This is a genomic window from Bradyrhizobium sp. USDA 4354 (assembly GCF_054060315.1).
The window spans coordinates 7372010-7427863 of record NZ_JBSSDC010000001.1 but is presented as its reverse complement, the minus strand read 5'-3'; the positions used below and the strand labels follow the sequence as shown (position 1 = coordinate 7427863).

The 55854-nt window shown below is 65.0% G+C and carries 52 protein-coding genes, 1 tRNA gene and 2 pseudogenes (1 of these 55 running past the window's edge); 29 read left to right on the top strand and 26 right to left on the bottom strand.

Translation table 11 applies throughout. The features are described 5' to 3' along the window. The 3 genes from nadC to nadA form a co-directional block, all read right to left on the bottom strand. On the bottom strand, positions 1-542 hold the 5' portion of the coding sequence (nadC, locus tag ACVIIV_RS34570) for a carboxylating nicotinate-nucleotide diphosphorylase (RefSeq protein WP_456748180.1). Its footprint begins 337 nt before the window's first position; the window shows 542 of its 879 coding nt (coding positions 1-542); its start codon is at positions 540-542; its stop codon lies off the left edge, out of view. 16 nt (positions 543-558) lie between these two features. Continuing rightward, complete coding sequence (locus ACVIIV_RS34565) at positions 559-2166, bottom strand: L-aspartate oxidase (protein ID WP_456748179.1); 1608 nt, start codon at positions 2164-2166, stop codon at positions 559-561. A gap of 205 nt (positions 2167-2371) precedes the next feature. Continuing rightward, positions 2372-3478, bottom strand: coding sequence for a quinolinate synthase NadA (nadA, locus tag ACVIIV_RS34560; protein WP_456748178.1), 1107 nt, complete (start codon positions 3476-3478; stop codon positions 2372-2374). A gap of 327 nt (positions 3479-3805) precedes the next feature. Between nadA and ACVIIV_RS34555 the strand changes: the two are divergent. From ACVIIV_RS34555 to ACVIIV_RS34525, 7 genes and pseudogenes are all read left to right on the top strand, one after another. Beyond that, positions 3806-5059: pseudogene (locus tag ACVIIV_RS34555) on the top strand (MFS transporter). Between the two features lie 39 nt (positions 5060-5098). Then, positions 5099-6085 (top strand): acrylyl-CoA reductase (NADPH), encoded by a 987-nt coding sequence (acuI, locus tag ACVIIV_RS34550; protein ID WP_456748177.1) that lies wholly within the window; start codon positions 5099-5101, stop codon positions 6083-6085. Between the two features lie 115 nt (positions 6086-6200). Continuing rightward, positions 6201-6788, top strand: a complete 588-nt coding sequence (locus ACVIIV_RS34545; protein WP_456748176.1) for a hypothetical protein — start codon at positions 6201-6203, stop codon at positions 6786-6788. 166 nt (positions 6789-6954) lie between these two features. After that, positions 6955-7200 (top strand): DUF6894 family protein, encoded by a 246-nt coding sequence (locus ACVIIV_RS34540; RefSeq protein ID WP_456748175.1) that lies wholly within the window; start codon positions 6955-6957, stop codon positions 7198-7200. Positions 7201-7402: 202 nt separating this feature from the next. Further along, positions 7403-9139: a methyl-accepting chemotaxis protein gene (locus ACVIIV_RS34535; RefSeq protein WP_456748174.1), complete on the top strand. Its 1737-nt coding sequence runs from the start codon at positions 7403-7405 to the stop codon at positions 9137-9139. A 33-nt stretch (positions 9140-9172) separates the two neighbouring features. Continuing rightward, complete coding sequence (locus ACVIIV_RS34530; protein ID WP_456748173.1) at positions 9173-9379, top strand: hypothetical protein; 207 nt, start codon at positions 9173-9175, stop codon at positions 9377-9379. A gap of 154 nt (positions 9380-9533) precedes the next feature. Beyond that, positions 9534-11222: a methyl-accepting chemotaxis protein gene (locus ACVIIV_RS34525; RefSeq protein ID WP_456748172.1), complete on the top strand. Its 1689-nt coding sequence runs from the start codon at positions 9534-9536 to the stop codon at positions 11220-11222. 61 nt (positions 11223-11283) lie between these two features. Here ACVIIV_RS34525 and ACVIIV_RS34520 read toward each other — a convergent pair whose 3' ends face one another. The 6 genes from ACVIIV_RS34520 to ygfZ all read right to left on the bottom strand — a co-directional run bounded on the left by ACVIIV_RS34520 (position 11284) and on the right by ygfZ (position 17993). Next, entirely contained in the window at positions 11284-13995 is a 2712-nt protein-coding gene (locus ACVIIV_RS34520; RefSeq protein ID WP_456748171.1) for a DUF2339 domain-containing protein, read from the bottom strand. A gap of 51 nt (positions 13996-14046) precedes the next feature. Next, on the bottom strand, positions 14047-15015 hold the full coding sequence (locus tag ACVIIV_RS34515) for an NUDIX hydrolase (protein WP_456748170.1): 969 nt from the start codon (positions 15013-15015) through the stop codon (positions 14047-14049). A gap of 226 nt (positions 15016-15241) precedes the next feature. Further along, positions 15242-15748 (bottom strand): tyrosine phosphatase family protein, encoded by a 507-nt coding sequence (locus tag ACVIIV_RS34510; RefSeq protein WP_456748169.1) that lies wholly within the window; start codon positions 15746-15748, stop codon positions 15242-15244. A gap of 129 nt (positions 15749-15877) precedes the next feature. Beyond that, the gene (locus ACVIIV_RS34505; protein ID WP_456748168.1) at positions 15878-16492 is read right to left on the bottom strand and encodes a YfbR-like 5'-deoxynucleotidase; all 615 of its coding nucleotides are present in this window, start codon (positions 16490-16492) and stop codon (positions 15878-15880) included. Continuing rightward, complete coding sequence (locus tag ACVIIV_RS34500; protein ID WP_456748167.1) at positions 16489-17115, bottom strand: DNA-3-methyladenine glycosylase I; 627 nt, start codon at positions 17113-17115, stop codon at positions 16489-16491. The genes ACVIIV_RS34505 and ACVIIV_RS34500 overlap by 4 nt, the downstream gene beginning before the upstream one ends. Beyond that, a complete protein-coding gene (ygfZ, locus tag ACVIIV_RS34495; RefSeq protein ID WP_456748166.1) occupies positions 17112-17993 on the bottom strand; it encodes a CAF17-like 4Fe-4S cluster assembly/insertion protein YgfZ in 882 nt (293 codons plus the stop codon). Before ygfZ ends, ACVIIV_RS34500 begins: the two co-directional genes overlap by 4 nt. A gap of 96 nt (positions 17994-18089) precedes the next feature. Here ygfZ and ACVIIV_RS34490 point away from each other — a divergent pair, with 96 nt between their 5' ends. The 5 genes from ACVIIV_RS34490 to ACVIIV_RS34470 all read left to right on the top strand — a co-directional run bounded on the left by ACVIIV_RS34490 (position 18090) and on the right by ACVIIV_RS34470 (position 22230). Next, positions 18090-19424: a dihydroorotase gene (locus ACVIIV_RS34490; protein WP_456748165.1), complete on the top strand. Its 1335-nt coding sequence runs from the start codon at positions 18090-18092 to the stop codon at positions 19422-19424. A 163-nt stretch (positions 19425-19587) separates the two neighbouring features. After that, positions 19588-20457 carry a sulfurtransferase gene (locus ACVIIV_RS34485; protein WP_456748164.1) on the top strand — a complete coding sequence of 290 codons (870 nt, stop codon included), beginning with the start codon at positions 19588-19590 and terminating at the stop codon, positions 20455-20457. A 128-nt stretch (positions 20458-20585) separates the two neighbouring features. Then, positions 20586-21275, top strand: a complete 690-nt coding sequence (locus tag ACVIIV_RS34480) for an RNA polymerase sigma factor (protein WP_456748163.1) — start codon at positions 20586-20588, stop codon at positions 21273-21275. A gap of 90 nt (positions 21276-21365) precedes the next feature. Further along, positions 21366-21899 carry a DUF4142 domain-containing protein gene (locus ACVIIV_RS34475; RefSeq protein WP_456748162.1) on the top strand — a complete coding sequence of 178 codons (534 nt, stop codon included), beginning with the start codon at positions 21366-21368 and terminating at the stop codon, positions 21897-21899. Positions 21900-21912: 13 nt separating this feature from the next. Then, complete coding sequence (locus tag ACVIIV_RS34470; protein ID WP_456748161.1) at positions 21913-22230, top strand: cupredoxin domain-containing protein; 318 nt, start codon at positions 21913-21915, stop codon at positions 22228-22230. Positions 22231-22308: 78 nt separating this feature from the next. On the opposite strand, the gene ACVIIV_RS34465 is transcribed toward ACVIIV_RS34470, so the two are convergent. The 5 genes and pseudogenes from ACVIIV_RS34465 to ACVIIV_RS34445 form a co-directional block, all read right to left on the bottom strand. Beyond that, positions 22309-23109: a toll/interleukin-1 receptor domain-containing protein gene (locus tag ACVIIV_RS34465; RefSeq protein WP_456748160.1), complete on the bottom strand. Its 801-nt coding sequence runs from the start codon at positions 23107-23109 to the stop codon at positions 22309-22311. Between the two features lie 333 nt (positions 23110-23442). Further along, complete coding sequence (locus ACVIIV_RS34460) at positions 23443-23709, bottom strand: hypothetical protein (RefSeq protein ID WP_456748159.1); 267 nt, start codon at positions 23707-23709, stop codon at positions 23443-23445. Positions 23710-23942: 233 nt separating this feature from the next. Then, positions 23943-24320 carry a TIGR02301 family protein gene (locus tag ACVIIV_RS34455; RefSeq protein WP_456748904.1) on the bottom strand — a complete coding sequence of 126 codons (378 nt, stop codon included), beginning with the start codon at positions 24318-24320 and terminating at the stop codon, positions 23943-23945. Between the two features lie 44 nt (positions 24321-24364). Continuing rightward, positions 24365-24800: pseudogene (locus ACVIIV_RS34450) on the bottom strand (NUDIX hydrolase). A 9-nt stretch (positions 24801-24809) separates the two neighbouring features. Next, positions 24810-25319, bottom strand: coding sequence for a hypothetical protein (locus ACVIIV_RS34445; protein ID WP_456748158.1), 510 nt, complete (start codon positions 25317-25319; stop codon positions 24810-24812). An 81-nt stretch (positions 25320-25400) separates the two neighbouring features. Here ACVIIV_RS34445 and ACVIIV_RS34440 point away from each other — a divergent pair, with 81 nt between their 5' ends. Continuing rightward, positions 25401-26165 carry an SOS response-associated peptidase gene (locus tag ACVIIV_RS34440; protein WP_456748157.1) on the top strand — a complete coding sequence of 255 codons (765 nt, stop codon included), beginning with the start codon at positions 25401-25403 and terminating at the stop codon, positions 26163-26165. Positions 26166-26239: 74 nt separating this feature from the next. Here ACVIIV_RS34440 and ACVIIV_RS34435 read toward each other — a convergent pair whose 3' ends face one another. From ACVIIV_RS34435 to ACVIIV_RS34410, 6 genes are all read right to left on the bottom strand, one after another. Then, a complete protein-coding gene (locus tag ACVIIV_RS34435) occupies positions 26240-27433 on the bottom strand; it encodes a CaiB/BaiF CoA transferase family protein (protein ID WP_456748156.1) in 1194 nt (397 codons plus the stop codon). Between the two features lie 36 nt (positions 27434-27469). Further along, positions 27470-28399, bottom strand: coding sequence for a glycine reductase (locus tag ACVIIV_RS34430; RefSeq protein WP_456748155.1), 930 nt, complete (start codon positions 28397-28399; stop codon positions 27470-27472). 246 nt (positions 28400-28645) lie between these two features. Next, a complete protein-coding gene (locus ACVIIV_RS34425) occupies positions 28646-29227 on the bottom strand; it encodes an NUDIX domain-containing protein (RefSeq protein WP_456748154.1) in 582 nt (193 codons plus the stop codon). 9 nt (positions 29228-29236) lie between these two features. After that, entirely contained in the window at positions 29237-29698 is a 462-nt protein-coding gene (locus ACVIIV_RS34420) for a GNAT family acetyltransferase (protein ID WP_456748153.1), read from the bottom strand. Continuing rightward, positions 29695-31122 carry an FAD-binding oxidoreductase gene (locus ACVIIV_RS34415; RefSeq protein WP_456748152.1) on the bottom strand — a complete coding sequence of 476 codons (1428 nt, stop codon included), beginning with the start codon at positions 31120-31122 and terminating at the stop codon, positions 29695-29697. The genes ACVIIV_RS34420 and ACVIIV_RS34415 overlap by 4 nt, the downstream gene beginning before the upstream one ends. A 23-nt stretch (positions 31123-31145) precedes the next feature. Continuing rightward, on the bottom strand, positions 31146-32135 hold the full coding sequence (locus tag ACVIIV_RS34410) for an L-threonylcarbamoyladenylate synthase (RefSeq protein WP_456748151.1): 990 nt from the start codon (positions 32133-32135) through the stop codon (positions 31146-31148). 68 nt (positions 32136-32203) lie between these two features. Here ACVIIV_RS34410 and ACVIIV_RS34405 point away from each other — a divergent pair. Beyond that, positions 32204-32280 (top strand) — tRNA-Pro (locus ACVIIV_RS34405). Positions 32281-32331: 51 nt separating this feature from the next. On the opposite strand, the gene ACVIIV_RS34400 is transcribed toward ACVIIV_RS34405, so the two are convergent. The 4 genes from ACVIIV_RS34400 to ACVIIV_RS34385 form a co-directional block, all read right to left on the bottom strand. Continuing rightward, positions 32332-35211 (bottom strand): pentapeptide repeat-containing protein, encoded by a 2880-nt coding sequence (locus ACVIIV_RS34400; protein ID WP_456748150.1) that lies wholly within the window; start codon positions 35209-35211, stop codon positions 32332-32334. Between the two features lie 298 nt (positions 35212-35509). Next, a complete protein-coding gene (locus ACVIIV_RS34395; protein ID WP_456748149.1) occupies positions 35510-36421 on the bottom strand; it encodes a nucleotide-binding protein in 912 nt (303 codons plus the stop codon). A 181-nt stretch (positions 36422-36602) separates the two neighbouring features. Further along, positions 36603-36929 carry a hypothetical protein gene (locus ACVIIV_RS34390; protein WP_456748148.1) on the bottom strand — a complete coding sequence of 109 codons (327 nt, stop codon included), beginning with the start codon at positions 36927-36929 and terminating at the stop codon, positions 36603-36605. 119 nt (positions 36930-37048) lie between these two features. Further along, positions 37049-37273 carry a hypothetical protein gene (locus ACVIIV_RS34385; protein ID WP_456748147.1) on the bottom strand — a complete coding sequence of 75 codons (225 nt, stop codon included), beginning with the start codon at positions 37271-37273 and terminating at the stop codon, positions 37049-37051. A gap of 286 nt (positions 37274-37559) precedes the next feature. Between ACVIIV_RS34385 and ACVIIV_RS34380 the strand changes: the two genes are divergently transcribed. The 5 genes from ACVIIV_RS34380 (at position 37560) to ACVIIV_RS34360 (ending at position 42546) form a co-directional block, all read left to right on the top strand. Further along, entirely contained in the window at positions 37560-38507 is a 948-nt protein-coding gene (locus ACVIIV_RS34380) for an N-carbamoyl-D-amino-acid hydrolase (RefSeq protein WP_456748903.1), read from the top strand. Between the two features lie 1286 nt (positions 38508-39793). After that, positions 39794-40411: a TetR/AcrR family transcriptional regulator gene (locus ACVIIV_RS34375; RefSeq protein ID WP_456748146.1), complete on the top strand. Its 618-nt coding sequence runs from the start codon at positions 39794-39796 to the stop codon at positions 40409-40411. Positions 40412-40466: 55 nt separating this feature from the next. Next, positions 40467-41660, top strand: coding sequence for an MFS transporter (locus tag ACVIIV_RS34370; protein ID WP_456748145.1), 1194 nt, complete (start codon positions 40467-40469; stop codon positions 41658-41660). A 139-nt stretch (positions 41661-41799) separates the two neighbouring features. Beyond that, positions 41800-42219 (top strand): DUF4118 domain-containing protein, encoded by a 420-nt coding sequence (locus ACVIIV_RS34365; RefSeq protein WP_456748144.1) that lies wholly within the window; start codon positions 41800-41802, stop codon positions 42217-42219. Positions 42220-42348: 129 nt separating this feature from the next. Continuing rightward, positions 42349-42546, top strand: coding sequence for a hypothetical protein (locus ACVIIV_RS34360; protein ID WP_027570913.1), 198 nt, complete (start codon positions 42349-42351; stop codon positions 42544-42546). A gap of 242 nt (positions 42547-42788) precedes the next feature. Here the strand turns inward: ACVIIV_RS34360 and ACVIIV_RS34355 are convergent, their stop codons facing one another. Further along, entirely contained in the window at positions 42789-43766 is a 978-nt protein-coding gene (locus tag ACVIIV_RS34355) for a LysR family transcriptional regulator (RefSeq protein ID WP_456748143.1), read from the bottom strand. A 122-nt stretch (positions 43767-43888) separates the two neighbouring features. Between ACVIIV_RS34355 and ACVIIV_RS34350 the strand changes: the two genes are divergently transcribed. The 9 genes from ACVIIV_RS34350 to ACVIIV_RS34310 all read left to right on the top strand — a co-directional run bounded on the left by ACVIIV_RS34350 (position 43889) and on the right by ACVIIV_RS34310 (position 53186). Then, entirely contained in the window at positions 43889-44926 is a 1038-nt protein-coding gene (locus ACVIIV_RS34350; protein ID WP_456748142.1) for a class 1 fructose-bisphosphatase, read from the top strand. A 12-nt stretch (positions 44927-44938) separates the two neighbouring features. Further along, positions 44939-45814: a phosphoribulokinase gene (locus ACVIIV_RS34345; protein ID WP_456748141.1), complete on the top strand. Its 876-nt coding sequence runs from the start codon at positions 44939-44941 to the stop codon at positions 45812-45814. Positions 45815-45830: 16 nt separating this feature from the next. Beyond that, positions 45831-47849 (top strand): transketolase, encoded by a 2019-nt coding sequence (tkt, locus tag ACVIIV_RS34340; RefSeq protein WP_456748140.1) that lies wholly within the window; start codon positions 45831-45833, stop codon positions 47847-47849. A 12-nt stretch (positions 47850-47861) separates the two neighbouring features. After that, complete coding sequence (gene fba / locus ACVIIV_RS34335; protein ID WP_456748139.1) at positions 47862-48947, top strand: class II fructose-bisphosphate aldolase; 1086 nt, start codon at positions 47862-47864, stop codon at positions 48945-48947. 38 nt (positions 48948-48985) lie between these two features. Then, positions 48986-50446 carry a form I ribulose bisphosphate carboxylase large subunit gene (locus ACVIIV_RS34330; protein WP_456748138.1) on the top strand — a complete coding sequence of 487 codons (1461 nt, stop codon included), beginning with the start codon at positions 48986-48988 and terminating at the stop codon, positions 50444-50446. 11 nt (positions 50447-50457) lie between these two features. Then, positions 50458-50865 carry a ribulose bisphosphate carboxylase small subunit gene (locus tag ACVIIV_RS34325; RefSeq protein WP_456748137.1) on the top strand — a complete coding sequence of 136 codons (408 nt, stop codon included), beginning with the start codon at positions 50458-50460 and terminating at the stop codon, positions 50863-50865. 98 nt (positions 50866-50963) lie between these two features. Further along, a complete protein-coding gene (gene cbbX / locus ACVIIV_RS34320) occupies positions 50964-51896 on the top strand; it encodes a CbbX protein (protein ID WP_456748136.1) in 933 nt (310 codons plus the stop codon). Then, positions 51893-52630, top strand: a complete 738-nt coding sequence (gene rpe / locus ACVIIV_RS34315) for a ribulose-phosphate 3-epimerase (protein WP_456748135.1) — start codon at positions 51893-51895, stop codon at positions 52628-52630. The genes cbbX and rpe overlap by 4 nt, the downstream gene beginning before the upstream one ends. Before the next feature lie 343 nt (positions 52631-52973). Then, positions 52974-53186 carry a hypothetical protein gene (locus ACVIIV_RS34310; protein WP_456748134.1) on the top strand — a complete coding sequence of 71 codons (213 nt, stop codon included), beginning with the start codon at positions 52974-52976 and terminating at the stop codon, positions 53184-53186. Positions 53187-53206: 20 nt separating this feature from the next. Here the strand turns inward: ACVIIV_RS34310 and ACVIIV_RS34305 are convergent, their stop codons facing one another. Next, entirely contained in the window at positions 53207-54043 is an 837-nt protein-coding gene (locus tag ACVIIV_RS34305) for a universal stress protein (protein ID WP_456748133.1), read from the bottom strand. A 211-nt stretch (positions 54044-54254) separates the two neighbouring features. On the opposite strand from ACVIIV_RS34305, the gene ACVIIV_RS34300 reads away from it, so the two are divergent. Further along, positions 54255-55796 (top strand): Do family serine endopeptidase, encoded by a 1542-nt coding sequence (locus tag ACVIIV_RS34300; protein WP_456748132.1) that lies wholly within the window; start codon positions 54255-54257, stop codon positions 55794-55796. The last annotated feature ends 58 nt before the right edge of the window (positions 55797-55854 follow it).

Below are 55854 nucleotides of genomic sequence, written 5' to 3'. Positions count from 1 at the left end.
TGATTGTCCTTGATCAGGATCGCATCGTCGAGGCCGAAGCGATGGTTGAAGCCGCCGCCGCAGCGCACCGCGTATTTCTCCAGCGCGCGCAATCCCGGCGTGGTTTTTCGCGTGCAGCAGATGCGCATGCCGGTGCCTTCGGTGCGGGCGACATAGTCCGCCGTGAGCGTGGCTATGCCCGACAGGCGGCCGACGAAGTTCAGCGCGGTCCGCTCGGCCGTGAGAATGGCGCGCGCGGGGGCCGAGATTGTCAGCACATGTTGGCTGCGAGCAACCCGCGCGGCATCGCGGACATGTGCGCGCACCTCGATGTCGGGCGACAGCTTCTGCAAGGTCGCGAGCGCCAGCGGTAGCCCGGCGATCACGCCGGACTGCCGCGCGACGAGGATCGCTTGCGCCCTCGTCGCTTCCGGGATCGTCGCAAGCGAGGTGATGTCGCCGGCGCGGCCGAGGTCCTCGTCGAGCGCGCGCTGGACGGCCTCCTCGATCGCGAGCGGCGAGAGGAAGGCATCGGGATAGAACAGCGAGGTCGGGGTGATCATGAGGCAGCATCCTTCTTCATGCGAACAGGGGTTGCGCAATGCGCGGCAGCGGACGCTCGTTCAGGCTCTCCGCAACCTCGCGCGCTGCGGCGAGCGTGGTCATCGTTCTCTGCGCCAGCGCGGGGTTGTCGCCCGGATGATCGGAACGGAAATGCGCGCCGCGGCTCTCGCGCCGTGTCCAGGCCGCAGCGGCGACGAGCAGGGCCGAAGTCGCCATGTTGCGGAAGGCGCTGTTTCCGGCCTCGCGCTCGAGCCTGGCGAAGTGGCGCACGGCTTCCGCAAGCCCGTCACCGTCGCGGATCACGCCGACACGCGCGCTCATCATCGCGCGCAGCCGCTTCACCGCTGCAGCATCCAGCGCGCCAGCGTGCGGCGTCACCAGCGCGTCCGGGAGGCGGGCGGGCCCGGGCACAGTGCGGCCGGCGACGTCGTCGGCAATGCGTGCGGCATAAACGACGGCTTCGAGCAGCGAATTCGAGGCGAGGCGGTTGGCGCCATGCGCACCGGTCGAGGACACTTCGCCGCCAGCCCAGAGCCCGTCGATCGAGCTGCGGCCGCGCGCGTCCACCGCGACGCCGCCCATGTGGTAGTGCGCGGCGGGCGCAATCGGAATCGGTTGCGTCGCGGGATCGATGCCGGCGGCGATGCAGCTCGCATGCACGGTCGGAAACTTTGTCGCGAAGCGCGCGCCCAGCGCCTGCCGCGCATCGAGGAAGGCGCCGCGTCCGGCTGCGATCTCGGCGAACACGCCGCGGGCCACGATGTCGCGCGGCGCGAGCTCGGCGAGCGGGTGGCGCGCTCTCATGAAGCGCTCGCCGTTGCCGTTGATCAGCGTTGCGCCTTCGCCGCGCAGGGCTTCGGTGGCGAGCGGTGCCGGATCGCGGCCGACCATGATGGCGGTGGGGTGGAACTGCACGAATTCAGGGTCGGCGATCACGGCGCCGGCACGGGCCGCGATCGCAAGGCCCGAGCCGCTGGCTTCGGGCGGATTGGTGGTGACGGCGTAGAGATGGCCGAGTCCGCCGGTCGCAAGCACGACCGCGTGTGAGGCGAGCACGACCGGTCGTGCAGCGGGATTGCCGGCCTCGCGCAATTGAAGACCGGTGACGGTACCGTCCTCGGTCAACAGTGCTTCGGCGACAAAGCCTTCCATCAGGCGGATCGATGGCGTGCGACGCACCGCATCGCTCAGGGCCGCGATGATCGCGGCGCCGGCGCCATCGCCGCGTACATGCACGATACGGCGCGCGGAATGCGCAGCTTCGCGCCCCACTGCGAGCCTGCCTTCGAGATCGCGATCGAACGGCACGCCATAGGCGAGAAGATCATGGATACGCGACGCAGCCTCGCGCGCGATCCCGAATGCGACGGCTTCATCGACGAGCCCGCCGCCGACGGCGACGGTATCGGCGGCGTGTGCCTCCGGCGTATCGCCTTCAGCCACCGCCGCGGCGATGCCGCCTTGCGCCCAAGCGGACGACGCGCCTTGTCCGAGCGGTGCGGCCGAGATCAAGGTCACCGGCCGCGGCGCGAGCTTCAGCGCGCAGAACAGTCCGGCAAGACCGCCGCCGACGATGACGACGTCGTCGGTGCTGCGGGTGAGATTGTGGATGGTAATTGTCATGGCTTTCTCCATTCACTCCGCCGTCGTCCCTGCCTAGTGCGCAATCGCGCATGGGAGCAGGGACCCATACGCCGCGGCGGAGATTGTCTTGCGAAGCTCTGAAACGCCGTTCTTCGCCAAACATCTTCCTGTGGTTATGGGTCCCGGATCTGCGCGCGCTCGAGGCGCGCTTGTCCGGGACGACAGCTGTGTTTGTGGCTGAGTCTCAATTCTTCAGATTGATCATGCGCTCGACCGAGCGCCGCGCGCGCTCCGCAAGCGCGGGATCGATCGTGACCTCCTCGCCGAGCGTCAGCAGGCTGTCCAGAATGTTGGCGAGCGTGATGCGCTTCATGTGCGGGCAGAGATTGCAGGGGCGCAGCATCTCCACGTCGGGAAGCTCGGCCCGCACATTGTCGGCCATCGAGCATTCGGTGATCATGACGAGCCGCCGCGGCCGCCTCGCGCGCACCCAGTTGATCATGTGCGCGGTCGAGCCGGTAAAATCGGCTTCCGCCAGCACGTCCGGCGGGCACTCCGGATGCGCGATGATCTGGACGGATGGATCAGCCTCGCGAAAGCTCCGCAGCTCCTCGCCCGTGAAGCGCTCATGCACCTCGCAGGCACCTTTCCAGGCGATGATCTTCACGTCGGTCTTCGAAGCCACGTAAGTGGCGAGGTATCGGTCGGGCAGGAAGATCACGCTTCGAGCGCCCAGGCTCTCGACCACCTGCACCGCGTTCGAGGACGTGCAGCAGATATCGACCTCCGCCTTCACCTCTGCCGAGGTGTTGACATAGGCAACGACGGGCACGCCGGGAAATTGTTCGCGGAGCAGCCGCACGTCCGCACCGGTGATGCTGGCGGCAAGCGAGCAGCCCGCGCGCGAGTCCGGGATCAAAACGGTCTTGTCCGGATTGAGCAGTTTCGAGGTCTCCGCCATGAAGTGCACGCCGCACTGGACGATGACGTCTGCCTTCACCTTGGTGGCTTCGATCGCGAGTTGCAGCGAGTCGCCGCCGATATCGGCCACACAATGGAAGATCTCCGGGGCCTGGTAGTTGTGGGCGAGGATGACCGCGGCCCGCGCGCGCTTCAGCTCGTTGATCGCGTTGATGGTTGGCGCCATCAGCGGCCATTCGATCGGCGGGATCACGTGCTTGACGCGGTCGTAGAGCGGCGCGGTCGCGCGTTCGACCGCCGGCGTCCATTCCAGCGAGGGCATTGGCAATTTCGGTCCCGCGGGCACCGGTGCGGCGCGCGGGGAGGCGACGGGCTGGCCCTGAGGCCGGTTGGCAATGTCGTCGGGGCCGTAAATTCCAGTGATCGGCATTGAAGCCTCCCATGTGTTATTATGCTCAATTTGAGAATATACAGGGGCCGATAAATTCGGCCGATCGGCCGGTCGTCGCCCTAATATGCTCAATCTGAGTAAATCGAGAATAGCACGCTCCGCTGGGTGCCGCTAGGTCCTGCCGCACACATTCCCGTCAATTCGCGGCTGATGTGTCAGGCGAGGCTGTGTTGAAACGCAATGCTCCCGCGGCAGCTCCCCGTGGAATGCAACCGTTTTCGACTTGGGGTTTTCATGCAGATGCATTAAACGAGCTGTCCCGCGGCTGCTGATTTGCGGATCCGCCAACGACAGACGAGGAAAACCATGTCGACACAGATCGGCGAGCTCGCACCGGCCTCACGTTCCTCCAACTGGCGCACCCCGGCCGTCATCATCCTCTGCGGCTGTGCCATTGGCATGCTCGGTTTCGGCCCGCGTTCGGCGCTCGGCTTCTTCGTGCAGCCGATGAGCCATGAATTCAGCTGAGGCCGGGACGTGTTCGGCCTCGCCATCGCCGTGCAGAATCTGTTGTGGGGGCTGGGCCAGCCGCTCGCCGGTGCGGTCGCAGATCGTTTCGGCCTGTTTCGGGTGATGTGCGTCGGCGCGCTGCTCTATGCCGGCGGCCTGCTCTTGATGCGCTACTCCTCGACGCCGCTGTCGCTCGACATCGGTGCGGGCGTGATGGTCGGCTTTGGTCTTGCCGGCTGCTCGTTCAACCTGGTGCTGTCGGCGTTCAGCAAGCTCCTGCCGGCCGAGAAGCGCGGCCTCGCGCTCGGCGCCGGCACGGCGGCGGGATCGTTCGGGCAGTTCCTGTTCGCGCCGATCGGCGTTGCGCTGATCGACAATTTCGGCTGGCAGCAGGCGCTCTCCGTGTTCGGCTTCCTGATGCTGCTGATCATCCCGCTGTCGCTGGCGCTTTCGACGCCGCCGGTTGCGAATGCGGCAAACGCGACGCCGGCGGATGACCAGACCTTCACCAAGGCGCTTGCCGAAGCCTTCGGCCACCGTTCCTACGTGCTCTTGGTGCTCGGCTTCTTCACTTGCGGTTTCCAGCTCGCCTTCATCACCGTGCATCTGCCGGCCTTCCTGGTCGATCGCGGCATCTCGACGCAAACCGGCGGCTGGGTGATCGCGGCGATCGGTCTGTTCAACATCATCGGTTCGCTCAGCGTCGGCTATCTGCAGAACTATCTGCCCAAGCGCTACATCCTTTCGACCATCTACTTCACGCGTGCGCTGGCGACGCTTGCCTTCATCACATTCCCGATCACGCCGTTCTCGGCGATCGCGTTCGGCGCGATTTCCGGCCTGACCTGGCTGTCGACGGTGCCACCGACCTCGGCGCTGGTGGCGCTGATGTTCGGCACGCGCTGGCTCGCAACGCTCTATGGCTTCGCCTTCGTCAGCCATCAGGTCGGCGGCTTCCTCGGCGTCTGGCTTGGGGGCATCGTGTTCGAGCGTTTCGGTTCCTACACGCCGATCTGGTGGCTCTCGATCCTGTTTGGCGTGCTCTCGGCGCTGATCAATCTTCCGATCGTGGAGAAACCTGTCGAGCGAGCGGTTGCGCAGCCGGCCTGATCGGCTAAACATTCGTGAAACCAGTCAGGGAGTTCAGTCGTGGCCACATTCAAGGCGATCCGGATCGACAAGGCGGACAAGGGCACCGCCGCACAGCTCACGCAGTTCGACGAAGCCGAGCTGATGGAGGGCGACGTCACCGTCCGCGTCGAATGGTCGACGCTGAACTACAAGGACGGCCTTGCGCTCACCGGCAAGGCGCCGGTGGTGCGCCGCTTCCCCATGATCGCCGGCATCGACTTTGCCGGCACCGTCGAAGCCTCCTCGCATCCGCAGTGGAAGGCGGGCGACAAGGTGGTCTGCACCGGCTGGGGCATGGGCGAGACCCATCTCGGCGCCTATGCCGAGAAGGCGCGGGTGAAGGGCGACTGGCTGGTCGCCCTGCCGCAAGGCCTGTCGGCGCGCGATGCCATGGCGATCGGAACTGCGGGCTTCACCGCGATGCTCTCGGTGCTGGCGCTGGAGAAGCACGGTCTGTCGCCGAAGAGCGGCCCGGTGGTGGTGACGGGCGCAGCCGGCGGCGTCGGCTCGGTTGCGACCGCCGTGCTGTCCAAGCTTGGCTACCACGTCATCGCCTCGACCGGCCGCGCGGCGGAAGCCGACTACCTCAAGCACCTCGGTGCCGCCGAGGTCATCGATCGCAATGAATTGTCGGCGCCGGCAAAACCCATCGCCAAGGAGCGCTGGGCCGGCGGCGTCGACAGCGTCGGCTCGACCACGCTGGCGAATCTCCTGTCGATGACGAAGTACGGTGGCGCGATCGCCGCCTGTGGCCTGGCGGCTGGCATGGACCTGCCGTCTTCGGTCGCGCCTTTCATTTTGCGCGGAGTGTGCCTTCTCGGCATCGATTCCGTGATGTGCCCGCTTCCGCCCAGGAAAGCCGCCTGGCAGCGTTTGGCCTCCGATTTGGATCGCACGAAACTATCTGAAATCACTCAAGAAATTTCGCTCGACGAGGTTCCGGGATGGGGCGCGAAAATCCTGGCCGGCCAGGTCCGCGGCCGCGTCGTGGTAAAAATTGTCTAACGGCGTTCAGACTTTACCAACCAAGCTGCTTCAATGTTGCCTTGGTTAGTATGGTAAGCAGCGGGTAAAGAGAGATAAGGCATCGCCCGCTGCGGGGGTCGGTTCGGAGTTGAGCATGCTTGCGCGTATTGTGTTGGGGGCTGTCACGGCGGCGGCGACGTTTGCGCCGGCCATTGCAGGAAGCATGAACGCCGACGAGGCGCGGCGCTTCGTGGCCGGCAAGGTGTTCGCCTTCACCTGTTTCGACGGCACCCGCGGTGCAGGCCGCATCCTCGACGACCTCGGCGCCGCCGGTGCGGTGCAGTTCTCGGGCGCAGGCCCGGTCCGTCATCTCCGTCTTCCCGGCAATACGCTCCAGATCCGCGGCCAGAACGTCTGCGCCTCGATCAAGGGCATACCATTTGAGCCCTGTTTCAACCTGGAAAAGACCGATGATCGCAGCTTCCGCGGCTCGGTGTCGGGCATGGGCTTCGCCTATTGCGACTTCCGTCACCAGGGCGGCAATCAGATGCTGATGGCGCGCGCCGCCGCGCGTCCCCGCTCGCTGCGCAGCTCGGAGCATACTGGTTCGGTCGCTGCACCCCACACCGAAGTCGCCGCGCGCGTCGAGACGCCGCGTGTCGAGAGCAGCCGGCTCGAGCCGGTGAAGTCCGAGCCAGCGAAGAACGAGGGCCCGCTCGAGCTGCGCCGGTCGACCCAGTGAGCTGGCCTGCGCGGGAGAATAATCCCAGCACTTTATCGTCGAAGACGTTCATCGAACACGCAGCCGCCGTGCCGTAGTCATACGGACGGCGGCCTTCATGCGTTGGTAGCTGTTCGCGCCTCAGTTTGCGCGCGGCCGGGGGGCGGTCCCACGCAAGGGTTCAACGATGTCGCTGTATTTCTTCCGCATCAGCACCGGCCGTTATTCCGGCGCCGCCGACCTGCCGTACGAATTCGAGGATCGCGCGGCCGCCTGGACCGAGATGACGGAGGTATGCGCCAATCTGCTCGGCGGCATCGCGCGCAGCCTGAAGCCGAACGCCGAGTGGTGCATGGAGCTGCTCGACGAGAACAAGAAGCCGGTCTTTCGAATCAGCCTCGTCGGTGAGGCCGTCGGATGCAAGGCTTCCTAGATCCGACTTGAAGTTGCAATTTACAACTATGACGAGACCATTTCCCTTCGCGTTCAATTAATTAGCGCACAAAATCAGTACTTCTGCGAGGGATCTCGTTAACCAGAAGATGGAACTCCGACCGGTAGCTTCGCGATAAGGGCGATCAACGTCCAAGCTGCCAACAATGACTTGGCGGCTCGTTTCCAGGGGAAACGCACCGATGTTGAGTCTCTTTCGGAATCTGCAGATCGGGACCAAGCTGGCGATCGCTTCGGCTCTCGGAGGGCTGCTGGTTGGAGCCATGATCGCGAGCCAGATGCTCGGCAATGCGAGCATCCGCGAGACCAGCCAGAGCGCGCTTGCCCAACAGCAGATCGCACGTGACGCCGTGAAGGCCGAGGCCGCAGTTCGCGGCATGCAGCTCGCGGTCCGCGACCTTCGTCTCGCCAATAGCTCGGCCGATATTCAGAAGGCCACCCGGAGCCTGGGCGAGCAGCAGAAATCGACGAACTTGCTGGTCGATACGATGCTGAGGCTTTCTCACGAGACGGAGAACCGCGCACGCATGGAGAAACTGAGATCGCTGGCCGCGAACTACGAACAGGCTGCGCAGCAGATCGCGGGCGTACGCGGCGAAGCCTTGGCCATAAGCGGTGCAGACGGCGCCACGCGCGCCATGAAGCTCAATGAAGACGTCATTCGCATCGCACGCGAAATTACCCTGCCGATTGCCGGCGAGCTCGACGTGCTGATCGGTCAGATCGCCGATTACGCGGGACGCAAATCCGAGGAGAGGAATGCCGCGGCCGCCGCACAAATGAGATCGAGCGAGCAGCTTGCGATCCTGGTCGGCGCACTCGCCATGCTCGTCCTCGTCGGCTCCTGGCTGATGTCGTTCCTGACCATCGCGCGGCCGATCCGCGCGCTCACGGTCGCCATGGACAAGCTCGCCGGCGGCAATTTCTCCGTGGTTCTGCCCGGTCTCGGCCGCAAGGACGAGGTCGGCGGCGTCGCTGCGGCAGTCGAAAAGTTCAAGATCGTGTCCGAACAGAAGGCGCGCGATGAGGCTGAAGCCAAGATCAGGCAGGACCAGATTGCGGCCGCGCAGCGCAAGGCCGAGATGCACAAGCTGGCCAACAGCTTCGAAGCCGCAATCGGTGAAATCGTCGATACGGTGTCCTCGGCCGCGACCGAACTGGAAGCTTCTGCGTCGACGCTGACCTCCACCGCGGCGCGCGGGCAGGAGCTCACCACCATGGTTGCTGCCGCCTCCGAGGAAGCGTCCGCCAATGTGCAGTCTGTGGCGTCGGCGACCGAGGAGCTATCGTCGTCGATCACCGAGATCAGCCGGCAGGTGCAGGAATCAGCCCGCGTCGCGGGCGATGCGGTGAGCCAAGCCCGCACCACGACCGATCGTGTCGGCGAGCTTTCCGCCGCCGCAGCGCGGATCGGCGACGTGGTCGAACTGATCAACACCATCGCGGGCCAGACCAATCTCCTGGCGCTCAATGCAACCATCGAGGCCGCGCGGGCCGGCGAGGCGGGCCGCGGCTTTGCCGTCGTCGCCTCCGAGGTCAAGGCACTTGCCGAGCAGACCGCGAAGGCGACCGGCGAGATCGGCCAGCAGATCGCCAGCATCCAGACCGCCACCGAGCATTCGGTCGGCGCGATCAAGGACATCAGCCACACCATCGAGAAGCTGTCGGAGATCTCCTCGACCATCGCAGCCGCGGTGGAAGAGCAGGGCGCCGCAACGCAGGAGATTTCCCGCAACGTGCAGCAGGCGGCGGCAGGCACCCATCAGGTGTCGTCCAACATCACCGATGTGCAGCACGGTGCGAGCGAGACCGGTTCGGCGTCGTCGCAGGTGTTGGCGGCGGCGCAATCGCTGTCGGGCGACAGCAACCGGCTGAAGCTGGAGGTCGGAAAGTTCCTCGGTACCGTGCGCGCAGCCTGATGCTCGCCGTTCGCGATCGGCAAGGGATTCGCCGTGGTCGCATCCGAGGTGAAGGCGCTGGCAGAGCAGACCGCGATGGAGGATTCGGTCGGTGTGATCAGGGAGATTGGCGGCACCATCGGCCGGAGGACGGAGATTTGGTCGCCAGGAATCACGCGCTTCGCGTCGCAGCAGCAAATGCCTGTGCGTTTGCAACAGATGGTTGCAGAAAAAATAACGGGCGCCGGGTCTATCGCGTAGTTCTACGTAGGTTCCTGTTAACGCCTGCTTGCAATTATGAGCGCAATCTTAGGGGATAAGAACCAGCCAGCATTGTTGAACTGACTTCCGCCCTGTCGTCGCGACGACTGCGGCGCAGGCGATTTGCGCGTGCTGGTATCATCGGGATTGTGTGATGTCGAAGTTGTCGATCGTCTTCAAGCTGCTGACCGTGCTGTCGGTCCTCGTGCTCTCGCTCGCCGGCGTCGGCGTGATGGCGATCGGCACGATGCAGAACATCAACTCCCACACCGTCGAGATTGCGGAGAGCTGGCTGCCGAGCGTGCGTGCGCTCGGCTCGATGCGTGCCGACATCAACGAGCTGCGTGTCGCGCTGCGTCTGCACCTGATGCAGGATACTGCCGAGGGCAAGGAGGCCGCCGAGAAGCGGCTGGCAGGCTTGCGCGAGCGCATCGAGAAGACGCGCAAGGTCTACGAGCCGCTGATCACGGTCGCCGAAGAGCGCTCGCTGTACGAGCAATGGACCAAGGCCTGGGCCGAGTATCTGAATGGCGTGCAGGACGTGATGGCGCTGTCGCGCAAGAGCATCGGGCGCTTCCCGACTGATGCAAACGAGATGTTGCAGACCAAGGTCGCCAAGATGGCCCAGGCGGCCGATCCGCTGCTGCAGAGGGGCATCGAGCTCAACAACAGGGGGGCCGAGCTGGAGACGAAGCAGGCGGCTGACAGCTATGCCACCGTTTTCCGCGTGCTGGTCGGCATCATCGTAGCTGCCGTCGTGATCGCGATCAGCGCCGCCTATTATCTCGTGCGCGACGTCTCGCGCGGCATCGCCTCGATCATTCGCCCGATGCAGTCCCTCGGCGAGGGCGACCTCTCGGCCGAGGTGCCGCATCGCGGCGAGAAGACCGAGATCGGCTCGATGGCGGATGCACTCCAGATCTTCAAGGAGGCGCTGATCGCCAAGAAGGCTGCCGACAAGGCGGCGGCGCGAGACGCCGAGGCCAAGATCGAACGCGGCCGCCGCGTCGATGCCATCACCCGTAATTTCGAGGTCATGATCGGCGAGGTGGTCGAGACCGTGTCGTCGGCGTCCACCGAGCTCGAGGCGTCCGCGGCGACGCTGAGCGGCACGGCGCAGCGCGGCCAAGAACTCGCAACCGTCGTTGCGGCTGCGTCGGAGGAAGCTTCCACCAACGTCCAGGCGGTGGCGTCCGCCTCCGAGGAGCTGTCGTCCTCCATCACCGAGATCAGCCGCCGCGTGCAGGATTCGGCACGGATGGCTGCGGAAGCCGTCGAGCAGGCGGCGCGGACCAACGAGCGCGTCAACGCGCTGTCGCAGGCAGCCGCCCGCATCGGCGACGTCGTCGAACTCATCAACACCATCGCGGGCCAGACCAACCTCCTCGCGCTGAACGCGACCATCGAGGCGGCGCGCGCAGGCGAAGCCGGCCGCGGCTTTGCCGTCGTCGCGTCCGAGGTCAAGGCACTGGCCGAGCAGACTGCGAAAGCCACCGGCGAAATCGGAGCGCAGGTTTCGGGCATCCAGGCCGCGACGCAAGAATCCGTCAGCGCCATCCAGGAGATCGGCGGCACCATCGAGCGGCTGTCGGAGGTGTCTTCGGCCATCGCCGCCGCCGTCGAGGAGCAGGGCGCAGCCACGCAAGAGATTTCGCGCAACGTTCAGCAGGCCTCGCTCGGCACGCAGGAAGTCTCGTCCAACATCACCAACGTGCAGCGCGGCGCGATCGAGACCGGCTCGGCCTCGAGCGAAGTGCTATCGGCGGCGAAGTCGCTGGCGACCGACAGCACCCGCCTGAAGGTCGAAGTCGCGCAGTTCCTGGAATCGGTCCGCGCGGCTTAGAAGCGGCGCGCGTACTTCGCCTCTCCCCGCTGGGGAGAGGTGAGGACATCGTCCTGGCGCTTCAACTGCCCGTCTGCGGCACGGCCGGCGGCGGTGTGACCTGCCGCCGGAACAGGATGCGTTGGTAGAGCCAGCCGATCGCGACCAGAACGACGCCGAGGCACATGAACGAGAGCGCGCGATAGACGCCGGTCAGCGTCCACACGTCGACGGCAAAGGCCTTGAAGATCGTCAGCGCGATGACGGCGGCAGAGGCCAGCCGCGCGCGCTCCGAATTGACCAGGATGCCGACGCCGAGCAGCACCACGCCGAAGGCGAGCCAGCCGATCGAATAGGTGTATTGCTCGGCACTCGTGGTGGCGCCGTAGAGCAGCACCGGGCCGTGATAGAAGCGGCGGATCTCCAGCGTCACATAGGTGAGCGCGAACACCAGGGCGCCACCCGCGATCGTGTTTGCGTATGCGACACGGCGGTGTCCCGCCACCGCGTAGGAGAGCAGCAGCATCAGCACGGCCGGCAATGCGTAGCCGAGCAGCAGCAGATTGAACACGAGGCCGCCGACATTGACGCTGGAGAGCAGCAGCGGGTTCTCCAGGATCAGGAGGCCGAACACGCTGATGAGGCCGGCGATTGCCGTCAGCACGACCGCGCCGACATCGTGCACGATGCTGTGGCTGCGCAGCCGCAGGCGCTCCAGACCGATCGCCATGGCGAGCGTGATACAGACTTGCAGAGCGAACTCGAGCAGCGAGGGCGGCGAGGTCATGCGGCCGCCGGTCGCAAAGTGCCGGATCTCCATGAAGGCGAGCAGCGCGGTGAACAGGATCGCCGCGGTCTCGACCACGCGCAGCGGCGCGTCGTCGGCGCGGCGGCGCAGGAAGAGGCTCGCGCCCCAGAACGAGGCGGCCGGCAGGCCATAGCCCCACAACAGCCAGTTGAAGATCGGCGTCGTGCCGATGGCATCGCCGACGATGCGCGGATCATAGACGATGCGTGCGGTGACGATCGCGGCGAAGATGGCCGCTAACCGGCGCAGCACCGGAATCGGCCGCTGCACCGAGATCCAGGCGGTGCCGAGCGACATCAGCGCGAGCGCGATGGTGAGCCAGCCCTTCTCCAGGGCAAAGGTCAGCGCCAGCGCCAGCGCGCCGAGCGTACCGGTCGCGAACAGCGCGACCGAGGTTGCAACGCCGGGCCGTTCTTCGCGGCGCATCAGGGCTTCGGTCGCCGCGCCAAAGGCCGCAGCGAGCAGCACAGCGAGGATCGCGAACGGGATCGAGCGGTCGAGATGGGCGATGCGCGCATAGAGCGCAACCAGGATGGCGATCGGTGTCGCGACGCCCGCCGCCGACCACACCACGGGAACGATCGCCGAGCTCGAGCGGCCCTGCGCGAAAAAGCCCGCGGCGCCAAAGCCGGCGGCGAAGATCGCGGCCGTCACCAGATGCAGGGTCACCGCGCTGTCGGTCGCGACCGGGCCGACGCCGGGCATCGGGCCGCCCGGCAGCACCAGCATGTCGGGATTGGCGCGCACCGCCCATTCGGCGAACACGATGAAGACCGTCGCCGCGGCCGCACCGAGGGCGCCCGTAGCCGCCGGCGCACCCCAGGCGACGAACAGCGTTCCCGCGACCAGCAGCGTAAAGGCAATCAACGCCAGATCGGCATGTCCGCTCGACAGCACGATCAGCATCGCGCCGAACAGATAGGCGCCGAGCGCGCCTGACGAGACCGGCTCGATCTCGCCGTCCTCGAAGCTGGGTCCGAACATGAAGCCGCAGACAACGAGCAGCGCAGCGAGCACGAAGCCGGCGATGACGTGGAAGGCGTGCGGCGCGACCTGGACCTGCTCGGTGTCGAGACCCGGGAAGATCCAGAGCACGGCAAAGACGATAGTCGTGACCGCAAGCCAGCGCCACAGCCTGATGCGGGCGAGCCCGAAACTCGCCGCCGTCACGACCGCAAGATAAATGTAGAGCGCCCAATAATCCGGCTTGCCCGAGGAGACGAGGATCGGCGTCACGAAGGCGCCGACGACGCCGAGCCCCGCGAGCGCGGGCCCGTGCAGCAGCGCTGCGGCCAGCGTGCCCATCGCAACGATGCCGAGCAGCACGAAGGCCGTCGCAGGCACGAGGAAGCCGTAGAGCGCGTACGCCGCGTAGATGGTCGCGAACGCCACCGCCGTGCCGGCCGCGGTGAGGATCGCGGGGATGTTGGCGATCGGCAGCGCCTGGATGCTCGAGATGCTCTCCTTGCGCCGCGTCCATTCGCCGGCACCGAGCAGGGCCGCTGCGAACAGGCCGCCGAGGAACACGCGCACGCCGGGGCCGAGAAGGCCGGCCTCGATCGAATAGCGCACCATGAAGAAGCCGCCGAGCGCGAGCGCAAGGCCGCCGATCCACACCACCCAGCGGGTGCCGAGCCGCTCCTCAAAGCCGGGTGCGGGCGCGGGCAGCGGCGGCGGTGCGCCGGCCTCTGGGCTGGCTTCGAGTGGGGGTGGCGAGATATCTGCGGTGGCGGGCGAGGGCGGCGCAAGCTCGGCTTCCGACGCCAGCGGCGGCGGCTCGGCGGCTGCAGTCGTCGCGGGCGCTTCAGCCTGCACCTGCGCGGGCATCAGGGGCGGCGGCTGCACCGTCCGCTGCGCGTAGAGCATCTCTTCGAGCGAGTTGAGCCGCCGTCGCAGCTCGGTCGCCTGGCTCGACGCCTTGATCGCGATCAGGAAGGCGATGATCGCAATGATCAGCGCAAAGACGTCAAACGGGCCGTCGAACATGAAGCCTCCAGGCAACCGGCGGGCAGGGGCCGGTACCACGAATATCAGGATCTAGCGCCGGGAGCGCACGCGCAAGCCCGGCGCGGGTCGCTCCTGGAGCACCTCGCGGCGGAAGCGGTAGAGCGCTGCCGGCCGTCCGCCCGTCTGTGTCGACATCACCCCGGTCGGTTCGACCAGGGCCTCCATTTCGACCAGGCGGCGGAAATTCTGCTTGTGCAGGTGCCGGCCGGAGATCGCCTCCACCGTGTGCTGCAGTTCGGTAAGTGTGAATTCAGCGGGCAAAAGTTCAAAGACGACAGGACGATACTTCAGCTTTGCGCGCAGCCGCGCGATTCCCGTGGCCAGAATCCGGCGGTGGTCGAACCGCATCGAGGTCCCAAGGGCGGGAAGCGTCTTGCGCGCTAAGGCCGCAGGGCGGCCGTCGCGCCGCGCCTCCTCGATCAGCCCGGCCTCGTACAGAAGCTCATAGCGGTCGAGCACGCGCTCCTCGTCCCAGGGTGCACCGTCGAGACCGAAATAGAACCGCACGCGATCCTTCCGCGGCAGCGCGCGCGTCGTCTCCGGCGTCTCTTCCTCGGCCCACTTGGTCAGCGCCGGGATGATGTCGCGGGCGATGATCCCCGGCGGCTGCTCGCGCCAGTCTTCCCAGGGGAAGAAGCGGTACCATGGCGCGAAGCTCGCCGCGTTTGCTGCGAGCTCGCCGTCCACAGGGCGCGTCAGCGCGAGATAGCCGATCGACACCATATGCGCGCCGATGTCGCCGGCTTCGGCATGACGGCCGCGATCGCCGAAGGTGTAGAGCTGCTCGACATAGCCGAGCCGCAGGCCCGCCCGTTGCTCGACCCAGGCGCGAAGGCCGATCTCGAAGGTGCGATGGCTCACCGCGTCGAACGGACCGAACGGCAGGCCGGCAAGCCCGTCAGCATCGCGTGCGGTCAGGATCAGCGGCTCGTGGTTCTCGATCGCGACGATCGCGGCGGTGAGGCCAATCTCGATCGGCGTCAGCTGCGTGTCGCTCATGCGGCTGTCGTGTCGTTCAATTGAACAGAACGCAGCTTGGTTGAGACGGCCCATCCGCGGACTCGCTGCACCTCTCCCGCTTGCGGGAGAGGTCGCATCGCATCGACAGATGCGAGGCGGGAGAGGGCTCTCTCCTCTGGGGGAGTCTTCGTTGCGAAGACACCCTTTCCCCGACCCTCTCCCGCAAGCGGGAGGGGGAGCGCATCTTCATTGTGGCGCGCAGCCGTCATTCGAGCTCGATCACGAAGGGGCGCCCCTCCACCATCATCGCGCCGGGGCCCATCTCGTCGAGCGCGCGCAGCATGCGGCCGTTGCGCCCGAGTGCACGATCGGCAAGGCTGACGATGCGCCGGTTCGGCGATGCGATCGGCGAGGCCGCGCGGATCTTCCTGGCGATTTCGATTTCGTCGCGATTGGGATTGAGCGCGCACACGGCCGCGAACGCGCTCGCGGTGGAGCGGCTGATGCCGGCATAGCAATGTACCACCAGCGGGGCGCTGCGATCCCAGCCGCGCACGAAGGTCAGCACCTGCTCGATATGAATCTCCGATGGTGCGACGAAACCGTCCAGCTCCTCGGTGATGTCGTCCATCGACACCTTGAGGTGGTTGGCGGGGAGCACCGACACCGGGCGTGCCACCTGCTCGACATTGGCCATCACGGTCAGCACATGGCTGGCGCCGGTGGTACGGACAGTCTCGGGAAGCGCGGCGAGGGAACAGACGTGGATCATGGCGGACCTTTTTCTTGATTATAACCGCGGCCGTAGGGTGGGCAAAGCGAAGCGTGCCCACCACTTTTGTCGCAAACCGGAAAAGATGGTGGGCACGGCGCAAGAGCGCCTTTGCCCACCCTACAGGATCTACGCAAACACCGCGCCAAACCGCTCCAGAAACTGCTTCTCAGCCCGCGCCGCTGTCCAGGGCGTCAGGTAATCGCGCCGGACGTTGTCGGATAGGCCGGGATCTTTGCCGAACAGGCGCCTTGCCTCGGGCTGCTTGAAGCCGGCCAGCGCGGTCGCCTCCAGATAGGCCGCACCGCGATCGGCAGTCTTGATGGCCAGCGTGATCTCCTCCGGCAGCACCGGTGGCAAACCGAAGCGGATATGGATGGCACCGAGAAGCCGCTTCTCGACCGCCTTGTAATGACCGTCGAGCACCGCCTTGAACGGCGAGATCATGTCGCCGATCACATATTCCGGCGCATCGTGGAGCAGGGCTGCGAGCCGCACGCGCTGATCGACCCGTGGCATTTCGTGCCGCAGCACGGTCTCCACCAGCAGCGTATGCTGCGCGACCGAAAAGATGTGCGCGCCGAGGGTCTGCCCGTTCCAGCGCGCCACCCGCGCCAGCCCATGCGCGATGTCGCCGATCTCGATGTCGAGCGGAGAGGGATCGAGCAGATCGAGCCGCCGGCCCGACAGCATGCGCTGCCAGGCGCGGGTCTCCTCGTCGCGCGCCGCTTTCTTCGCCGTCATTTGGCCTTGAGGCGCGGCTTGCGCTGCGTCTTGCCGCAGGTGGCGTGACAGTGGCAGTCGACCAGGTGGTCGTTGACCATGCCGGTCGCCTGCATGAAGGCATAGACGATGGTCGGGCCCACGAATTTGAAGCCGCGCGAGGACAGCTCCTTGGAGATCTGCACCGACAGCGGCGTCGAGGCCGGCACGCTCGCGGTGGTCTTGAACTGGTTGACCTTGGGCCGTCCGTCCATGAAGTCCCACAGCAGCTTCGAGAAGCCCGGACCCTTCTCCATGATGTCGAGATACGACTTCGCGCTCAGGATCGCGCCGTCGATCTTGGCCTTGTTGCGCACGATGCCCGCATCGTTCATCAGCGCGTGAACCTTCTTGGCGTTGTAGCGCGCGATCTTCTCCGGCTGGAAATCGTCGAAAGCCTTGCGGAAATTATCGCGCTTGCGCAGGATCGTGATCCAGGACAGGCCGGCCTGGAAACCGTCCAGAATCAGCTTCTCGTACAGTGCGCGGTCGTCATATTCCGGCACGCCCCATTCGGTGTCGTGATAGGCGACATAGAGCGGATCTTCGCCTGGCCAGGGGCAGCGGGTCAGACCATCGGGATGCAGACGGGGAGCGCGGCTCATGCGATGGGCTGCTTGGCTGGAATTCGAACGGCGTCCGGTTCAGCCAGCGTCAAAGCCAGCCCTCCAGCGGTGAGCGGCTGGCCCGCGTCGAGCGCATCGGCGACGCGGTCGATCCGCACCAGCGCGATGCCCTTGCCGCCGGCGGTCGAGCCGATCGTGCCGACCGGCTTGTCGCCGGCAAGAATGGTCGCGCCGATTTCGGGTGAAGGACCGTCGAGCAGCACCTTGACGCTGCGCGTGCGCGCCGTGCCGCGATGCTGCATGCGCGAGACGACCTCCTGGCCGACATAGCAGCCCTTGTCGAAATCGACGCCGGCGAGACGATCCATGTTGGTCTCGTGCGGGAACGCATCGCTGTACATGAAATCAAGCCCGCCGCGCGGCACGCCGAGCGCGATGCGGTGCGCCTCGTACTCGGCCGCATCGACCGGCTCGGCGCCGATTAGATCGGACAGCTTCTGCTTGAGATCTTCTGGGATCAGGATGCGGTAGCCGAGCCCGTCATTCCGCGGATCGGCGAAGGCAAGGTCGGGCTGGACCGCGGGCTGGCCGTCCCAGGCCGCGAGCACGCCGAGATCGCCGGAAAGGTTGTCCACCGTGACCTTGGCGCGCAATTTGTAGAACTTCAGCTTGGTGGCCAGGGTGTCCGCCAGCGCTTTCGGGCAGTCGATCAGGAACCCGCCGCCGTGACCCGCGGGCGCTTCCGTGATCAGGAAGTCCACGACGATCTTGCCCTGCGGCGTCAGCAGTGCGCCGAATCGCCCCAGGCCGGGTTTCAGCCTGTCGACGTCGGTCGTGATCAGGCCGTTGAGGAAGTTGCGCGCATCCTCGCCCGCGACCTTGACCACGCCCCGGTCGGGAAGAAACGCCGATTTCATGCGAAAATCTCTTGCGACATGTTGCTCCGGAACGTAAGCCCCCAACGCATAAACGACAAGACCTCGAGCCCTGCGCTTGGGGATGAGAGAGGCCTCATGATCCAGCGTTTCGATGTGATCCTCAAGGGCGGCACCGTCGTCAACCAGGACGGCGAGGGTGTTCGCGACATCGGCATTGCAAATGGTCGCATCGCCGAGCTGGGCCCGCTGTCGCAAGGCTCAGCCGCCGAGGTGATCGACTGCAAGGGCCTGCACATCCTGCCCGGCGTGATGGACACGCAGGTGCATTTCCGCGAGCCCGGGCTGACGCACAAGGAAGACCTCGAGACCGGCTCGCGCAGCGCCGTGATGGGCGGCGTCACCGCCGTGTTCGAAATGCCGAACACCGCGCCGCTGACGGTGACGGACACAGAATTCACCGACAAGGTGAAGCGGGCCCATCACCGCATGCACTGCGATTTCGCCTTCTTCATCGGCGGTACTCGCGAGAACGTGCAGGACCTCCCCGTGCTCGAGCGCGCACCCGGCTGTGCCGGCGTCAAGGTTTTCATCGGCTCCTCGACCGGCGCGCTTCTGGTGGAGGACGACGAAAGCCTGCGCCGCATCTTTCAGGTGATCCGCCGCCGTGCCGCCTTCCACGCCGAGGACGAGTATCGGCTCAACGAACGAAAATCGCAGCGCATCGAGGGCGATGCCCGTTCGCATCCGGTCTGGCGTGACGAGACCGCGGCGCTGATGGCGACGCAGCGCCTGGTCAAGCTCGCGCACGAGACGGGCAAGCGCATCCACGTGCTGCATATCTCGACCAAAGAAGAGATCGAGTTCCTGCGCGACCACAAGGATGTCGCCTCCTGCGAGGCAACGCCGCACCATCTCACGCTGGTCGCGCCCGAATGCTACGAGCGGCTCGGCACGCTCGCCCAGATGAACCCGCCGGTGCGCGGCGCCGATCATCGCGCCGGTATCTGGCGCGGCATCGAGCAGGGCATCATCGACGTGCTCGGCTCCGACCACGCCCCGCATACGCTGGAGGAGAAGCAGAAGACCTATCCGGCCTCGCCTTCAGGCATGACCGGCGTGCAGACGCTAGTACCGATCATGCTCGATCACGTCAACGCGGGCCGGCTCTCGCTGGCGCGCTTCGTCGACCTCACCAGCGCCGGCCCCGCACGCCTCTACAACATGGCCTGCAAGGGCCGCATCGCCGCCGGTTACGATGCCGACTTCACCATTGTCGACTTGAAGCGCAGCGAAACCATCACCAACAAATGGGTCGCGTCCAAGGCCGGCTGGACTCCCTATGACGGGTTGCGCGTCACCGGCTGGCCCGTCGGCACCGTCATCCGCGGCCGCCGCGTGATGTGGCAGGGCGAGCTCGTGACGCCGTCGCAAGGCGAGCCGGTGCGGTTTTTGGAGACACTGAAGCAGTAGGCGGTTTTGGAGGGGGACGAACGCGCCATCCCCCGTCATTGCGAGGAGCTCTTGCGACGAAGCAATCCAGAGTCTCTCCGCGGGAAGACTCTGGATTGCTTCGCTACGCTCGCAATGACGAGAGGAGAGGTCTACATTTCATCTCGAACGGGAGTGTAGTCCGATGTCCCAGCCAGCTGCCCTCATCACCACCGAACAGCTCGCAGCTCGCCTCGGCGATCCCAATCTGCGCCTCTACGACTGCACGACCTACAACGAACCAGTCCCGCCGGGCAGCGACGTACCGTATCGCGCGGTGCCCGGCGACAAGACGTTCGCGGCCGGCCACATCCCGGGCGCCGATTTCCTCGACCTGCAAGGCGAATTCTCCGACACCTCGTCGCAACACTTCTTCATGATGCCTGAGGTGGCCCAGTTGGAGGCCGCCTTCGGTCGCCACGGCTTCGATGCGAGCAAGACCGTCGTGCTCTACAGCATCGGCACGATGATGTGGGCAACGCGGTTCTGGTGGATGCTGCGCTCGCTCGGCGTCGATGCGCGTGTGCTCGACGGCGGTTTCGACAAATGGAAGGAGGAGGGGCGGCCGGTCGAGACAGGCGCACCGAAGGGCTATCCAGCGACGACCTTCAAGGCCGCGTCGCGCACAGGCTTCTTCGTCGACAAGGAAGCCGTGCTGGCGCGGATCGGCGATCCCGCGACTGTCATCGTCAACGCGCTCGGGCCGCAGTTTCACCGCGGCCTCGAACCGAGCCGCTATGGCCGTCCCGGCCGCATCCCCGGCAGCGTCAACGTATCAGCCGCAACGCTCGTGAACGCCGACAAGACGCTGACGAGTCTTGCGGATGCGGAAGCGAAGTTCGCGGCCCAGGGCGTCACGCGCGACAAGAATGTGATTCTCTACTGCGGCGGCGGCATCTCGGCGACGATCGACCTATTGCTGCTGACGCAGCTCGGCTTCGACAAGCTGACGCTCTACGACGCCTCGATGGGCGAGTGGGCAAGAGATCCGGCGCTGCCGATCGAGACGGACTAGGGGATTGCTTACCCTCCCCTGGAGGGCCCCCCCAGGGGAGGGTAAGATCCGGAGCAAGAAAGTTGGGAACCTTTCCTTTGGGCCTGCATCCAATGTCCGGAACGAAGCGAGACAAGCAGGTAACCGCCATGCAACGGACCGTAGTCGGCCTATCCGCCGGCCCCAGGATATCGGAAGCCGAGCTGATCGACCGGGCGCGGGGCCGTGACGAAGCCGCCTTGCGCGAGATCATGCAAGCCAACAACCGCAGGCTTTACCGCCTCGCGCGCGGGATCCTGCGCAGCGACAGCGAGGCCGAGGACGTGGTGCAGGAGACGTACGTCCGGGCCTTCACCCACCTCGACGACTTTCGGGGCGAGGCCGGGTTGTCGACGTGGCTCTCGCGCATCGCCATCAACGAGGCGCTCGGCCGGGTGCGCAGCCGAAAGCCCAATGTCGAGCTCGGCGCGATATCAGATGCCGCGCTCGATGCGCAGATCATCAGGTTTCCCGTTCCTCCCGCAGGCGATCCGGAAAGGACCATGGCCCAGCGTGAAATCCAGCGTGTGGTCGAACGCGCAATCGACGAGTTGCCGGATGCCTTCCGCATGGTCTTCGTTGCCCGGGTCATGGAGGGGATGACCATCGGGGAGACCGCCGATCTGCTCGGCGTGAAGCCCGAAACCGTGAAGACGCGGCTGCACCGCGCCCGCACCATGCTCCGCGAGAACGTCGAGAAGGAGATCGGCCCGGTGGTTATGGATGCGTTCCCGTTCGCCGGGCGGCGATGTGAGCGCCTGACCGTGTCAGTGCTGAAGCGGCTCGGCATCGGCGGCTAAAGTTTTCGGGAACGTTTGCGCGAAATGTCCATCCAACCCCTGTGAAGCAACGCGCCGGCCAAACGTCCGGCACCACAGGAGTATCAAGCCATGTTCATCCGACCGAGCGCGGCGATCGCCGTAGCAATTTTGTTGTTGAGCCCCGCGCTGCTTCGAGGTGCGAGCGCAGCCGACAAGCCCACCGATCCGCAGATCGCCCACATCGCCTACACCGCCGGCGTGATCGACATCAACGCGGCCAAGCAGGCTCAGAAGAAGGCCAAGAGCAAGGAGGTGAAGGCGTTTGCCGAGGACATGCTGCGCGACCACGAGGCGGTCAACAAGCAGGCGCTCGCGCTGGTCAAGAAGCTGAACGTTACCCCTGAAGACAACGACACCAGCCGTACGCTGTCGAAGCAGGCGAGCGACAGGCTCGCCGAGCTGGACAAGCTGAGCGGCGCGGCCTTCGACAAGGCCTATGTTGCCAACGAGATTGCCTATCACAAGCAAGTCAATGGTGCGCTGGAGACGCAGCTGATCCCGTCGGCGAACAATGCCGAGCTGAAGGGCCTGCTGCAGACCGGCCTGAAGATTTTCCAGGGTCATCAGCAGCACGCCGAGCACGTCGCGGCCGAGCTGAAATAGGGAGTGTGCGACGATGTCGGGGCGGCTGTTTTCGATCGCTATCGCGCTCGTCTTCGCGGCGATGGTCGTCCCGGCGCACGCCGCGACGATAGAGATCACGATGGAGGACCTTGTGATCTCACCGGCCGAAATATCGGCAAAGGTCGGCGATACCATTCAATGGGTCAACAAGGACGTCTTCGCTCATACCGCGACCGCGAGGAACGGCGACTTCGACGTGAGCTTGCCGCCGACGACATCGGCGACATCAGTTCTGAAGAAGGCCGGAACGGTTGAATATTACTGCCGCTATCATCCCAACATGAAAGCGATGCTCAAGGTCGAGCCATGAGGGGAAAGGAGCACGTTCACGATGGTAGTGGGAACGTCTCCCGGCGATCGCGAGACCAATGCTTGTCCGCATCATGCTCTAGTTCCGCCGGATTTGCTTGAGCGCTGCGCGAATGCCGGGACTATACGATCGGCTGCGATAGTAGCGCATCAAGGCCTCGTAGAGGCGCCAGGAGCCGGACCATTTTCCTGGGCCCTTGCCAATTCCGCTGGCCCAGACTTCGACATCGCCATAGAGTTGGATATCATCGCACAGAAATGCTCTTTCCCGTGCTGTAGGCCGGGTTGATGCGCGCTTTGCGGTCCATTCGTTATCCCTGACCCCATCATCCGGAATCTCGAACGCGACGCTCTTCGTTTCTTTGGGGACCTGCTCCAACCACATCTCAATACAGAGTTCCGGTGTTTTGCCCTTGGTCGCGCGGATGGGTTCGCCATTCTCCTCTTGAAATTTCGCGATAAGGACGGGGGCAGATGATGCGCGGTCTCGTCCAATGGCGCGTGATTGGTCTGCAAGCGCCTTCTTGATCTCCTCCGCGACCTTGTCGAGGTCTTCGTGTTTCACGGCCTGAAACGATCGTAACGGAGTGGGGATTGCTGTGCCTTTCGCGAGGATTGCAATCACCGGGATTCCAGCACCCCTTGCAAGCGAATATTCGTAAGTGACCCATTCCGAACGTCTGCTGGCCTTGGTGACGAGAACGACGACGCCACGGGAATCGCGAATACCGTCTTCAATGGCGTCAAACCATTTCGCGCTTGGGTTGATGCTGTGTTTATCCCTCCACACCTGCAGTTTCTGAGCTTCCAGGCTGCGCTCGAGGGCGTCAGCCCGCTTCTTGTCGTTCGAGGAGTAGGACAAAAATATGTGCTTGGTCATGGCTCAGCCTGTCGAGAAAAAGTTTCGATGAATAACTTATGGTAGCGCGTGCAAGTCGGTCCAACCAGAAAGAATGCGTTGGGATGCGCTGTATCCACAATGGCCGAAATATCATTTCAACATGAAAGCGACGCTCAAGGGCGCGCCGAGATGGAGAGAGGGGCCGCATTCCCGGTCGTATCAGGAACATCTCCCGCTCATTGCGAGACTAATGCTTGTCCGCGGGGAACGGCTTCCGTGCGATAATTCGTGGCGGACTTCGCGAACACCTCGCAAAGTCATTCATCCGTCAACTGGCCCCGCCGAATGGCGGGGTCATTTTTGGAAATGGGCTTACTGCCTGGAGATACCGACCGAGAATTCGCCATTGCGAATGCGGCCGGGAAAGCCCTCGACGAACTTCGCCACCGCGTCCTCGCCATAGGTGCCGACGAGCTCGGCCAATGCCGCGAACAGGCTCGCCTGCGCCAGGCAGTCGCCGTCGACGCCGTCATGGCGCGCCTCAGCCCAGGCCTCGTTGAGATAGTTCAGGGCAGCCTGTTTCTGCTCGTGATCGGGCAGCGGCGCGCGGGCGGGGGCGTAGGAAATCGGCTGGCTCATGAAACTCGATCAGGGCTGGGGCGCGATCCACGGCGATGCGCTGTGCGAGAGGTGTAGCACGGGCGTTAACGACCGCTAGGCCACATCTTTAAGAACGGTTAACGGCTGTGAACAAAGTCGATGACAGGGTTCCCGCACTCCGTCATTCCGGGCGTGCGCAGCGCGAACTACGGTGCGCAATTGCGCACCGTAGTTCGCGACTTCGTCGCGCCCCGGAACGACGAGTAGAGAGGTCAGTTCGCGTAGCGCGCCGTGAGATCGCGCGAGATCTTCGAGCCTTCCTCGATGTAGCGGCGGATCGCCACCGTCGCGGCCGGCGTGCAGCTGCGGTAGGTCTGCTGAAAGCCGTTATAGCCGCGGTTGAAGCCGGCGATCATGCGGGTGCGGCGCTCCCCGGAGGGGGTTTCGGCATCGATCAGCGCCTGCATCTCGTTGCGCCATTTGTTGCCCTCGTTGGCCCCGCAGATGCCGCGCAGATAGTGCAGCCCGCCGAGGATCTCCGCCAACCGCTGCAAATCGCCGTCAAACGGCGCCGCCACATCCTGGGCCCGGGCGGACCCGGCGGCGCAGGCGAGAATCAAGGCAAAAATGGCCAGAAATCGCGTGGACATCGGCGGCTGTATGCCCCCTCGAGACGGCGAGCGCAAGGCGGCCGTCAGGCGCCAATCAGCCGGTGGGCAGACGCGGATGACCTCCTCCAGCCCTCCGGTCAGCTTGAGGTCGCCGAGGCTCGCGAGGGCGTCCGGCGCGATCCAGCGGTAATCGTCGAGCTCGTCGTTCAAGGTCGGTTCCTTATCCGTCCAGCGCGCGGCAAAGGAGATGATCAGGTAATGGCCAGCGCCGGCCGCGGCCGGCAGCACCTCGCGCCAGCCGGCGAGGCCAATGATCTCGATGCCGAGCCCGGTCTCTTCGTCGACCTCGCGATTGAGCGCCTGATGCAGCGATTCGCCGAACTCGACCCGGCCGCCCGGCAGCGAATAGAACCCCTTGGCGGGCGAGCGGGCGCGGCGGACCAGCAGCACCTTGCCGTCCCGGAAGATGGCCGCGCTGACCGCAAGCTGGGGGTGGGTGGGCTGGACGACTGCGGCCAATCTCGTCACCTATCCGGCCGAGTTCGCCATGATGGTGTCGACGTCGGCTTCCGCCCCACCATTGATGATGCCGCCGCAGGCCGCGATCAGCGGCTTGACCCAGAGGGTGGCCTGCTCGGCGAGGCGAACGCGGGTGGTGTCCTTCTCGACCTCGCGCATGGCCGAGCCCACCGCGGTCAGGATCGAGGTCATGGTATCAGTGATGTGGTCGAACTGGGCGCGCACGTTGGGATCGGCCTTCTCATAGGCCTCGATGGCGAGGTCCCGCGCCTTGAAATTCGACGCCGTGAAATGCTCGGCATAGGACAGTGGCGTCCAGGTCAGGAAATCTTCGGCGCATTCCGGCATATCAGGGACCATTTCGAGCAGCATCACGGCTTCATTGAAATGGTTGAGATAGTCGGTGGCAAGCCCGGTCCGCGGGTTGATGTTGGCCACGCGCAGCCGTTCGGCCCAGGCCGCAGCCTCGGGGCCCGTCTGTACATGCGTCCGCGCGGGTTGGGAGGCCGTTGAGCTCATCTGCCGCAGTGTTAACGTTCGGGGTTAAAAGGACCTGAACGGACCATATATAGACGCCCAAGGATGTATAGACGCCCAAGGATGTGTGGACGCTTCGTCATAACTTCGGCCCCCGCGGCTTTGCGGCAACTGTTCGGCTATGTCGAGCAGCCGAATTTCCCGCCCCGGTACAATGTCGCCCCGACGCAACCGATTCCGGTCGTGTTGGTCGAGAACGGCGCGCGCCATTTCCGCCTGATGCGCTGGGGCCTGCTGCCGGGCTGGGTCAAGGATCCGCGCGGGTTTACGCTCCTGATCAACGCTCGCTCCGAGACCGTGCTGGAGAAGCCCGCCTTCAAGAACACGATTCGCCGCCGGCGCGGCCTGATCCCGGCCGACGGCTATTACGAGTGGAAGTCGGAAGGCGGCCGCAAGCAGCCCTTCTTCATCCACCGTGCTGACGGTGAGCCGCTCGGCTTTGCTGCGCTGTTCGAGACCTGGGTCGGGCCGAACGGCGAGGAGCTCGACACGGTTGCGATCGTCACCGCGGCGGCGGGAGAGGATCTCGCCGCGCTGCATGACCGCGTGCCCGTGACCATCAGCCCGCGCGATTTCGAGCGTTGGCTCGATAGTCGCGGTGACGAGGTCGATGCGATCCTGCCGCTGATGAGGCCCCCGCGCATCGGCGAATTCGCCTGGCACCCGGTCTCCACCCGCGTCAACCGCGTCGCCAATGACGACGAGCAGCTCGTGCTGCCGATCAGCGCGGAGGAGATGGAGGCGGAGGCAGAGGCCGTGAAGCCGAAGAAGGCGGTGCGGAAGGTTGCTGCTGCGTCATCAGATGACGGGCAGGGGTCGTTGTTCTAGCCAAGTCCTCCGTTGTCGTCCCGGATCTGCGCTTACGCTTGTCCGGGACGACATCGAGTGTGGAGCGCCGCCTCCTACACGACCTCCCTTGCCCGCAACCCGGCAATCTCCGCTGCATCGAATCCCAGCTCGCCCAGCACCGCGTCAGTATCCGCCCCAAGCTCCGGTGCCATGCGATCGAGCTTTCCGCCGCCATGTGCGAGCTTGAAGCCGCTGCCGGCAAAGCGCAGGCGGCCGTATTGTGTGTCCAGCTCCTGGATCGCGCCGCGCGCCTTGATTTGCGGATGGTCGATGATTTCCTCGACCGTCCAGATGCTGGCGCAGGGCGCACCGGCATCTTCCAAGATCGTCTCCCATTCACGCGCCGGCCTTTTCGCCAGCGCCTCTTCGATGATGGCGCGCAGTGCCGGTTCGTTCTCGTTGCGCGCGAACCAGTCGGCGAAGCGCGGGTCGGCGAGCGTGTCCTCGCGGCCGAGCGCACTCATCAGCGCGCGGTACTGCTTCTCGTTGTTGACGGCGAGCAGGATGTGGCCGTCGCCGCATTTGAACAGGTTCGCCGTGGTCCTGCGGCTGACCGCCTGGTTGCCCGAGAGTGTTTGGCGATGGCCGGCAACCGACCAGTCCGCGACCTGGCCCGAGAGAAACGCCAGCGTCGCCTCCAGCATGGAGACATCGATGAGCTGCCCCTTGCCGGTGCGGTCGCGCTGGTAGAGCGCGCTCGACACGCCGAACGCGGCCGTGGCGCCCGAGAGCACGTCGCACACTGCAAAGCCCGCGCGGGTCGGTCCAGTCTGGGGATGGCCGGTGATCGCCATGATGCCCGACAGTGCCTGCATCTTGCCGTCATAGCCAGGCCGCAGGCGGTCCGGGCCGGTCTGGCCGAAGCCGGAGACCGCGCAATAGATCAGCTTTGGATTGATCGCGGACAGCGCCTCGTAGCCGATGCCGAGCTTGTCCATCACGCCGGGGCGGAAGTTTTCCATGACCACGTCGACGGTCTCTGCGAGCGTCTTCACGATCGCGATCGCCTCCGGCTTCTGCAAATCGAGCGTCAGGCTGCGCTTGTTGCCGTTGACGGCCTGGAACGCCGGCGCCAGTCCGCGCTCGGCCCATTCGCGGCTGAGCGGCGTGCGGCGCATGTCCTCGCCCTCGCGCCGCTCGACCTTGATGATTTCGGCGCCCAGGAGCGCGAGCTGATAGCTCGCATAGGGGCCGGCCAGCACTTGCGTGAAGTCCAGGATCTTCACGCCCTCGAACGGTCGCGTCACGTCGCTCTCCCTTTTTGTTTTGGTTATCGGAGGACGTCAGGCGGCGCGGTTGCCGCGCGCGATCTCCTTCTGCTTGTCGAATTCGGCGCGGCGCCGCGCCAGCTCTTCAGGCGAGAGCTGCGCGACGTTGTTGTAGTCGAGCTTCCAGGACGCGTCCTCGCTCCAGCGCAGCGGTGATTGCATCGTCGTCTGCGGGCCGCTCGCGCTCTCCAGCAGCCGCAGCGCGAGCTCGAGCGTCTGCGCCTGCGAGGCGATGTCGTGCGGCTTGCCGGCGGAATTGCCGAGCGGGAAGTCGGAGAACAGGAAGCGCGGCACGGCCGCGTGCTCGACGATGTCCTTGGCGCAGCCCATGATCACGGTCGCAATCCCGTTGCGCTCCAGATGCCGCGCCACCAGCGCCGTGGTCTGGTGGCAGACCGGGCAGTTCGGCACCAGCACGGCGACATCGACCTTGTCGGCAAGGCACCGCGAAAGAATCTCCGGCGCGTCGGTGTCGAGCGTGACGCGATGGCTGCGGTTGGTCGGCGCGCCGAAGAAGCGCTGGCTGACTTCGCCGATGCGTCCGGCGGCCGACGCCTTCAGAAGCTGCGGCAGCGGGAACCAGGTGCCGCTGTCGGTCGCCGAGGTGTGCTTGCGGTCGTAGCCGATGTGCGAGATGCGCAGATCGTGCTCTTGCGAGGTGTCGCCGTCATAGACCTGGTAGAACTTCGCGCCGCCATTGTACGCCGCGCCCGGCCCCTGGTCGCCCTTGGCCGGATCGTAAGGCGCGGCCGTGGTGATGATGGTGACGCGCGACTGTGCCAGCGGCTTCTTCAGCGGCTGGAACGGAGCCTCGGTGTAATGCGCCCAGCGATACGGCGTGGTGTAGCCGATCGCCGCGTAATAGTCGCGCGTGCGCTGCATGTAGGGGACGGGAGAATCGTAGTCGGGCGCAAAGCCGAATTCGTCGTCGCGCGGAGCGGACATGGGCGCGTCTCCTGGGTCTTGGTTGGATCCAGACTAGAGATAGTTTTGGCGTTGCTCAACCGGGGGCGAGGTGATGCAGGACAGAATTGCGCGGCGAGTCGTGCTCTTGTCCCCCTCTCCCCTTGTGGGAGAGGGTGGCTCGCCGCGGTAGCGGCGAGACGGGTGAGGGGTCTCTCTCCGCGAGTCCGCTCCTTCTAAGTCCGTGGAGAGAACCCCTCAAGGGGAGAAGGGAAGAAGCCCGCCGACTCACCTGAACACATGCAGCGCCGCGTGTTGCAGCAGCATGATCGCCTTGGCGTCGATAATGCGGCCGTCGGCGATCATCGCCAGCGCGTCGTCGATCGAAAGCTCCAGCACCTCGATGTCCTCGCCTTCGTGATCGAGGCCGCCGCCGTCGCTGACGCGCATCTCAGGCTCGTATTCGGCGATGAAGAAATGCAGCTTCTCGGTGATGGCGCCCGGGCTCATGAAGGCCTCGAATACCTTGTGAACGTGGTGCAGGCGATAGCCCGTTTCCTCCTCGGCCTCGGCACGGATGCGCTCCTCGGGCTCGGCGTTGTCGAGCACGCCGGCAGCCGCCTCGATCAGCAGGTCGTCGTAACCGCGAATGAACGCCGGCAGGCGGAACTGGCGCACCAGGATCACCGTGCGCCGGGCAAGGTTGTAGGGCAGCACGGCGGCGGCGTTGTCGCGCTCATAGGTCTCGCGGTGCTGGGTCTGCCACTCGCCATTGGCGCGCCGGTACTCGAAGGTCGTGGTCTTCAGGGGCGTCCAATTGTCCGAGAGCACGCGGACGTCCTTGATGCGGACGCGGTCGGAAATGGTCATGGCTCGATCTCAATTGCTTGACGTGGTCGCGCGGCCGTCGAGCCACTTCTGGAACATCACCGAGGTGGATAGCTCGAAGCCGAGTGAGCCATAGAACGCATTGGCCTGCGCGTTCTCGCGCCGGACCAGGAGCTGCAGCTTCGAAATCCCGGCGCTTCGCAGCCAGTCCTCGGCTGCCGCCATAATGACGCGGCCGAAGCCGCGCTTCTGACAGCCGGGATCGACCGCGACGTAATAGACCCAGCCGCGGTGGCCGTCATGGCCGACCATGACGGTGGCGACGAGCGCGCCATTGGCGTGGCCGATCAGCACGGTGGAATTGTCGCGCCGCCGCGCCAGCGCGATGTCGGCATGCGGATCGTTCCAGGGCCGCGTCAGGCCGCAGCGCTGCCACAGCGCGACGACGCCCTCGACATCGGCATCGGTGATCACATCGATCGCAAGCGGAGCGGGCGAGACTGGCGCGCTCACAGCACCTTCCCCGGGTTCATGATGCCGAGCGGATCGAGCATCGCCTTGATGGACCGCATCAGCTCGATCGCAGTCTTGTCCTTGACCTCCGGCAGCTCGTCGCGCTTGAGCACGCCGATGCCGTGCTCGGCCGAGATCGAGCCGCCCATGCGCAGCACGATCTCGAACACGACGGCGTTCACCTCGTGCCAGCGCGCCAGAAAATCGGCGGTGTTGGCGCCAATGGGCTGGCTGACATTGTAGTGCAGATTGCCGTCGCCGAGATGGCCGAACGGCACCGGCCGCGCGCCGGGGATCAGCTTGACCACGGCGGCATCGGCCTCCGCGATGAAGGCAGGCACGGCGGCAACGGGCACGGAGATGTCGTGCTTGATGGAGCCGCCTTCCGGCTTCTGCGCCGCCGACATCTCGTCGCGCAGCTTCCAGAACGCACCGCGCTGGGTGAGGTTGGCCGCGATCACGGCGTCGTCGACGATCTCCTCCTCCATGGCGCGGGCGAGGATCGTCTCCAGCGGCGTGCGGGCATCCTCGCCCGGAGAGGACAATTCCATCAGCACGTACCAGGGATGCTTCGCCTCAAGCGGATCGCGCACGTCGATGCCGTGGCGGACCGAGAAATCCACCGCCATCTCCGACAGCAATTCAAAACTCGTCAGCGCATTGGCGGCTTCGCCTTGCGCGATCGTCAGCAGCTTGAGCGCCGCCGCCGGCGACTTCAGCCCGACGAAGGCGGTCTCGATCGCCCGCGGCTTCGGAAACAGTTTGAGCGTCGCCGCCGTGATGATGCCGAGCGTGCCTTCGGCGCCGATGAAGAGGTTGTGCAGATTGTAGCCGGTGTTGTCCTTCTTCAGCTTCGACAGCGCGTTCAGCACGCGCCCGTCGGCGAGCACCACCTCCAGCCCCAGCGCCATCTCGCGGGCGACGCCATAGGCGAGCGCGGCGGTGCCGCCGGCATTGGTGGAGAGGTTGCCGCCGATGGTGCAGCTGCCTTCGGCACCCAACGACAGCGGAAACAGCCGGTCGACCTCCGCCGCCTTCGCTTGCGCGATCTGCAGCACCACGCCGGCCTCGCAGGTCATGGTGTTGGAGGCGGTGTCGACCTCGCGGATCTTGTCGAGGCGCCGCAGCGATACCACCACCTCGCCATTGTGCGGCGTCTGGCCGCCGACCAGCCCGGTGTTGCCGCCCTGCGGCACCAGCGCGATGTTGTGCGCGGAGGCGAGCTTGCAGATCGCGGAGACTTCCGCCGTCGAGCCCGGCCGCAGCACCAGCGGCGAGCGGCCGTGGAACAGGTTGCGCTCCTCGGTGACGTAAGGCTCGATGTCGGCGGCATCGGTGATCGCGTGGCGCTCGCCGACGATCTTGCGAAACTGGTCGATCAGCTCGGGCGCAAGCGGCGGGGTGGCGGACTTATTGATGTTCATTCTCGTGTCTCTTCTCAAGCTTCTTATCGGACAACCGCAGCCCGGCGCAGCCGGTCGTTGATCGCTTCGCCCAAATCCTCTTCCGGGATCGGCATCACCGCAATCACTCGCGGGCTTTGCGCATCGAGGGCGCGAAGATAGCCGAACAGATTGGCAGCGGCTTCATCGAGATCACCGGCGGGCGACAAATTCATGACAGCGGCGGCAGCGTCAACACCAGGCAGGCGCCCAGAGCCGAACGCCAGCAGCGCCTCCCCCGGCATGACCTCGCGCGCATCGAGCCGCACATTGGCGCGCGGCGCGTAATGCGAGGCCAGCATGCCCGGGGCCAGCGGCTGGCTGTCGTCGCTTTCGGCTTCCACGGGTGGCCGTGCCAAGGGCATGCCCAGTACCGCCTCGATCCGCTCGCGTGAGAGCCCGCCGGGACGGAGCAGCATCGGCGCCTCGAAGCAGCCGACGATGGTTGATTCGACGCCGACCGCGACCGGCCCACCGTCGACGATCAGGTCGATCCGCCCCGACAAGTCGCTCTCGACATGGGCGGCCAGCGTCGGCGAGACGTGGCCGGAGATGTTGGCGGACGGCGCCACCACGGCCCCGCCGAAGGCGCGCAGGATCGCTTGCGCGACGGGGTGGGCGGGAATGCGGATCGCGACCGTGTCGAGGCCGGCGGTGGCGAGATCCGCGACCGGGCAGCCCTCGGTCTTCGGCACCACCAGCGTCAGCGGCCCCGGCCAGAACGCCTCGGCGAGCTCTAGCGCGCGCGCGTCGAACCGTCCAATCCGCCGTGCGGCCTTTAGGTCGGCAACATGCGCGATCAGCGGATTGAACGCCGGCCGCCCCTTGGCGGCGTAGAGATGGGCGATCGCCGCGGCGTTGGCCGCGTCCGCCCCGAGCCCGTAAACCGTCTCGGTCGGAAACGCGACCAGCCCGCTGGCCGCCAGGGTCCGGGCGGCGGCTTCCGCCCCGGCCTCGCCGGCCGGCAAAATCAGCGTTTCAAGACCCGTTTTCACAGGGATAAAATTCCTCATCTCGGCCGCTTGCAGTGCGTCAAACCCGACGCTATAAGCCGCCTTCTTGTCGGAGTGTGGCTCAGCCCGGTAGAGCACTGCGTTCGGGACGCAGGGGTCGCAGGTTCGAATCCTGCCACTCCGACCATTCTTCCAAAAGTCGACGTTTTCCAGAGGCTTGGCAGACCGGCTGCCAACCTCAGGAGCTCTTTTGCAACGATTTTGGACGCGGGTCTACGGGCGACTTGCGACGGGCGGGGCGATCTGCGCGGTCGGCAAGATGCGGAACGTCTTTGGCTGTGCTGAGATCGGTGTCGACGAGAAACGCCGAATCAAGGTTGGCTGCTCCGTCGAGCTGGGCTCCTGTCATCTGGCATCGCCTTAGGATGGCATCGCTAAAATTTGCCCCTCCGAGATTCGCTTCGGAAAAATTTACATCGCGGAAGTAGGTTTCGTCCAACGAGGCTTCGTTGAGGGAAGCGCCACTCAAGTCACACTCTATAAGCTTTGCAGCGAGCAGATTGGCTTCGGTGAGGTCGGCGCCGCGAAGGTTCACACGAAAGAGAAGAGCGCCAATCAGCTGCGCATTCCGCAGAGACGCATCCGTCATGGTCGTCACCTCGAAATCGAGCATCCTGCAGGGTTCTCCGTCGAGATCGATGGCCGGAAGATACGCAAAGGTAGGAAAAAGAGCTCCCGCTCGCCAGTGAGCGGCGTTGATGCGATTGCACAGCGATGTGAAATAGCCCCCGCCGCCTGGGGCAAATCTTCGTCTGTCCCCCTGGAAGCGGAGGTAGTTCCTCCGAAGGCAATCGCGACCTGGCTCTAGGCCCCCCGAAGCCGGCAAACTAGCATACACGGCAGCCGTGATCTGCATGAGGGCCTCGCCGAGGTGCCCGTCTAAAGCCGTGCTCCTGATGGGATCTGCGGTAGTCGTCGAATCGAACGGCAGGGCATGCTCGAGCAACTCATTGATGAAGGCAGCCTGCCACACTTTCGCTCCGCGCCGCATCAGCGGTTGCGGCCTCAGATGAACGCCTTCGGCCCACCAAATGTAAACGTCGAGCAACAGGTCGCCGATCCATTCCCAACGCTCAGGTTCGGCTTGAATCTCGCTGTTCAAAAGCCAAAGGATGTGATCTCGGACGTCGCGCGTAAGCCATTGGGGCGCAAGCAGCCGCGCGAGGGCACGGCTTGCCTTGAATTGCGGTGTCCCGTCGGGGAAGTCCTGCCAATACGCGACCTTGGGTGCGGCGAGCGGCCCGGACATTCCTTGCGAAAGTTCTTTGACGACGGCAACAACGGCCTCGGCGAAGAGATACTCCCGGAAGCTTTTGTGGAGGAATTCGCAGCCGATATTGGTGTTTCCACCCTTGAAGTAGAAATTGATGACGAGCTCGTGGAGAACGCTATCGTATGTTGCGTCGCTGACGAGGCCGCGCAAGCCTTGCTCCGAACGCCATGCATCGATCGTTTCGTTGTCGTCCTCAAGCCGGCTGCTGAGTTCGGTGAAGGAAATTGCCTCTCGACCCAAAACGGTAATGACTGCTGCGACCCTGTGCAACAGATGGCGCAACGACTCACCGCCGCGATGGACTGTATCTTGCAGGTCTTCGCTTCGTCCCTTTCCAGCATGAGCGACGGTGATGTCGACGAGGGCCTTGTAAAGTGCAGTTGGCTCCGCGACCAGTTGAGCTGGATCGACGTCCGTTTCGGCTAAGGTCCGAAACGTCAAATAGGCCAAGAGTGGCGATCCCACGACCTCCATGCTATGGCTTTCCGTGTCGTCAGATGTCGAGAACCACTGCTCGTACTGCTTGAAGACAGCTTCGAGTCGGGCGTGATCCAGCGACCATTGCGCGACCTGGCCGACTTTTTCAGCGCGCTTGAGGTTAGTCGCAATTGCCTCGGCAAAGCCCCGCAACATGACCGGGGTCAAGTGGCGGACCGTGAGAACGGGCGTGTTGGGTTTCAAAATTCCGCTGCTGCGGACCTCAGCCGATGGGCGTCCAGTCAGGATGAGGCGTACGGACGTGCCCGGACGGCCGATAAAATATTCCCGGATTCTGGGCAGCCAAGTCTGAAGCTGCGCCTGGTAGCTGGTATTGCCGGTCAGCGAAACCTCGTCCCAGCCGTCGAGGATGAAAACGAGCTGAGAGATTTGGGCCTTTCCGAGTTTGAAAACCCGGCTGAGTGCATCAGAGGTGATAATCGACTGCCCCGGGCGAGGGGGCTCCTCATCAACAGGTCCAATGCGCAACGCGTCCTCGATCAATTCATTGGCGCTGTCGAACGTCGTGAGCCGAAAGTCGCGAAAACGGACCAGAATGGGCCGCAGTCCGCGCGTCAACAGCTCATTGGCGAGCCGCAACGTAAACGCTGATTTCCCGCAGCCCGGCGGCCCTTGGACGACGATGAGCTCCTTGAATTTCGGATCGGAAAACAGCTCAACGACCGTGTCGACGAGATTGTGACGGCCGCCACTCGCTTCATGGTCCTTGAACGGATCCTTGCGAGCTTTTTCGTCAGCGATCTCCGACCAGAGCAGGCGCCCACAATCGGTTTCCGCATAAATATCGCGCAGCGAATACGGTTCGCGCCCCCAGACCTGCGCGTCCGAAAATTGCCAACGCAGCCACGCGTGATGGGCGGCGAGATAGCTCTCGGCCGTTGGTTTGGCCGCCTGCAATCCTTCCATTTGCCGCAGCAGGCAATCATCAAAGTCTCCGAAAATCTTGATCGCTTGAAAGTCGTCAAGGATGCCTGCCGATTCTATCTTTTCGCTTGGGCAGATCGGTATGATGGGTATCCCGGTCAGCCTGTGCCGCTCGCGCAAGAACCACCACTCGCGCCGGCACCACTCAGACTGGGCGGCCTCCGCTCCGATAATCGCGACAGCGGCCGAGCATTCCATGAGCCATCGATAAAGGTCGCTTGACCAGAGACTGCCGGCCTCGATGCTCACATCGCGCAAGATGTCGAAGCCCTTGACGCTCAGTATGGCTTCGATGCGCCGAACGATCTCTGCAGTTGGCTCGTGGTTGCGCTTGTAGCTGATAAAAACGGTCGGCTTCAGCATCGGCCATCTCGGTTAGTTTGGCGGGCCAGGAAGGCCGGTCGCCGGGGTTGTAGTATAGATTGTACCAGAAGTGGACAGGCGCTCATCTGCAGTCAGCGAGGAAGGAGCCGTCCTCAATTGGTACGCACAAAGGCAGTGCATGCCTGTCGCCTTCAAGCAAACTTGGTCTCGCCGTAACCTCGGAGTCTCACCGATTCTTCGCTCGAATGTCATGCGAAGTCCCCTACAGCCACAGCGCGAAGTGCGATAGTGAACGGCGCCCGGCGCCACCGCCTAGGTCTCGTCCTCGTGAGGCCGCTCAGATGGACTCCACGAACGCCGTCAACGATCGCTCGATCGGTTGGATGTTTCCCTGCGTGGGCAGCGCTGCGTAGATGTCGCCGCCGAGATCGGCGGGCAGTTTGCATCCGGACTCCCGGATGATGAGAACGTTGTTCTTTCCCTTCAGCCCGATGAAGTAGCCTGCCTCGAACACGACGTTGTCCCGGGGCACGGCGGCGATGCCGGGCGGCGGATCGGCGAGATCATCATCCTTGGTGAAGAGGAATATGCCGCCGATCGACCTCGCAGCCGCCTGCTCGATCTGGTCCAGGATGGTCCGGCCCGGAATGAAGTCCGTCTGCCAGTCCAGCACTTCGGCGCCGAGGCTTTTCAGATAGGTCTTGATCGATTGCGCGGTCGGGCTGGACGTGCCCGCGTAGCCGAGGAAGACGTCCTTGCGCTCCCTCAGCTTGCCCAGCCAGTAATTGAACGGCACCAGGAATTCGTCCGTGTGCAGCCAATCGACGTCCGCGTTGCCGTCAAATCCGCCGACGAACCCGGCAAAGTTGAGGTCGAATACGACGCGGCGCTTGATGTCGCGCTGCGCCAGGACCAGCATCGGCAATCCGAGGGTCCGGGTGAGAGCGCCCTCATAATGGTTGAATTCGGTCGGCAGCAGGACCGGCTGCGAATTCGCGTCATTGAAATTCCAGCGTGCCATTCCGAGCAGCGCGGCACCGACGCAGCGTCGCGCGATTTCATCCGCGTCGCGAGGATGCCAGGATCGCGAAGATGCCAGCCCTGGCTTTCCTCTCGGGTTGGTAAAGACCTCCGGGACGAAATTGTGCTTTTCGATCTCGTCGACGATGGCCCATTTCAGGCGATTGAGGTTCGGAGGCAACCAGGGATCCGCGGGCAAGCTCACATAAATTCGACGCGTGACTGACATTGGCTATCCAGACAATCAAATGCATCCAAAAGCTGTGTGGTCGAAAGATATCTACCAATCTGACAGGGTGCCTCATTCAAGTCAAAGGGGTTGCTTGCAAGTCAAAGCGGTTGCATGGCGGACGCGACGGGTCGGCCAGGTCAGGAGGTATGGTGCGACCCGGATCGGCGCGTCCTGATCTTCACCGCCGCGCCACCAGCACCCCCACCAGAAACGCCACCAGCAGCGACGGCAGCGGTGCCTCGCGCACCATCCCGCGAACGATGTCTTGCCAGTGCTGCTCGGGGACCAGTCTCGGCGATCGCACGTGGGGCGCCGGCTCGATGCCCCAGCTTGATGCGAGCTCGGCGATCTCGCTTTGCGCCAGGCGCACGCCGTCACGGACGCGGAAGACCGCGGCCTCGGATCGCTCGCGCGGCGCGAGCAGCATCAAGGTCTCGACGGCGGTGCGCAGCGTCATTTCGCCGTAGCCCTGCAGCCTTACCGATTCCTCGGGGTCAGACGTCATGGGAAATCCCTCACAACGCGAAGTCGTGCGCGATGATGAAGGCCGCTGTCGCGCGCGTGACATGGAAATGGACGTCGCGGAGCTTGGTTCCGTGCGTGCGGCGCGAATCGGCGGCCTGACTACTTCCGCAGCAGCTCGCTCAGGGCCGCCGTCGCCTCGGCGCAGCGGATGTCGTCGATTTCGCGCGACAGGCTGAGCGCGCTCGCTCTCAGCTCTTCGAGTTTCCAGCTGTCCGGATGCTGGTTTTCGAGCTGGCCGAGCCGCTTGTTCAGGTCGTCCAGTCTCGATTGAAGCTGCCCGATGCTGGCGGCTCCATTCACTTTCCAAACGCGTTGTGCACGCATCGTGATTCCCCTGGTAGTCTCACGGCCTTGTGAGAGCGGTTCGTGGCCGGAATGGGAGTTTGTTTTGTCCGGCTTCAGACCGTGGGGAACCGTTGCAGATCTGCAACGAAATTCCCTGAATTGTCGGCGTGCACGCGCCAGCGCCGCACGATGATACCCGCAGGCACGGAATTTGATTGTGTCATCGGCACGCAGGGCCGAGACGGCCTGCGCGTGCGGTGCATCGCCTGGATAGGCTCGGGCCCGGCGCAATCAGAAATGCAAGGAATGACGCGTGGCGAGATTTATGACCATCGCAGCCGGCCAGCTCGGCCCGATCGCGAGGAGCGAGACCAGGACCGCGGTGGTGGCGCGGCTGATGGCGCTGATGCGCCAGGCGCGGACGTGCGGCTGCGACCTGCTCGTCTATCCCGAGCTGGCGCTGACCACGTTCTTTCCACGCTGGTACTTTGCGGACCAGGCCGAGATCGACAGCTTCTTCGAGCGAGAGATGCCGGGCCCCGAAACGCAGGCGTTGTTCGATCTCGCGCGCGAGCTCGGCATCGGCTTCTGTCTCGGCTATGCCGAGCTGACGGTCGAGGCCGGGATGGTCAGGCGCTACAACACGTCCATCCTCGTCGACAAGAGCGGCGCGATCGTCTTGAAGTACCGCAAGGTGCATCTGCCCGGACATGCCGAGCACGAGCCGTGGCGCGAATTCCAGCATCTGGAGAAGCGCTACTTCGAGCCGGGCAGCGGCTTCGGCGTGGTCGATGCCTTCGGCGGCGTCATGGGCATGGCGATCTGCAACGACCGCCGCTGGAGCGAGACCTACCGCGTGATGGGCCTGCAGGGCGTCGAGATGGTGCTGATCGGCTACAACACGCCGGTGCACAATCCGCCCGCGCCCGAGCATGACGATCTCTCGCTGTTTCACAATCATCTGGTGATGCAGGCCGGCGCCTATCAGAACGGCACCTTCGTGGTCGGCGTCGCCAAGGCGGGCATCGAGGAGGGCGTCGATCACATCGGCGGCAGCTGCATCATCGCGCCCTCCGGCGAGATCATCGCGGCCTGCACCACCAAGGGCGACGAGATCGCGCTGGCGCGCTGCGATCTCGATCTCTGCAATTCCTACAAGCGCACCACCTTCAATTTCGACGTCCACCGCCAGCCGCAGGCCTACGGGATGATCGTGGAACGGAAGGGCGTGACGACGATGGCGGATGGGACGGCGGTATCCAGGAGGGGGTGATGCTCCCGTAGCCCTGATGGAGCCAACGGGTCGGCGCGAAGCGCCGCCCTATGACAGGCTCCGCGTAATCCGGGACTGCTCGCGGCATTCTGCACTTTCCCGGATTACGCTGGCGCTCCATCCAGGCTACGGGACCGGGCTGTGTCGCCGGACTGTCAACCCACCCGCGCAAAAATATGCCGCTTTACCGAAATTCGGAAATATCGTATGTGTCGCCCATCCCGGCTCAGTCTTGAGGGGCGATCATGAGGTCGTCATTGTCGCGAGCCGGGCTTGCGGTGGACGCAGCAGCGTCGTGTACGAGATGTCAAGGGCGGGGCGGATTGCTCTCCGTGAGCCCGAAAACTGCGTGCGGACGAACGGCGCTGTCAGGTTCGTCGTGCCAGTATTTCGGCGGCAACGTGCACAACGCTGTCGAACCCTGTGGCGCCAACGAACCGTGCGTACGGCAAAACCGTGTGGTCCTGGCCGTCGTTGCTACGGTCAAGCTCTTGCGGAGGCGGCAGCTGCGTCAACCGGCGCGGTCGCCGGTGAATTTCGCGAAGGCGAGGGAGGCCAGAAGGAACTCGGCTCCCGGGAGAGCGCGGCATAAGCCGTCCGACCATCGCGCAGGGAAGGCCGTGTGTTGGGCTTCACCTGTATGCTGCTGTGCGGTTTTCTGCGTGTGCCTTTTGCGCAGCGGACCGCGGGTGCCGCCGGCACCCGGCCTTCCCTGCGCCCTCTTGGCTCAAGGGGGCGGCGAGATGAAGCAAAGCTCGGGCGAATTGAGCCGCGAGAACGTGAAGCCGCGTCTGCGGCCACACACGCGCTGTCATCGCCCGGCTCGACCGGACGATCCAGTACTCCGAGACGGCAGTGATTGAATCGAGAGGCTGCGGCGTACTGGATTCCCCCGCTTTCGCGCCGCTTTCGCGGGGAATGACAGCGTCACTTGGAGAACCAAGCTGTCACTCCATACTCCGTCATTGCGAGGAGCCCTTGCGACGAAGCAATCCAGAATCCCTCCACGGAAAGACTCTGGATTGCTTCGCTGCGCTCGCAATGACGACCTGGAGAGCGCGCGCCACATTCCGCGCTCGTGCCCCGGACGCAGTGCAGCGCCCCGGCGATGCGAAGCATCGTCCGGTGCGGTGCGCTGCAGAGCCGGGGCCCATCGATCCGCGCCGTGTCGTGTTGCCCTGGGTCCCGGTTCTGCCCGGGGCACGAGGATGACGATGCCGTCGTTTGACCACCCATTCACAACCACGTGTCTTTATTCGGGAACAATCATTCCCTATTATGCCGCAATGCAAAAGACCGCCCGCCGATCTCCGTCTGCCCGGACGCCCGGCCGCCCCCGGGAATTCGACATGGACACCGCGCTCGACCGCGCCGTGCGGGTGTTTCGCGAGCGCGGTTATCATGCCACCTCGATCGGCGACCTCACCGCGGCGATGCGGCTCGCTACGGGAAGCATCTATAAGGCGTTTCGCGACAAGCATGCGGTGTTCCTCGCCGCCTTCGAGCGCTACACGGCGCTGCGCCAGGAGCAGACCCGCAGCGCGGCGGCGCGCGGTGCAAACGGCCGCGAGCGGATCCGCCACGTGTTGCTGTCCTATGTCGAGCATTCCCGGGGCAGCGAGGGGCGGCGCGGCTGCCTCGTCGTCGGCAGCGCGGTGGAGCTGTCCGCGCTCGATCCGGTCGTTGGCGCCCGGGTCAATGCGCAGCTCAAGAGCAACGAAAGCTTCATCGCCGGCCTCATCCGCGAGGGGCAGGCGGACGGCTCGATTCCACGCCAAGTCGCGGCCGACGACACCGCGCGGCTGATGATCTGCATCACGCAAGGCCTGCGCGTCGTCGGCAAGGCCCGCCTGCCGCTCGACGGGGAGCGCCTCGTCGGCGTCGCGATGAAGCTGCTCGCCTGATCTTTTTGCCACAATAGGGAATAGTCATTCCCTATATCCTTTGGAGTCCATGCGAATGACGATGAATGCCACGATCGAGACCGCGCCTGGGCCGGATGCGGTGTCGCAGCGCCTGACTGTCGTCCTCGCCGCGGCCTGTGGCATGGTCGCCGCCAACATCTACTATGCCCAGCCGCTGATCGCCCCGATCAGTGCCGCGCTCGGCCTCTCGCATGCAGCGGCGGGACTGATCGTCACCATGACGCAGATCGGCTACGGCACCGGGCTGCTGCTGATCGTGCCGCTCGGCGATCTCGTCGAGAACCGCACCCTGATCTGCTCGGTGATCACGCTCGGCGCTGCGGCGCTGCTCGCCGCCGCGTTTGCGACCCATGCGCTGCCGTTCCTGATCGCCGCGCTGTTCATCGGGCTCGGCTCGGTCGCCGTGCAGATCATCATTCCCTATGCGGCGCATCTGGCACCCGAAGCGATCCGCGGCCGCGTCGTCGGCAACGTCTCGACCGGCCTGATGCTCGGCATCATGCTGGCGCGTCCGGTGTCGAGCTTCGTCACAGCCGTGCTGTCGTGGCACGCGGTGTTCTTCTGCTCCGCCGCGCTGATGATCGTGCTCACGGCCGTGCTCTGGATGACGCTGCCGAAGCGCAAGCCGGTCACGCGGATGCACTACGGCACGCTGCTGCTGTCGATGCCGCACCTGGTGCGGGCCACGCCGCTGCTGCGACGCCGCGCGCTCTACCAGGCGAGCCTGTTCGGCGCTTTCACCCTGTTCTGGACGGTGGCGCCGCTCCAACTCGCCGGCGAATTCGGCTTCTCCCAGCGCGGTATCGCGCTGTTTGCGCTGGCCGGCGTCGCCGGCGTGTTCGCCGCACCGATTGCTGGACGCCTCGCCGACCATGGTCATAGCCGCATCGCGACACTGGTCGCGATGCTGCTCGCGGCCGCCGGCTTTCTCGTGACCTATATCGGCGCGCCCGGCTCGATGCTGAACCTCGCCTGTCTGGTCGTGGCCGCGATTGCCATCGATGTCGGTGTCCAAGGCAACGTCGTGCTCGGCTTCCGCGCCATCTTCGCACTCGGGCACGAGCACCGCAGCCGCCTCAACGGCCTCTACATGGCGACATTCTTCGCCGCCGGCGCGGCCGGCTCCGCCGTCGGAGCCTTTGCCTTCGCGCAAGGTGGCTGGGCGCTCGCATCGGCCATTGGCCTTGCTCTGCCCGTCGCGGGCCTGCTCTATGCGGCGACCGAATAGCTGCCGGCATGGCCGCCGATGGTGCGATGCTGCCCGTTTACCAACCCCGCGAGCACGCAATTTCCGTCTCGCGGTCCTGGCGCCGCTGTAGTACTTTGGTTGCAAACGCACCTGGTTAACGGGCGGCAGGGGGAGGCTGATGAGGCGTGCGGGGCTGTTTGGCGTACCGCGGGTACGGCCATGGTCGTGGCAGGCGTTTCTGCTCGGGCTGGCCGTCGTCGCAATGTCGGCCGTAGTTCAGGGCATCTGTGTCGCGCTCGGCGCAAAGCTCTATCTCGCGGCGTTCCTGCCCGGCCTGTTCGTGCTTGCGCTCGTGGCGGGCGCACCGGCGGCGGCATTCGCCGCGTTGCTCACTGTTCCGCTGGTGTGGTGGGCGTTCATGCCGCCCGTCTTCCGGTTCACCCCGTTGACCAACGCGAATGCCGACTCCATCAACCTGTTCTGCCTCCTGGCCGTGCTCCTGATCGGCTTTGCCGATCTCTGCCGCGAGACGGTGACGATCATCAGAAGCGGCGGGCTGAAGGCTTCGGGCGACAGCGCGGCAACCAATCCGCAATAGATCGTGCCGCGCACGTTGCGCTCGCGCAACAGTCCGGCAACCATCCGCGAACTTGCCGCGCGCCGCTAACTTTTCGAAAAAGATTTGGCCGCAGTTTCTCCCGCGGGAATGACGAGGGAGTTTTCGGACATGAACGGTCACGCCATCTTGGAGAACGTGCGCCGCTACCGCGGCATCGCATCGCTCTATCGCCAGACCGCTGCGTTCCGCCCGGGCCAGAGCTGGTCGCTGCTGGAGCAGGCGAGGGATTGGGAAGCGCGGGCGCTGTCGGAGTTGGAAGCCTATTTCGCGACGCGCACGGACTGCACCGCCCCGCTCGCAGCCTGATCGTCAACGATCGGCGTGGCCGTGAACCGGCCCGCCGAAGGCGCGACCGCCCACGGGGCAATTACGGAGTTGTCTCCGCATCCTGCTGTGCTAGCAACGGACCGATCGAGACATTCTTCACGTCGGCCGGGGCACGCGATGACCACCTTCAACCGCATCTTCACGACGGAGCGTCTGCTCCAGATCATCGTGGTGCTGGCGGCGACCGTCGCCATGAAGCTGATGAGCTGAGCGCCGGCCGGCTATCGGCCGCCGAGTTCGGGCACGTCAGGCAGATAATTCGATCCTTCCGAGCCCAGGAAATCGAACATCGCCTGCGCCGGCGGCAGCAGCACCTTGTCGCTGCGGCGGATCACGTACCATTGCCGCACGATCGGCAGGCCGGCGACGTCGAGCACGATGAGCCGGCCTTCGGCGAGCTCATGCGCGACCGTGTGGGCCGAGATGAAGGCGATGCCGAGCCCGGCGATCACCGCCTGCTTGATGGTCTCGTTGCTGCTCATCTCCATGCCGATGATCGGCTCGAGATCCGACTTCTGGAACATGCCCTCCATCAGCGTCCGCGTGCCCGAGCCGGGCTCGCGGGTGAGGAATGTCTCGTGCACGAGGTCGGTCAGGTTGAGGCCGGAATCCTTCTCCAGCCAGTGGCCCTTGCGCGCGACGATGATGTGCGGATTGCGCCCGAGCTGGCGGACGTCGACGGTGACGTCGGCCGGTGGCCGACCCATCACCGCGAAGTCGAGATCGTAGCCATGCATGGCCTCGCGGATCTCCTCGCGATTGCCAATGGTCAGCTTGATCTCGATCTTGGGATAGCGCTTGGAGAACGCCGCGATCGCGTGCGGCACGAAATATTTCGCGGTCGAGACCGCGCCGAGCTGCACCGTGCCGCCGGTCCGCCCCGCAAGCAGGTCGAGCGCGCCCTGGCAATCCATGATCGCGGCCTCGACCCGCTCGGCCAGCGCCAGCACCTCCTTGCCTGCTTCCGTCAGCAGCATGCCGTCCCCCGTCCGCTGCACCAGGGGCAGACCGGCGAGGTCCTGAAGCTGCCGGAGCTGCTGGGTCACGGCCGGCTGCGTCAGCCCGAGATGGCTCGAGGCCGCCGTCACGCTGCCCTTGGCCGACAGCGCCGCGAGCGAGCGCAGCTGCCGGATCGTCAGATGCCGGAGCTGGGCCGCCGCATGGCCGGGACCATTATAAGAAAATTCTTTGAGGCTCATTATGATTAGAAATTTTCCTTATTAGGCTGCCCCTGTCAATCTCCTGATGCCGGGACTGACCGCTACCTGCCTCCAGCGGGGAGGAAAACTGGACGCGGCGCCGGCAAAGGGGATGGACGCAGATGACCGGGCAACTCAGGCTGGACGACCACCTTCAACGGTATTCAGAGACCGCACCTCACGCGCTCGCGGTGGCAGGTGCCGTCGACGCCATCGCGACAGCGGCGATCGAGATCGCCGATCTCATCGCCTCCGGCGATCTCGCCGACGCCTCAGGCCTGACGACGGGCCTCAACAGCGATGGCGATGTCCAACGGGATCTCGACGTCCAGGCCGACGCGATCCTGCGCCGCTGCCTCGGTCGGCTGCCGATCGCGGCGCTGGCGTCGGAGGAGATGCGCGAGGCCCAGATCGTCGACCGTCAGGGGCGCATCTGCGTCGCGATCGATCCGCTCGACGGCTCCTCCAACATCGATATCAACATGACCGTCGGCACGATCTTCTCGATCCTGCCAACACCTGATGATCTCTCACTCGCCTTCCATCAGCGCGGCTCGGCGCAGCTCGCGGCGGGCTTCGTCACCTACGGGCCGCAGACCTCGCTGGTGCTGACCCTCGGCGACGGCGTCGACATCTTCACGCTCGACCGCAAGGCCGGTTGCTTCCGTCTCGCGCGCAGCGCCGTGCAGATCTCCGAGACCTGCGAGGAGTTCGCGATCAACGCCTCGAACCGCCGGCATTGGGACCCGCCGGTGCGCGCCTTCATCGACGAATGCCTCGCCGGCGTCGAGGGGCCCGCCAACCACGATTTCAACATGCGCTGGATCGGCTCGCTGGTCGCGGAGGCCTATCGCATCCTCACCCGCGGTGGCGTGTTCCTCTACCCTTCCGACGCGCGGCCTGGCTATGGCGACGGCCGCCTGCGCCTCACCTACGAGGCGCACCCGATGGCGATGATCATCGAGCAGGCCGGCGGCTCGGCCTCGACCGGGCGCGAGCGCATCCTCGACCTCTCCGCGCAGAGCCTGCACCAGCGTGTGCCGCTGATGATGGGCTCGAGCAACGAGGTGCGCCGCGTCGAGGAGCTGCATTGCGATCCGCTGCTGGTCGCCAGCGTCTCAGCGCCGCTGTTCGCGCGGCGCGGATTCTTCCGACTCTGAGCGAGGCGTCCCATGTCCAGGAAGCATCCGATCATCTCCATCACCGGCTCCTCCGGCGCCGGCACCACCTCGGTCAAGAAGACCTTCGAGCAGATATTTTTCCGCGAGAAGGTCAACGCCGTCTACATCGAGGGCGACGCCTTCCATCGCTACGACCGCGCCGAGATGCGTGCGCAGATGGCCAAGGAGGCCGAGCGCGGCAACAAGCACTTCAGCCATTTCAGCCCCGAGACCAACCTGTTCGAGGAGCTGGAGCGCGCCTTTCGCGATTATGGTGAGACCGGCACCGCGGTGACACGGCACTATGTCCACGACGCCGAGGAGTCCGCGCTGCACGGCGCGGCGCCCGGCACCTTCACCGACTGGAAGCAGCTGCCGGAGAGCTCCGACCTGCTGTTCTACGAGGGCCTGCACGGCGCCGTGGTCACGGATAAGGTCAATGTCGCGCGTTATGCCGACCTCAAGATCGGCGTCGTGCCGGTCATCAATCTCGAATGGATCCAGAAGCTGCATCGCGACCGCAGCGCGCGCGGCTATTCGACCGAGGCCGTCACCGACACGATCCTGCGGCGGATGCCTGATTACATCCATTACATCTGCCCGCAATTCACCGAGACCGACATCAACTTCCAGCGCGTGCCGACGGTCGACACCTCCAATCCGTTCATCGCGCGCTGGATCCCGACGCCGGACGAATCGATGGTCGTGATCCGCTTCAAGAACCCGCGCGGCATCGATTTCCCTTACCTGCTGTCGATGCTGCCGCAGAGCTGGATGTCTCGCGCGAACTCGATCGTGTGCCCCGGCGCAAAGCTCGATCTCGCGATGCAGCTGATCCTGACGCCGCTGATCATGCAGCTGATCGAACGCAAGCGCAGCCTGAAGTGAACAGGGAGAGAACCCGATGAACATCTCCGTCCACGCCGAAGCCGACCTCACGGCGGTCACGCACCACGATCTCGCCAATGCCGTGCGCTTCCTCGCGGTCGACGCCATCGAGACATCGCAGTCCGGTCATCCCGGCCTGCCCATGGGCATGGCCGATGTCGCGACCGTGCTGTTCTCGCGTTTCCTGAAGTTCGACTCCGCGCACCCGAACTGGCCGGACCGCGACCGCTTCGTCCTGTCGGCGGGCCACGGATCGATGCTGCTCTATGCGCTGCTGCATCTGACCGGCGGCGACATCAGCCTCGACGACATCAAGGCCTTCAGGCAGTGGGGCTCGAAGACGCCGGGGCACCCGGAATATGGTCACACGCCTGGCGTCGAGACCACGACGGGACCACTGGGACAGGGGATTGCGACCGCGGTCGGCATGGCACTCGCCGAGCGCATGGCCAATGCGCGGCATGGCGATGGGCTCGTCGATCACTTCACCTATGTCATCGCGGGCGACGGCTGCCTGATGGAAGGTATCAGCCAGGAGGCGATCTCGCTTGCCGGCCATCTCGGGCTCGGTCGTCTCATCGTGCTGTTCGATGACAACGGCATCTCCATCGACGGGCCGACCTCGCTGGCAACGTCCGACGACCAGCTCGCGCGTTTCGCTGCCTCCGGCTGGTCGGTGCGCCGCGTGGACGGGCATGACCCCGAAGCCGTTGCGCAGGCGATTGCGGAGGAGCGGGAGACCGCAAAGCCGTCGCTGATCGCCTGCCGCACCATCATCGGTTATGGTGCGCCTGATAGACAGGGCACCGAGAAGGCGCATGGCGCGCCGCTCGGCACCGAGCAGACGGCAGCGGCGCGGCGGACGCTTGGTTGGGACTATCAGCCGTTCGTGGTGCCGATCCCCGTGCTCAAGGCTTGGCGGATGATCGGGCAGCGCGGGCAGGTCGATCGTCTCGCCTGGCTCGATCGCTACGAAGATGCGGCGCCGGAGCAGCGCGACCTGTTCGTCGAGGGCAAGGCCGTGACGCTGCCGGCCGCCTATGCGCTGGCCGCGGCGAAATTGCGCGAGCGCTTCGCCAGTGAGCGGCCGAAGCTTGCGACGCGGCAGGCCTCGCAACAGGTGCTCGATGCCATCGCCGGGACGATTCCCGGCCTGGTCGGCGGCTCCGCGGACCTGACGCATTCGAACCTGACGCATGCCAAGGCGCAGGCGCCGGTCAAGAGTGGCGCATTCGCCGGTGACTACATCCACTACGGCATCCGCGAGCACGGCATGGCCGCGGCGATGAATGGCCTCGCGCTGCATGGCGGCTTCATCCCGTACGGCGGCACGTTCCTCGCGTTCTCCGATTACAGCCGACCCGCGATCCGCCTTGCAGCCTTGATGCGGCTGCGCGTCATCCACGTGATGACGCACGACTCCATCGGGCTCGGAGAGGATGGCCCGACGCACCAGCCGGTCGAGCATCTCGCGGCGCTGCGCGTCATTCCAAACCTGCTGGTGTTCCGCCCGGCCGATGCGGTGGAGACGCTGGAGGCCTGGGACTGCGCGCTTGCGACAGAGCATCGACCGTCCGTGCTGTGCCTGTCGCGGCAGGCGTTACCGACCTTCCGCAGCGATGCGCGCGGCAAAAACCGTGTCGCACGCGGTGCTTACCTCGTTGTCTCCCCGGACGGTGGCCGCGACGTGACGCTCATCGCAACCGGCTCGGAAGTTTCGATCGCGCTGGAAGCTGCCCGCCTGCTCGCGACCGAGCACATCCGTGCGGCCGTCGTCTCGGCGCCGTGCCTCGCGCTGTTCGAGGAGCAGCCGGAGGACTACCGCGCCGCCGTGCTCGGCACTGCGCCGCGCGTCGGAATCGAGGCGGCCGTGCAGGGCGATTGGCATCGCTGGATCGGCGCCGACGGTGAATTCGTCGGCATGCGCGGCTTCGGCGCCTCGGCGCCGGCACCCGTGCTGTACCGCGAATTCGGCATCACGCCGCAGAGCATAGCGGAAGCCGCCCGCCGGGCGATTGCGCGCAAGAGTCAATAAGGAGGACGTCCCGTGGCCCGTATCACACTTCGCCAACTGCTCGATCATGCCGCTACCTGCGGCTATGCCGTGCCGGCGTTCAACATCAACAACATGGAGCAGGGCATCGCGATCATGCAGGCGGCGGCCGAGGTCGATGCGCCTGTCATCATCCAGGCCTCACGCGGTGCGCGCAGCTATGCCGGCGACCTCATGCTCTCGCACATGATCGATGCGCTGGAGCGGACCTATCCCGACATTCCGCTCTGCATGCACCAGGACCACGGCAATGACGAGGCGACCTGCGCCTCTGCCATCGCCCATGGCTTCACCTCGGTCATGATGGACGGCTCGCTCAAGGCCGACGCCAAGACGGCGGCCGACTATGACTACAACGTCGCGATCACCCGCCGCGTCGTCGATCTCGCCCATTGGGTCGGCGCTTCCGTCGAAGGCGAACTCGGCGTGCTCGGCTCGCTCGAGCACGGCGGCGGCGAGCAGGAGGATGGTCATGGCGTCGAGGGCAAGGTCAGCCACGACCAGTTGCTGACCGATCCCGATCAGGCCGTCGATTTCGTTCGCGCCACGAAGGTCGATGCGCTGGCGATCGCGATGGGCACCTCACACGGCGCCTACAAGTTCAGCCGCAAGCCGGATGGCGACATCCTGGCGATGCGGGTGGTCCAGGAGATCCACCGCCGGCTGCCAAATACGCATCTCGTCATGCACGGCTCCTCCTCGGTGCCGCAGCCGCTCCAGGACATGTTCAACCAATTCGGCGGCGAGATGCCGCAGACCTGGGGCGTGCCGGTCGAAGAGATCGTCCGGGGCATCAAGACTGGGGTGCGCAAGGTCAATATCGACACCGACTGTCGCCTCGCGATGACCGCGGTGTTCCGCAAGGTGGCGGCCCAGGCGCGCTCCGAGTTCGATCCGCGCAAGTTCCTCAAGCCGGCGATGGACGCGATGCGCGAGCTGTGCCGCGAGCGCTTCGAGCAGTTCGGCACCGCGGGTCATGCCAGCAAGATCAAGGTGGTCCCGATGAGCGAGATGGCGCGGCGCTATCGCGCCGGCGAGCTCGATCCGCGCATCGATGCCCGCGAGTCCGTGGCGGCCTAGTCAATCAGAAAGAGCAGAGAAAAGAGCAGGAGAGAGACATGAACGCACATGCAGGCACGGTCCGCGGCAAGGAGCGCTATCGCTCCGGCGTGATGGAATACAAGCGCATGGGCTATTGGGAGCCCGATTACACGCCAAAGGACACCGACGTCATCGCGCTGTTCCGCGTCACGCCGCAGGAGGGCGTCGATCCGATCGAGGCCTCTGCTGCTGTGGCCGGCGAATCCTCGACCGCGACCTGGACGGTGGTGTGGACCGATCGCCTGACCGCCGCGGAGAAGTATCGCGCCAAGTGCTACCGCGTCGATCCGGTCCCAGGCTCGCCCGGTTCCTACTTCGCCTACATCGCCTACGACCTCGACCTGTTCGAGCCGGGCTCGATCGCGAACCTCTCGGCCTCGATCATCGGCAACGTGTTCGGCTTCAAGCCGTTGAAGGCCCTGCGTCTGGAGGACATGCGCTTCCCGGTCGCCTATGTGAAGACGTTCCAGGGGCCGGCGACCGGCATCGTGGTCGAGCGCGAGCGGCTCGACAAGTTCGGCCGGCCTCTGCTGGGCGCGACGATCAAGCCGAAGCTTGGTCTCTCGGGACGCAACTACGGCCGCGTGGTCTACGAGGCGCTGAAGGGCGGGCTCGACTTCACCAAGGACGACGAGAACATCAACTCGCAGCCCTTCATGCATTGGCGTGAGCGCTTTCTCTACTGCATGGAGGCGGTGAACCGCGCGCAGGCCGCCTCCGGCGAGGTGAAAGGCACCTACCTGAACATTACCGCGGGCACGATGGAGGACATGTACGAGCGCGCGGAATTCGCGAAAGAGCTCGGCTCGTGCATCGTCATGATCGACCTCGTGATCGGCTACACCGCGATCCAGTCGATGGCCAAGTGGGCGCGGCGCAACGACATGATCCTGCATCTGCATCGCGCCGGTCACTCGACCTATACGCGGCAGAAGAGCCACGGCGTGTCGTTCCGCGTCATCGCCAAATGGATGCGCCTTGCCGGTGTTGACCACATTCATGCCGGCACGGTGGTCGGCAAGCTCGAAGGCGATCCCAACACCACCCGCGGCTACTACGATGTCTGCCGCGAAGACTTCAACCCGACCAAGCTCGAGCATGGCCTGTTCTTCGACCAGCACTGGGCGAGCCTCAACAAGATGATGCCGGTCGCCTCCGGCGGCATCCATGCCGGCCAGATGCACCAGTTGTTGGATCTGTTAGGTGAGGATGTCGTGCTGCAGTTCGGCGGCGGCACCATCGGCCATCCCATGGGCATTGCGGCCGGCGCGACTGCCAACCGCGTGGCGCTGGAAGCGATGATCCTCGCCCGCAATGAGGGCCGCGACTATCTCCACGAAGGGCCGGAGATCCTCGCCAAGGCGGCCCAGACCTGCACGCCGCTGAAGGCCGCGCTCGAGGTCTGGAAGGACGTCACATTCAACTATCAATCCACCGACACGCCGGACTTCGTGCCGACGGCGCTGGAAACAGTTTGAGGAGAATGGACATGAAGATCACCCAGGGCTGCTTCTCGTACCTGCCCGATCTGACCGATGACCAGATCTCCAAGCAGGTGCAATACTGTCTCGCCAATGGCTGGGCGGTGAACATCGAATTCACCGACGATCCGCATCCCCGCAACACCTATTGGGAGATGTGGGGCCTGCCGATGTTCGATCTCCAGGATGCCGCCGGTGTGATGATGGAGCTCGCCGAGTGCCGCAGGGTCTACGGCGACCGCTATATCCGCATCAGCGGCTTCGATTCCAGCCACGGCTGGGAATCGGTGCGGATCTCCTTCCTCGTCAACCGGCCGAAGCAAGAGGCGGAATTCGAGCTGGTGCGGCAGGAGGTGGCTGGCCGCGCAATCCGCTACACCACGGTACGAAAGCCGGCCGCGCACGCCTCCGCTTAAGTCATCCGCTTCCGCGCGGAGCTCTCCCTGCTCCGCATCCTTGGCGGACCACTGCTTCGCCGCTCCCCTGCGGCGAAGCCCTTTTCTTCGAGGTGCCGATGCTCGATGTGCCCCACGCAACCACGACCGAACACAGCGAGACCCAATTCGATCTCCGCAAGGAGGCTGAAGCGGCCGGGATCACCGATACGCTGCAGCAGCTCGATCAGGAGCTGATCGGGCTCAAGCCGGTGAAGAGCCGCGTGCGCCAGATCGCCTCACTGCTGCTGATCGAACGCATCCGGCAGCGGGCGGGACTGGCCTCCGCGCCGCCAACGCTGCACATGTCGTTCACGGGCAATCCCGGCACCGGCAAGACCACCGTGGCGCTGCGCATGGCCAAGATCCTGCACGGGCTCGGCTTCGTGCGCCGCGGGCAGGTGATCTCGGTGACGCGCGACGATCTGGTCGGCCAGTATATCGGCCACACCGCGCCGAAGACCAAGGAGATCCTGAAGAAGGCGATGGGCGGCGTGTTGTTCATCGATGAGGCCTATTACCTGCATCGACCCGACAACGAGCGCGACTACGGTCAGGAGGCGATCGAGATCCTGCTCCAGGTCATGGAGAACCAGCGCGAGGACCTCGTCGTGATCCTCGCCGGCTATAGCGAGCGGATGACGAGCTTCTTCGCCTCTAACCCCGGCTTCCGCTCGCGCATCGCCCACCACATCGAATTTCCGGATTATTCGGAAGCCGAGTTGCTCGTCATCGCCGAGCTGATGCTGAAAGAGAGGGGGTATCGCTTCTCGGCAGCGGCGCGCGATGCGTTCGAGCGATACATCGCGCTGCGCCGGACCCAACCATTCTTCTCCAATGCGCGCTCGATCCGCAATGCCGTCGATCGCATCCGCTTGCGGCAGGCCGATCGGCTGGTGTCCGATCTCGACCGCATGCTCGACGTCGCCGACCTCGAAACGGTCGATCCCGCGGACGTCCTGGCGAGTCGGGTCTTCAGCGGCGGCGCCGACGCGCGGAGTGCAAAGTCATGACCAAGGAGATCCTCATCGCTCCCTCGATCCTGGCCGCGGATTTCGCGCGTCTCGGCGAGGAGATCACCGCGATCGACGCGGCCGGCGCCGACTGGATCCATTGCGACGTGATGGACGGGCACTTTGTGCCGAACATCAGCTTCGGTGCCGATGTAATCAAGGCGATCCGGCCGCTGACGAAGAAGCCGTTCGACGTGCATTTGATGATCGCGCCGAGCGACCCCTATCTCGAGGCGTTCGCGAAAGCCGGAGCGGATGTCATCACCGTTCATGCCGAAGCAGGCCCGCATCTCGACCGCTCACTTCAGGCCATTCGCGCGCTCGGCAGGAAGGCTGGCGTCAGCCTTTGTCCGTCGACGCCGGAGACGGTGATCGAATATGTGCTCGATCGCATCGATCTCGTGCTGGTGATGACGGTCAATCCGGGCTTTGGCGGCCAGTCCTTCATCGCATCGCAGATCGACAAGATCCGGCGGATCAGGACCATGATCGGCGAGCGGCCGATCCGGCTCGAAGTCGATGGCGGTGTCACGCGCGACAATGCGGCGGCGGTGGCTGCAGCGGGCGCCGACACGCTGGTCGCAGGCTCCGCCGTGTTTCGCGGCAAGAGCGCTGCCGAATATGCCGCCAATATCGCGGCTATTCGCAGCGCCGCGGAGACGGGCCGGGCTCCGAGGCTGCAAGATAGTTCCGCGGCCGCGAAGCGGGCCGGAGAAAGCGCGCTCCTCCGGTAGACTATGGATCAGCCGCGGACTGATGCTGTGGTTCCGGTGTGCCAAGGCGCGCCACTTTCTCCGGGTCTCTGACCGGCTCATTCAGGCGGGGGTAACCAACGCAGCTGAGAAGAAGGATCGATTGACGACCGGGCAATGCTAAGCGTCTCGTCAAGCTGGACGAGTTCGTCAGCGCGGCCTACCGCGTTGCGCACACAGTTCCAAGCGGACGTTTGGAACTAAAATCCTTACCGGCGCTTCTCGAAAATTGACTTGGCTCGCGCGCGCAGCAAATCTTTTGCACAACCGCCATCGACCTGACGCAAATCAGAGCAATAACCCCAGTAAATGCGAGGGAGGTCTCATGGAGAACGTACGTCGCTACCGGGCGCTGGCGTCCCTCTGTCGCCAGCAGGCGGCCTACCGGCCGCTCCAGAACTGGGAACTCCTCGGCCAGGCCGAACATTTCGAATATCTCGCCGAAATCGAACTCAAGGCGCATTTCGAAGCCTGCAATGTGCAACGCGACAAGGACGCCGCCGCGCCCGCGACATGGGAAACTCCCGCTGCGGCGTGACGGCGCCAAGCCGGCACGGCTCAATGCGACATCAGCGTCGGGACCGTCATGGCTTCCAGCATGGCACGGGTGACGCCGCCGAGAACGCGCTCCTGCAACCGCGAATGGCCGTAGCCGCCCATCACCAAGAGATCGAGACTCTCGTCCGCCGCCAGCGACAGGATGGTCGGTTGAATGTCGGCGCGCGTTGCCGACAGGGCGACCGTGCGGGTCGACAGTCCGCGCCGGCCGAGATGTTTTGCCAGACTGCTCGCTGAAGCTTCGCCGGAGGCCGCGTCGGTCTCGTTGATGGTGATGATCACGATCTCTGCGGCGCGCGCCAGGAACGGTGCTGCGTCGCGCACAGCGCGGGCGGCGAGGCGGCTGCCGTCCCAGCAGATGCCGATCCGGCTCGCCTTGAAGGCGCCGCGGAAGGTGTAGGGCAGGAACAGCACCGGGCCGCCCGCCTGGAACAGGATCTCGCGTGGCACGTCGTTGTCGAACGAGCCTTGCGTCGGATCAGGCTGGAGCACGATGCTGAGGTCGTGCAGTCGTGCCATCTCGCCGAGCGAGCCGGCTGCATCCGCCGGGATCGCGCCGAGTGCGTGGCAGGCGTAGGAGATGCCGGCATTCGCCGCTTCGCTCTTGAACACCGCGAGTGCGGCCTCGGCCCGCTCCACGGCGCGCTCGCGTTCCAGCTCGAACACGGCCGCCACCGCCGCGCCGCCCTCCATCATGTAAGCTGCACTGGTTGCGACATAGCCGACCGCGACCGCGTCGAGATGCGCGTGGAGGTTCGCCGCGAGCGAGATCGAGCCCTCGATCGCCGAACGCATGGGACGTTCGGTGGGAATGTGGACGAGAATGTCTTTGTACATGGTGCGCCTCCAATGGACATCATCCGGTGGTTGCAGTTTTTCACTGCACGAAGCACCCGTATTGAGCTGCGTCAAACGGCCAGCGACGATTTGCCTGCTGCGCCCGCTCATCCATTCTTTGCCGAGATTTAATCGGATGGACGGGACGCCGTAAGGTGGCAACGACCATGTTGACGGCAAGGCGACACCCGCTCAACATGGACATTTCGACATGAACGATCGCGTCAATTCCGACACTACCACGTCTCGCAAGATCTTGAAGCCGCGCCGGCTCGCGCTGCTCGGCTCCGTGGCTGCGCTGGGCGTGGCCGCCCTGTCAATTGCGCCAGGCCCTTCGCAGTTCGGCATGAACTCCTTCATTGCGCCGGCTCAGGCTGCGGAAGCCGCCGCGACGCCGCCGGGCTTTGGCGATCTGGTCAGCAAGGTCAAACCCGCGGTGATCTCGGTGCGGGTCAGAATCGACCAGGACAATGACAAGAGCGCGATGCTGCAGCAGAACCGGATGGATTCGGACGAGGACACGCCGTTCGATCAGTTCTCGCGACAGTTCGGCTTCCGTTTCCCAGGCGGCGCGAACGGCATGCCGCGCCAGCGTCATCAGATGATCACGGGCGAAGGCTCCGGCTTCTTCATTTCCGCGGACGGCTATGCCGTGACCAACAACCATGTCGTTGACCACGCCGAGTCCGTGCAGGTGACGATGGACGACGGTACGACCTACACCGCGAAGGTCGTCGGCACGGATCCGAAGACCGATCTCGCGCTGATCAAGGTCGACGGCAAGAAGGAGTTTCCGTTCGTCAAGTTCTCCGACCAGAAGCCGCGCATCGGCGACTGGGTGGTCGCGGTCGGCAATCCCTTCGGTCTTGGTGGCACTGTGACCGCCGGCATCGTCTCGGCCAGCGGCCGGGATATCGGCAATGGTCCCTATGACGACTTCATCCAGATCGATGCGCCCATCAACAAGGGCAATTCCGGCGGCCCGGCTTTCGACATGAACGGCAACGTCATCGGTGTGAACACTGCGATCTTCTCCCCGTCGGGCGGCTCGGTCGGCATCGGCTTCGATATTCCGGCCTCGACCGCCAAGCTCGTCATCGCGCAATTGAAGGACAAGGGCGCGGTCACCCGGGGCTGGCTCGGCGTGCAGGTGCAGCCCGTGATGTCGGACATTGCCGACAGCCTCGGGCTCAAGGAGGCGCGCGGCGCGATCGTCGACAACCCGCAAGCCGGCAGCCCGGCGGCGAAGGCCGGCATCGAGGCGGGTGACGTCATCACCGCCGTGAACGGCACCACCATCAAGGACCCCCGCGATCTCGCCCGCACCATCGCCACCCTGGCGCCGGGCACGTCCGTGAAGCTCGATGTCTTCCGCAGGGGCGACAGCAAAACGTTGACCCTGGCGCTCGGTGAGCTGCCGAACGAGCGTCAGGCCAAGGGCAATGCCGACGAGGGCAGGGGGCAGCCGGGTGCCGGCACGCCGCGCCTCGGGCTCGGTCTGGCTCCGGCCGGCGAGGTGCAGGGCGCCGGTCAGAAGGGTGTCGTCGTCACCGAGGTTGATCCGGAAGGGCCGGCGGCGCAGCGCGGTATCCAGACCGGCGACGTCATCCTCAACGTCGGTGGCAAGGCTGTCAGCAATGTCGGCGAGGTGCGCTCGGAGCTGGCGCAGGCCAAATCGTCGGGCAAGCGCAGCGTTCTGTTGCAGGTCAAAAGCGCGGATGCCACCCGCTTCGTCGCGGTGCCGCTCGCGTAAGGCGAAGCTCGACCGGTAGGAATCCAAAAAGGCGGCCCTCGGGCCGCCTTTCGCATGC

What these genes read in the sequence shown, in the direction of transcription:
- ACVIIV_RS34465 (WP_456748160.1), bottom strand. Translation starts at nt 23,109, where the DNA reads ATGACCAAGCACATATTTTTGTCCTACTCCTCGAACGACAAGAAGCGG.
- ACVIIV_RS34355 (WP_456748143.1), bottom strand. Translation starts at nt 43,766, where the DNA reads ATGAGCCTCAAAGAATTTTCTTATAATGGTCCCGGCCATGCGGCGGCC.
- tkt (WP_456748140.1), top strand. Translation starts at nt 45,831, where the DNA reads ATGAACATCTCCGTCCACGCCGAAGCCGACCTCACGGCGGTCACGCAC.
- ygfZ (WP_456748166.1), bottom strand. Translation starts at nt 17,993, where the DNA reads ATGAAATCGGCGTTTCTTCCCGACCGGGGCGTGGTCAAGGTCGCGGGC.
- ACVIIV_RS34510 (WP_456748169.1), bottom strand. Translation starts at nt 15,748, where the DNA reads ATGATCCACGTCTGTTCCCTCGCCGCGCTTCCCGAGACTGTCCGTACC.
- ACVIIV_RS34475 (WP_456748162.1), top strand. Translation starts at nt 21,366, where the DNA reads ATGTTCATCCGACCGAGCGCGGCGATCGCCGTAGCAATTTTGTTGTTG.
- ACVIIV_RS34385 (WP_456748147.1), bottom strand. Translation starts at nt 37,273, where the DNA reads ATGCGTGCACAACGCGTTTGGAAAGTGAATGGAGCCGCCAGCATCGGG.
- ACVIIV_RS34540 (WP_456748175.1), top strand. Translation starts at nt 6,955, where the DNA reads ATGTCGCTGTATTTCTTCCGCATCAGCACCGGCCGTTATTCCGGCGCC.
- ACVIIV_RS34565 (WP_456748179.1), bottom strand. Translation starts at nt 2,166, where the DNA reads ATGACAATTACCATCCACAATCTCACCCGCAGCACCGACGACGTCGTC.
- ACVIIV_RS34545 (WP_456748176.1), top strand. Translation starts at nt 6,201, where the DNA reads ATGCTTGCGCGTATTGTGTTGGGGGCTGTCACGGCGGCGGCGACGTTT.
- ACVIIV_RS34415 (WP_456748152.1), bottom strand. Translation starts at nt 31,122, where the DNA reads ATGAACATCAATAAGTCCGCCACCCCGCCGCTTGCGCCCGAGCTGATC.
- ACVIIV_RS34390 (WP_456748148.1), bottom strand. Translation starts at nt 36,929, where the DNA reads ATGACGTCTGACCCCGAGGAATCGGTAAGGCTGCAGGGCTACGGCGAA.
- ACVIIV_RS34350 (WP_456748142.1), top strand. Translation starts at nt 43,889, where the DNA reads ATGACCGGGCAACTCAGGCTGGACGACCACCTTCAACGGTATTCAGAG.
- ACVIIV_RS34345 (WP_456748141.1), top strand. Translation starts at nt 44,939, where the DNA reads ATGTCCAGGAAGCATCCGATCATCTCCATCACCGGCTCCTCCGGCGCC.
- ACVIIV_RS34515 (WP_456748170.1), bottom strand. Translation starts at nt 15,015, where the DNA reads ATGAGCGACACGCAGCTGACGCCGATCGAGATTGGCCTCACCGCCGCG.
- ACVIIV_RS34430 (WP_456748155.1), bottom strand. Translation starts at nt 28,399, where the DNA reads ATGTCCGCTCCGCGCGACGACGAATTCGGCTTTGCGCCCGACTACGAT.
- ACVIIV_RS34330 (WP_456748138.1), top strand. Translation starts at nt 48,986, where the DNA reads ATGAACGCACATGCAGGCACGGTCCGCGGCAAGGAGCGCTATCGCTCC.
- ACVIIV_RS34505 (WP_456748168.1), bottom strand. Translation starts at nt 16,492, where the DNA reads ATGACGGCGAAGAAAGCGGCGCGCGACGAGGAGACCCGCGCCTGGCAG.
- ACVIIV_RS34425 (WP_456748154.1), bottom strand. Translation starts at nt 29,227, where the DNA reads ATGACCATTTCCGACCGCGTCCGCATCAAGGACGTCCGCGTGCTCTCG.
- ACVIIV_RS34305 (WP_456748133.1), bottom strand. Translation starts at nt 54,043, where the DNA reads ATGTACAAAGACATTCTCGTCCACATTCCCACCGAACGTCCCATGCGT.
- ACVIIV_RS34395 (WP_456748149.1), bottom strand. Translation starts at nt 36,421, where the DNA reads ATGTCAGTCACGCGTCGAATTTATGTGAGCTTGCCCGCGGATCCCTGG.
- cbbX (WP_456748136.1), top strand. Translation starts at nt 50,964, where the DNA reads ATGCTCGATGTGCCCCACGCAACCACGACCGAACACAGCGAGACCCAA.
- ACVIIV_RS34480 (WP_456748163.1), top strand. Translation starts at nt 20,586, where the DNA reads ATGCAACGGACCGTAGTCGGCCTATCCGCCGGCCCCAGGATATCGGAA.
- ACVIIV_RS34380 (WP_456748903.1), top strand. Translation starts at nt 37,560, where the DNA reads ATGACCATCGCAGCCGGCCAGCTCGGCCCGATCGCGAGGAGCGAGACC.
- ACVIIV_RS34490 (WP_456748165.1), top strand. Translation starts at nt 18,090, where the DNA reads ATGATCCAGCGTTTCGATGTGATCCTCAAGGGCGGCACCGTCGTCAAC.
- rpe (WP_456748135.1), top strand. Translation starts at nt 51,893, where the DNA reads ATGACCAAGGAGATCCTCATCGCTCCCTCGATCCTGGCCGCGGATTTC.
- ACVIIV_RS34445 (WP_456748158.1), bottom strand. Translation starts at nt 25,319, where the DNA reads ATGAGCTCAACGGCCTCCCAACCCGCGCGGACGCATGTACAGACGGGC.
- ACVIIV_RS34360 (WP_027570913.1), top strand. Translation starts at nt 42,349, where the DNA reads ATGAACGGTCACGCCATCTTGGAGAACGTGCGCCGCTACCGCGGCATC.
- ACVIIV_RS34535 (WP_456748174.1), top strand. Translation starts at nt 7,403, where the DNA reads ATGTTGAGTCTCTTTCGGAATCTGCAGATCGGGACCAAGCTGGCGATC.
- ACVIIV_RS34460 (WP_456748159.1), bottom strand. Translation starts at nt 23,709, where the DNA reads ATGAGCCAGCCGATTTCCTACGCCCCCGCCCGCGCGCCGCTGCCCGAT.
- ACVIIV_RS34325 (WP_456748137.1), top strand. Translation starts at nt 50,458, where the DNA reads ATGAAGATCACCCAGGGCTGCTTCTCGTACCTGCCCGATCTGACCGAT.
- ACVIIV_RS34525 (WP_456748172.1), top strand. Translation starts at nt 9,534, where the DNA reads ATGTCGAAGTTGTCGATCGTCTTCAAGCTGCTGACCGTGCTGTCGGTC.
- ACVIIV_RS34310 (WP_456748134.1), top strand. Translation starts at nt 52,974, where the DNA reads ATGGAGAACGTACGTCGCTACCGGGCGCTGGCGTCCCTCTGTCGCCAG.
- ACVIIV_RS34500 (WP_456748167.1), bottom strand. Translation starts at nt 17,115, where the DNA reads ATGAGCCGCGCTCCCCGTCTGCATCCCGATGGTCTGACCCGCTGCCCC.
- ACVIIV_RS34485 (WP_456748164.1), top strand. Translation starts at nt 19,588, where the DNA reads ATGTCCCAGCCAGCTGCCCTCATCACCACCGAACAGCTCGCAGCTCGC.
- ACVIIV_RS34365 (WP_456748144.1), top strand. Translation starts at nt 41,800, where the DNA reads ATGAGGCGTGCGGGGCTGTTTGGCGTACCGCGGGTACGGCCATGGTCG.
- ACVIIV_RS34400 (WP_456748150.1), bottom strand. Translation starts at nt 35,211, where the DNA reads ATGCTGAAGCCGACCGTTTTTATCAGCTACAAGCGCAACCACGAGCCA.
- ACVIIV_RS34375 (WP_456748146.1), top strand. Translation starts at nt 39,794, where the DNA reads ATGCAAAAGACCGCCCGCCGATCTCCGTCTGCCCGGACGCCCGGCCGC.
- ACVIIV_RS34470 (WP_456748161.1), top strand. Translation starts at nt 21,913, where the DNA reads ATGTCGGGGCGGCTGTTTTCGATCGCTATCGCGCTCGTCTTCGCGGCG.
- ACVIIV_RS34370 (WP_456748145.1), top strand. Translation starts at nt 40,467, where the DNA reads ATGACGATGAATGCCACGATCGAGACCGCGCCTGGGCCGGATGCGGTG.
- ACVIIV_RS34440 (WP_456748157.1), top strand. Translation starts at nt 25,401, where the DNA reads ATGTGTGGACGCTTCGTCATAACTTCGGCCCCCGCGGCTTTGCGGCAA.
- ACVIIV_RS34300 (WP_456748132.1), top strand. Translation starts at nt 54,255, where the DNA reads ATGAACGATCGCGTCAATTCCGACACTACCACGTCTCGCAAGATCTTG.
- ACVIIV_RS34520 (WP_456748171.1), bottom strand. Translation starts at nt 13,995, where the DNA reads ATGTTCGACGGCCCGTTTGACGTCTTTGCGCTGATCATTGCGATCATC.
- ACVIIV_RS34455 (WP_456748904.1), bottom strand. Translation starts at nt 24,320, where the DNA reads ATGTCCACGCGATTTCTGGCCATTTTTGCCTTGATTCTCGCCTGCGCC.
- nadA (WP_456748178.1), bottom strand. Translation starts at nt 3,478, where the DNA reads ATGCCGATCACTGGAATTTACGGCCCCGACGACATTGCCAACCGGCCT.